Raw genomic sequence first — 56166 nt, forward strand, 5'->3', positions numbered from 1 at the left:
GCATCAACCAGGCGGTGCTGGACCGGCAGATCGACACGCTCTTCACCTCGCCCGTCACGGGCGTGGAGAACAAGGTGTGGGATCTGCCCATCAAATACTTCTACAACGTGCATGCCTGGTATCCCAAGAACCTCGTGCTGGTGAACAAGGCCCAGTGGCTGGCCCTGCCCGAAGGCACGCGCAAGATCGTCGAGGAGGCCGCCGCCCAGGCCCAGGTGCGGGGGTGGAACGCCAGCAGCGCCGCATCCACCGCGTCCATCGCCGAGCTGGCGCGCAACGGCATCAAGTTGGAGACGCCCGACTTCGAATTGCGCCGGGAACTGCGGCGCCTGGGCGAGCAGTTCTCGCTCGAATACATCCGCGACACCGGCGCGGACGGCAACCGCATGATGATTCCGTACTTCTCCGGCGAGAATGCCGCTGCCGCCCCCAAGGCCCAGTGAACGCTGCAACGGCGCGGCGGCGCCCGATCAATTGATCGATTGATCGATCCTCCATCCACCTCGCTTTCCAGGGATGCCCGCCATGACCAGCGCCTACGACTTCCAAGCCCGGCAGATGAACGGCCAGACTGTGCCCCTGCGCAAGTACGAGGGGCAGCTGCTGCTCATCGTCAACACGGCCAGCGCCTGCGGCTTCACGCCGCAGTTCGCGGGGCTGGAGGCCCTGCACCAGCAATACGGCCGCCAGGGGCTGGCCGTGCTCGGGTTTCCATGCAACCAGTTCGGCCGCCAGGACCCGGGCAGCAACGACGAGATCGCCAGCTTCTGCCAGCTCAACTACGGCGTGAGCTTCCCGATGATGGCCAAGATCGACGTGAACGGCGCCGACGCCGACCCGCTGTACCGCTGGCTCAAGGCCGAAGCGCCGGGCCTGCTGGGCACGAAGGCGATCAAGTGGAACTTCACCAAGTTCCTCATCGGCCGGGACGGGCAGGTGCTGCGGCGCTACGGCCCGCGGGACACGCCGCAGTCGATGCAGGGCGACATCGAGGCGGCCCTCAAGGGGTGAGCATGGCTGCCGTGCGGCCGAGGCGCCCGAAGGCCTTCGCCGCCGGCCTCATGCCGTGGCTTGCGGGGCCGTTGCCTTTTCCAGATCGATGACCGCCATCGGCACCTTCTTGTGGGCGAGATAGTCCCATTTCAGGTACAGCAGTTCTCCGCCGTCCGGCTGCGCCACCCTTCCGTAGAAGGCGGGGCGCGGCGCTTTGGCATTGGTCACGATGAACTGCGCCGCCCGGATCAGGTCTTCCGTTTTGATGACCGCCGCTGCACGAAGGCTTCCGCCTTCGCCAGTCAGGAACGCCTGGACCGTCAGGTGCGCAAACACATAGCCCTCTTGCCGGGCACTGAGCGCCATCAGCCGCTTTTGGTATTCGGTCTCCGCGCCGCAGGGGCGCGAATAGCGGATGGCGAAGCTGCGGTGGTTTTCCCCGGCCCACTGCACCCGGCTCGCCAGGCCGCGAAGCGCCCCGGGCTGGCGCAGGATTTGCCAGGCATCGATGCCTGCCAGCAAATCCAGTTCGTCCTTGAAATCCCGCGACGCACGGCCTTCGGCCGGCCGGATCTTGCCGCCCCCCACCAACGGGTAATGCTGAATCGCGGGCCACACGGTATTGGCGAAGTCCGCCGCGCTGGCTGATAAGTTTTGGAGCAACATGATTCCCTTCGGGTGGAATCTTAGCCCCCGAAGGCGGACCCGTCGGTTCCACCCACTCCCTGTTACCGCCTCAGCGCCCCTGCGGCTGCGGATCGCCCCGCACCACGAAGTGCCTTGAAAACCCCAGCGCCCGCGTGACGCCCCGCGGCTCGGACACGAACGGCACGCGAAAGCCCGGATGGGGCAGAACCTCGGCGCTCCAGTCGGTGTCCCCGATGAAGCGAAACCGCACGGTGCGCTCGCCCTCCGGGCCGATCAGCGAAAAGCTGCCCGTGGTGTAGGCCCCGCCGAGGGTGGCCGCATCCAGCGGTTGCCACTGGCCATCGAACAGCGTGATGTGCAGCAGGTCTTCCTGTGGGACGTCGTCGGTCGTGAAGAGCAGGTACAGGCCCCGGCATTCGAAGGCGGCCTCCAGCACCAGCCCGTCCACGCGGGCCTGCAAGGGCCGGCCGTCCTGCACGACGCGGCTTTGCATCGGGGCCTCGCCGCCTTCGGCAGGCAGGGGGGCCAGGGCGATTTCAGCGGGGGTGAGGGTGCGCATCGCAGGCCCGCCGCTCACCACAGAAAGTCCACGCCGAAGGCCGCCAGCGCGCCGCCCACGAACGCCCCGACGGTCACGCACACCGGCGCGCCGGGTCCGCAGGCAAGGCCCGCCAGCGCGCCCCCCGCGATGCCGCCGCCGATCCCCGCCCCGGTCACGGCGATTTCCCTGCCCGCCGCGGCGCTCTTGTCGGTGGCCGTCGCCACGTTATAGACCGACAGGGCAATGGAGAGGACGATCAGGCCCCGGCCCGCGCGTGACAGGCCGCGCATGGTCTGCGTGACCTTCGGGTTGGATCGGCCGGCGGACTGGACGATCTCGCCATACACCGCGTTCTGCTGCGCCGCCGTGAGCCGGTCGAACTGCACGGTGGGCCCGTGGATCTGCTGGGCCTTGCGGGCGATGAGCTCGTTGAGCGTCTTGCCCTCGGCTTTCAGGCTCTGCGCCATGGCGCGCCCCACCGGCGTGCTGCGCCCGCGGATGATCTCCATGATGGTGTTGCGCGCCACCTGGGCCTGCTCGGCCGCCTGGGCCCAGGTGATGCGGCCGCTCATCGCCTCGAACTGCAGGTCGTTGGCCATGGCCTGGATCTGCCGGGTGTAGGCCAGCCGGGCCGAGGCGTCCAGCGAGAGGTGGGCTCCGGCGTTGGCCACCTCGGCCTTCAAGGCCTGGATGGCCGAGTCGAAGGCGGCGCGGTCTTTCGGATCGTCGTTCTGCATGGGTGTGTCTCCTCTTCCAGATGGGAAACGGCGCTTTTTTTCATGCCGGTCGTGCGGACTCGCGGCGAGGCGCTGGGGCCTGGTTCTTGTGCACCGGTGCTTGGGATCAGCACGTGCCGAAATTAACCGCCATGGCGGACATCGGGCGAAACCATCGGTCAAATAAGTTTCAATACGTATGAAAGTGCTTGCCGCGAAAACCGCTGGCAGACCGCGTTCGCGTGCCATGTCCCGGATGGTGTGCTGCGCCCACTTCCGTTCCCCACCTTGTGGGGGTTGGCCCAGGCCGCAGCGGCGTCCACGGCCGAGCCAGACCCCGGCATGTGGCTTTCGATGACGCGCTGAACGGCCAGCCCGGCCTCAGCCTGCAGACCGATACGCCACTGGGGCGCACCATGATCGTGTCCTACCTGGGCTACCGGGCGAATGGCTCGGCCCTGTTTCTGCAGGCCAGCGGCGTGCGCAATGCCAACGACACGGCGTTCACTGCGACCTTGCAGGAGTTTCGCAACGGCAAGTCGATCGCCGGTGGGGCCGGCAATGGCGAGTTGGCCGCCCCCTGGGCGACATCCGGCTCGCCTTCGATTCACCGACCTCCGGCACCGTGACGCAGCCGGGCGATGTGACGCGCCGTGCGTTTCGACAAGGCCTTCGACGCCCGCGTCTATCCCGTCTGGTTCAGCAGCGGAACAGCAACGAGTCTCGACATCGTCGCGCGCAACACGTGTTCCGCATGGCCACGAGAACCGCCGACCTGGGGACGCTGTGCGAGTACCGGGGCACCTACCGCCTGACCGGCGAAGGCCTGGCCTTCGAAGGCACGCGCACCTGTACCAGTTCCAGCGGCACGACGGTCGAACCGTACCTTGCCGAACAGTTCACCGTGGACCGCAACGGCCTGCTGCGCGGGACGATGCGCGAGAGCACGGGCAGGTTCCTGTAGGTGGGCCGTTGCGGAACCAGCGATTGCTGCGCGGGCCCGGGGCTGGACCTGCCTCGCCGAAGGCCGTGGCGACGGTCGCCTTTCTTGTCGAAAAAGGCCCCTGGCGCATATTCTTCTAGGGCGTATTGCTATAAATATAATAGCAAACGGCCTGGGACTGGATGGCCTTCGGACACCGGGCCACCTTTTACTTCCGGGGCCGCGGATGGCATCGGCATCGCATGGCCGGCGATCCGTTTTTCCGGAGAGGGCTGGCCGGCATTTCCAACGCTGGCCCGGTGCAGGCCGCAGGCGCTCTTTCTGCCTGCGGCCGATCAGCCGCCGCCGGGCCCGGCGCCCGGCAGGCGCCACACATGGCGCAGCATGTCGGCCAGCGAGCGGCCGGGCTCCACCATGAAGCGCTCGCCCAGCACGTCGAGCGAGACGATCCGGTCCACGCGAAAGCCGCGGAAGTCGCTGCGCAGCTCGCACCAGGTGGACAGCGTCCAGACCTTGCCCCAGTAAAAGCACCCCAGCGGCCGCACGCGGCGCTCGCTGGGGCGCCCCTGTTCGTCGGCATAGTGCAGCCGCACCACGTGGCGGGACTGCACGGCCTCGCGCAGCGGGCGCAACAGGGCCTGGGTGCGCGGGTCCACCGCCACGGCCGGGGCATAGAGCTCCTGCGCCTCGGCGGCCGCACGCGCCGCGGGCGGCAGCACCGAGAGGATCTTGCCCAGGGCGCTTTCCACCTCGCCGGCCAGGCCGGTGTCCAGCCAGGACTGCGCCAGCCGGGCGGCGGCGACCAGCGCGTTGGCCTCGCCCTGGCTGAACATGAGCGGCGGCAAATCGAAGCCTGCGCCCAGTCGGTAGCCCACGCCGGCCTCGCCTTCGATGGGCACGCCCTGGTGCTGCAGGTCGGCCACGTCGCGGTAGATGGTGCGCGCCGAGACCTCCAGCCGCCTGGCCAGGAAGTCGGCCGTGGACAGGCGCCGGCCCCGGATGAGCTGGACGATCTGGAACAGGCGGTCGGCGCGGCGCATGGGGGAGGGAATGGGGCGGTATCGGGTCTTCGGCGGGAGATTTTGCCCCGGCCTTTTCAGCGCGCCATGGCGTGCAGGCCGACGGTGTTGCCTTCGGTGTCGTACAGGTGCGCGATGAAGCCGATGCCGTGCGGAAGCTCGATGCACGCATCGATCACGCGCCCGCCAGCGGAGGCAACGCGCTCGACGGCGGCGTCCAGGCCCGGGGCGCAGTCGAGGTAAACGCGTGTGCCGGCATCGGGCGCCACGCGGCGGCTCGGGCCTTCGATGAGGCAGCCGCCGGTGGCCGGCCGGTCGTAGGCGAAGACGGCCAGCGGATCGCCGCCGAGGGTCTGGCGCTGCATGGGCCGGCCCAGCACCTGTTCGTAGAAGGCCTGGGCGCGGCCGAGGTCGGTGCAGGGGATCTCGAACCAGCTGATGGCGGAAACGGAAGAAGTAGCGGCAGCAGAAGAGGTCATGGCGGAAAAGTCCTTTCGGTCGTTGTTGCGAAGGACGCCATGGTGCGGGGGCCCTCCTGACAGCGTCGTGTCAGGAGGCTGCGCCGGCCGGGCCGCGCGGGCTCAGGCGGCGGGCTCGGCCGGGGGTTCGGACGGCGCGTCGGCGGCCGGTTCGGCCGCAGCCGAGACCGGCGCGGCGCGCAGCTGGCGCGCGCGGTGCAGCGAGCGTTCGGCCGTGCGCGGGTCCATGCCGTACATGTCGGCGAACTGCGCCACCGTGCTGCCGCTGGCCTCGAAGGCACGCAGCAGCGCTTCGGCCTTGGCGTCGCGTTCGGCCACTTCGGCGAAGGCTTCGTCGAGCAGGGCATTGGCGGCCTCGTCGCGGCCCCGCACCAGCGCGTCGTACGCCTCGCGCGTGAGGCCCGAGGCCTCGTAGGCCTGCGCGATGCGGCGGCGCAGCTTGGCGGTCATGTCCTCGCCGTCGCGGGGCTTCCTGCGGCGAAACACTTCCAGCAGCGCGTGGTGCACGTGTTCGGGGGCCATGGCCTCCACGGCATGGCCCTGCAGGTCGTGGCGCTGGCGGCCTTCGGCCACCACCTGCAGGTAGCGCGTGGACCGGGTGTGGATGCCCAGCGCGAGCTTGAGCGCATCGCGCTCGAACAGGTCGGGGTGGGCGGCCTGCAGGTCCTGGAAGATGCCGCGCTTGAGCGGCAGGAACTGCGCGCCGAACAGGTGCGGGTACAGCGCGGCCAGTTGCTCCAGCGCCGGGTGCGTGCGGCGCGGGCCTTGCGGGCCGGCGCCCTTGTGGTTCTGGGGGGCGGCCTGCGCTACGGGCGCGGCGCCTTCGGCCACCGGGGCACCGCCGGGCTTGCGGCGGTTGCGGCCACCGCGGCGCGAGGCGGGGCGGTCGGTGCGCGCAGCGCCCTCGTGCGGCCCTTCGCCTGCTTGCGGGCCATCGGCCGTGGGCGATGCAACGGCGGCAGCGGCGTCGGCCGCGGCCGGTGCGGTGGGGGCCGGCGCGGGGACGTTGTTCTGTTGTTCTTGTGCGGTCACGGAGTCGGTCATGGCAAAGGAAAACGCGGTTGGTGCGCGGCAGCGCGGCGGTCAAAACCCGCCATCATGCCAGCCTCGGGGCGAGCAGGGTCAGCGGGCGGCGGGCGACAGCGCCTCGTCGAGCGCTTCCACCCAGTGCCGCACCGGCAGCGGCGTGCCGCTTTGCAGGTGGGTGATGCAGCCGATGTTGGCCGACAGGATGGCCCCGGGCGGCGGCTCGCCGAACGCCTCGCCCAGCGCCGCGAGCTTGCGGTCGCGCAGCGGATAGGCCAGCTCCGGCTGCAGCACCGAGTAGGTGCCGGCCGAGCCGCAGCACAGGTGCGATTCGGTGCGCGCCACCCGCACCCGAAAGCCCAGCGCGCTCAGGTGCGTCTCGACGCCGCCGCGCAGCTTCTGGCCGTGCTGCAGGGTGCACGGCGGGTGGTAGGCGAACAGCGTGTCCGGCGGCACCACGCGGCCGCGCAGCGTGCCGGCCAGCCCGGCCAGCAGCTCGGGCAGCCACTCGGACAGGTCCTGCGTCAGCGCGCCGATGCGCGCGGCGCGCTCGGCATAGGCCGGATCGTCCCGCAGCAGGTGGCCGTAGTCCTTCACGGTGACGCCGCAGCCCGAGGCGTTCATGACGATGGCCTCGACACCGCCCTGCTCCACGAAGGGCCACCACGCATCGATGTTGGCGCGCATCTGCGCCTTGCCGCCCGCCTGGTCGTTCAGGTGGAACCGCACCGCGCCGCAGCAGCCGGCCTGCGGCGCGACGACGGTCTGGATGCCCGCCGCATCGAGCACGCGCGCCGTGGCGGCGTTGATGTTGGGCGCCATCGCGGGCTGCACGCAGCCGGCCAGCAAAAGCACCTTGCGCGCGTGTTCGCGGCCGGGCCACGCCCCGGCCGCGCGCGGCGCCGGCACCTTGGCGCGCAGGCCTTCGGGCAGCAGCCCTCGCACGGCCTGCCCCGCCTTCATGGCCGGGCCGAACAGCGGCGAAGGCAGGCCCTCCTTGAGCGCCCAGCGCACGGCACGCTCGCCCAGCGGGCGCGGCACTTTTTCGTCCACGATCTTGCGGCCGATGTCCACCAGGTGGCCGTACTGCACGCCGCTCGGGCAGGTGGTCTCGCAGTTGCGGCAGGTCAGGCAGCGGTCCAGGTGCAGCTGCGTCTTGCGCGTGGGCTGCTCGCCCTCCAGCACCTGCTTGATGAGGTAGATGCGCCCGCGCGGGCCGTCCAGCTCGTCGCCCAGCAACTGGTAGGTGGGACAGGTGGCGGTGCAAAAGCCGCAGTGCACGCACTTGCGCAGGATGGCTTCGGCCTCCTGCCCTTCGGGCGTGCCCAGGAATTCGGGAGCGAGCGTGGTTTGCATGGCGTGCCTCGGCGGTGGGGTGGTCAGGGGCCGGGGGGCTCGGCGTGCGGCGCACGCCGGGCCAGCGCGCGGCGGGCGCGCCAGAGCCGGGCCAGGTGTTCGAAATCGGCCACCAGCGGCGGCACCGACAGGCCCAGCAGGATGGCGGCCAGCGGCACGACCCAGATGAAGCCCACATGCTTGAACCCGGCCGCGCCCACGAGGCCGCCCACGGTGAACATGCCCAGCAGGCTGGCGAAGAGCTTCAGCCGCGCCTGGTTGGCATGCACCTGCGCCTCGGGCGGGGTGCCGCTGCGGTTCCAGTACAGCATCTTGCCGATCTCGATGCCCAGGTCGGTCGCCACGCCGGTCATGTGCGTGGTGCGGATCTGGGCCGAGGACATCTTGGTGACCACCGCGTTCTGCAGCCCCATCAGGAAAGCCAGCAGCAGCACGGTGAGCGGCACGGCAAACGGGGTGCGCCACTCCAGCGTGATGGCGCCCAGCAGCCCGAAGAGCAGCAACAGCACGGCCTCGACCAGCAGCGGCAGCGCGAAGCCGCTGCGCAGCCGGTGGTGGCGCGCCCAGTTGACCAGGATGGCGGTGGTGCCCGCGCCCGACATGAAGGCCCACAGCGTGCCCACCGCGCCCAGCACCAGCGCCATGTTGCCCAGCACCAGCTGGTCGGCCACCATCGACAGGAACCCGGTCATGTGCGAGGTGTACCGGTGCACCACCAGAAAACCGCCCGCATTCACCGCCCCGGCATTGAAGGCCAGCAAAAGGCCGAGCAAGCGGTTGGTGGACGGGGTCCGGTGCCGGCCGGTGAGGTGCCGCAGCAGGCGCATGGCGCTACCGCCCGGGGCCCATCCGGCCGGGGTTGAAGATGCCCGCCGGATCGAACGCCTGCTGGAGCCGGGAGTGGATCTGCGCCAATGCCTTCTGCGATATGGGTTCAAATCGGCCCATCGCCCTAGTATCCATTGCCTCTGATGCTATAAAAAGCGAAGCACTACCGCCGACCGCATGCGCCGTCTCGCGCAGCGCCGCGCCCGCGTCCAGCGGGGCCTGCACCCACCGCAGGGCGCCGTGCCACTCGATCAGCGGGGGCGCCACGCCGGCAGGCAGCGCCAGCACCGGCGCCGCGGCGGGGACCGACAGGCGCCACAGGGCGTGGTCCGGGCGCTCGGCCCGGGCGGCGAACCACGGCAGGGCCTGGTCGCGGCAGGCCTGCCAGCCGGTGGCTGCGGCGGCCGCGTCCAGGCATTCGCCCCCCATGCTGCGGCACGCGGCCTCGACGGCGGCCACGGCCCCGCGCAGCCGCACCCACAGCGTGCCCGTGCCCCCCGCCCCGCCCTCCCAGCGGCTGGCATTGAGGGGCAGGGGCTGGCCGCCCCAGGCCTGCAGGCGGCGCAGGGCGTCGGCCGGGTTGCATTCGAAGCGCAGGGTGGCTTCGGCCGGCGGCACGGGCAGCACTTTCAGGCTGACCTCGGTGAGCACGCCCAGCGTGCCCCAGGCGCCCACCATGAGGCGGGAGACGTCGTACCCCGCCACGTTCTTCATCACCTGGCCGCCGAAGCGCAGCAGCTCGGCCCGGCCGTTGATCAGCTCCAGCCCCAGCACGTAGTCGCGCACCGCGCCGACGCTGGCGCGCGCGGGGCCCGACAGCCCGGCGGCCACCATGCCGCCCACGGTGGAACCCGGGGCGAAATGCGGGGGTTCGAAGGGCAGGCACTGGCCGTGGGCCGCCAGCGCGGCTTCCAGCTCGGCCAGGGGCGTGCCGGCGCGGACGGTGGCGACCAGCTCGCTCGGCTCGTGGTTCACGATGCCCGACAGGGCGGTGGTGTCCAGGCGCTCGCCCTGCAGCACGGCGGCGCCGTGGAAGTCCTTGGTGCCCCCGCCGCGGATGCACAGGGGCGCTTGCCGCTCGGCACTGTCGCGCACACGGTCGATGATCTGGCGAAGGGCGGAATCCATGGCGTGGATCGTACCGGCCCCCCTTTGCCAGCGGGGCTCGACCGGCCGTGAATTTTTTGAACGCCGGGCGTGAATCCGCCCACGGGCCACCGGCGGGCATCCGGCAAGCGCTCAGACGTTCAGCAGTCGTTCAGGCGAGGCCCTCGGGCAGTTGCCTCTCTTCGTACCAGTTCACCGGCCGGCCGGCCACCGGCAGGCGCTCGCCGGCGACCAGCAGGTGGCCCGCATGCGGCTCGCGCGCCAGCTCGTCGGCCGGGCGCCCCTGGCGGGCCGAGGTGACGAAGAGCGTGGCGCCCTCATCGCCGCCTCCGCCCAGGCAGGGCATGGTGGGGCACTGCGCCGGCACGGGAAGGTCGGCCACGATCTCGCCGCCGGGCGACAGCCGCAGCACGCGGCCACCCTCGTACATGGCGCACCAGTAGTGGCCTTCGGCATCCACCGCCGCGCCGTCGGGCCGGCCGCCGTAGCCCGGCTGGCCGGGCTTCCAGCCATCGGGCTTGGGCGCGAAGGCATGCAGCACGCGCGGCGCGCCCACAGGCTCGCCCGAGGCATCGCACTGCCAGGCGCGGATGGTGTGCGAGGGCGTATCGACCCAATACAAGGTGCCGCCATCCGGCGACCAGGCCAGGCCGTTGGCGGTGGCCACTCCGTCCAGCATCTGGCGCACGCGGGGCGCCCCGGCGCCGCGCCCATCGACGCAGTACAGCGCAGCCACCGGCTGGCGCGGACCCGCGGCGGGCTCGTGCATCGTGCCCACCCAGAAGCGGCCCAGGGCGTCGCACTTGCCGTCGTTGGCGCGCTCCGTGGCCGGATCGATCGGCAGCCGGGCCACCGGCACCAGGGGGCCGCCCCAGTCCTTGGCGCGGCAGAGGGTGTCGCGCAGGGCGATCACCAGGCCGCTGGGCTCGCCCGCGGTGCGGGCCGGCGCGATGCAGCCGGGCTCGGACGGCATGGCCCAGCGCTCGGACTGGCCCGAGGCGGGGTGGAACCGGCACAGCGCGCGGCCGGCGATGTCCACCCAGTACAGGCGCGATTCGACGGGGTGCCAGAACGGCGATTCGCCCAGTTGGTCGGGCTCGGATGTGGCGGGGCGCCAGTCCATGGGCATGCGGGGTTCTCCTGGAATCGAGTGGATGGGGCCGGCGCGGCCCACGTTCCGCGCGCCTGCCTGCCCCATTATTCGCGGCCGGCCGGCAGCGGCCAAAAAAAAGGCCCACCTTGCGGCGGGCCCAATGTCCAGGAAAAGTATCTCGCTTGGTTTTCGCACCGCCGCGATGCCACCAGTCACCGCGGCAGGGATCTCGGCCGGTCAGCGGTTGTAGGCGGTCTCGCCGTGCGACGTGATGTCCAGGCCTTCGCGCTCGGCCTCTTCCGGCACACGCAGGCCCACCAGCAGGTCGGCGATCTTGTAGGCGATGAAGGCCACGACGCCGGACCACACGATGGTCACCAGCACGCTCTTGAGCTGGATCCAGACCTGTGCGCCCATGGCGAACGTGTCGGGGGTCAGGCCGCCCGTGCCGCCCAGGCCTTGCGATGCGAACACGCCGGTCAGGATGGCACCGATGATGCCGCCCACGCCGTGCACGCCGAACACATCGAACGCATCGTCGGCGCCCAGCATCTTCTTGAGGCCACCCACGCCCCAGAGGCAGACCACGCCGGCGATCAGGCCGAGCACGATGGAGCCCATGGGACCGACGAAACCGGCGGCCGGCGTGACGGCCACCAGGCCCGCCACGGCGCCCGATGCAGCGCCCAGCATGGAAGCCTTGCCCTTGTGCAGCGACTCGCCGGCCAGCCAGCTCAGCGTGGCAGCGGCCGTGGCCAGGACGGTGTTGATGAAGGCCAGGCCCGCAGCGCCGTTGGCGGCACCGGCGGAGCCGGCGTTGAAGCCGAACCAGCCCACCCACAGCAGCGAGGCACCGACCATGGTCAGCGTCAGGCTGTGGGGCGTGAGCGCTTCCTTGCCGAAGCCGATGCGCTTGCCCACCATGTAGGCGCCCACCAGGCCGGCGATCCCGGCGTTGATGTGCACCACGGTGCCGCCGGCGAAGTCGAGCGCGCCGTCCTTCGCCAACAGGCCACCGCCCCACACCATGTGCGCCATGGGGATGTAGCTGAAGGTGAACCACAGCACGCTGAAGATCAGCACGGCGGAGAACTTGATGCGTTCGGCGAACGAGCCCACGATCAGCGCCACGGTGATGGCCGCGAAGGTGCCCTGGAAGGCCACGAACACGTATTCAGGGATGGTCGGCAGCGCGCCCGAGAGCGTGTCTGGCGCGATGCCCTTGAGGAAGATCTTGTCGAAGCCGCCGAAGAACGTGCCCTCGCCGCCGAACGTGAGGGTGTAGCCGTACACGGCCCACAGCACGCTCATCAGCGAGAAGATCACGAACACCTGCACCAGCACCGACAGCATGTTCTTGGAGCGGGCCAGGCCGCCGTAGAACAGGGCCAGCCCCGGAATCGTCATGAGGATCACGAGCAGCGTGGAGGTCAGCATCCAGGCCGTGTCGCCCGAGTCGAGCTTGGGTGTGGGGGCGGCGGCCGGCGCTGCGGCCGCGGCGGCTTCCGCCGGTGCGGGTGCGGCCGCCACGGGCGCAGGGGCTGCGACCGCAGGGGCTGCGGCGGGCGCCGTGGCCGATGCGGGTTCGGATGCCGCGGGCGTCTGGGCCAGCACGGCGGTGCCGGAGGCCATCAGGCTCAACCCCAGCAGGAAGGAAGCAAGCAGTTTTTTCATGGCAGTTTCTCTTGGGTGTCTGGTGACAGGCGCGGGGGGCCGGGCCTTACAGGGCTTCCTTGCCGGTCTCGCCGGTGCGGATGCGGACGACCTGCTCCAGGTGGCACACGAAGACTTTGCCGTCGCCGATCTTGCCGGTGCGCGCGGCGCCCTCGATGGCCTCGATGACGCGGTCCACCAGCTCGTCGGACACGGCCGCCTCGATCTTCACCTTGGGGAGAAAGTCCACCACGTACTCGGCACCGCGATACAGCTCCGTGTGGCCCTTTTGCCGGCCGAAGCCCTTGACCTCGGTCACCGTAATCCCTTGGACCCCGATGTCCGACAGGGCTTCGCGCACCTCGTCGAGCTTGAAGGGTTTGATGATGGCTGTCACCATTTTCATGTTGCTTTTCTCCATTTGAGGCACCCCTCGGCGCCTGTTGTCTTTACAGGGTTTTCGTGAGCGCAACGATCAGGCGCGACTTGTTGACCGGGCCGAAGAAGGCTTTCTTGTTGGCGCCCACCACGGCGGCCGACAGGGACAGGCCCGAACCGAAGTCATAGGCACCGCCCACGCTGTAGTCCATGTAGTTGGGCACGCCCAGGTCCTTGATGTCGCTGGCAAAGCGCGTGAAGCCGACCGACGCCTTCAGCGTCGTCTTGGGGGCCACTTCCTGCGCGTAGGCCAGGTTCAGGTAGCCGGTGTTGCGGCCCTTGTTGTCGGTCGTCTTGGCGCCGGCCCAGCCGAAGTAGTCCTTGGAGATGGTGTGCGAGTACTTCGCCGTCAGCGGGCCGTAGGTGGCCGCGCCGTAGAGTTCGGTGGTGTTGCCCACCGAGTTGCCGGGGTAGGCGTAGGTCAGCGCGCCCAGATCCAGGTCCACGTCGCCGGCCTTGAATTTGTAGCCGCCGTAGAAATCCATCTCGATGGAATTGCCCGGCAGCCAGTCCACGCTGGAATTCCAGTTGCCCACGTACCAGCCGCTTTCGCCGAAGCTGTAGTCGAAGCCGCCCTGGATGGCGGGCTTCACGGCCTTGACCCGGCTGGCGTCCTGGTCCTGGCCACGGAACTTGTAGTTGGTGGTCAGGCTGACATTGCCCGTCAGTTGCGCACTGGCCAGCAGAGGCAGGGCGGCAACGAGGGCGACGCTCAAGGACTTCATGGATACACGGGACATGGTTCCTCCGGGGGGTGGCTGATTAGGGATGTCCACGCTCCAAGCATGGACCGTGCCATCTCCCCTGCGCGGTGCCGTCCGGGCCCCTGCCCCGGCAGGCAGGTATGCCGAAAGTGGTTACATGCTATGCGCCCGCGTTACTTTTTGCACCATTGCAGTGCCGCCGAGACCATCGATTGGCGTGTTTGGCACAACACGCACCATTCTGGGGAAAGTACGGCGGGACACACTGTGTTGGTGCGTCCCGCCGCGTGCGCTCCACCCCTGGGCGCACTTCGCGTCGTTGGAGGAGTTTCAAGGGTCCCTCAACCCCTCATGCAATGCCCGGCAGCCCTCAGCGCGCCGCCCGGGCCTTGAGCCATTGCAAGGGGTGCGGCGGCCGCGACGAATCGTCCGGCGCGGAAGGCGGAGGCGCCGCTGGCGGCATGGAGCGCAGCTCGACCTGGATGCCGCGCTCTTGCGCATGGGCCATGAAGTCGTCCAGCGCCTCTCGGATATCGCGGTCCATGAAGCCGCAGTTGCAGCCATCGACGACCAGCGAATGCCCCGGCTGCACCCGGTTCAGGTGATTGCGCAGCGTGGCCTTGCTGAAGAACGAGACATCCTTGCTGAGCCGGATCAGGTGGACGTTGCCCTCGGAGATCATCGTCAGCGCACCGCGCGTATTCGCCTGGATCAGGAAGAGCATGCTGCAGGCCAGGCCGATGAGGATGCCGATGAGCAGGTCGGTCGCCAGGATCGCGCCCACCGTGACCGCGAACGGCACGAACGCCGACCAGCCCTCGCGCCAGACCGCAGCGATCATGGCCGGCTTGGCCAGCTTGAACCCGGTGTGCAGCAGCACGGCGGCCAGCGCGGCCAACGGCACCCATTGCAGGAATTCCGAGAGGAACAGCACGCTCGCCAGCAGCAGCACGCCGTGGAACACCGCCGACAGCCGGGTGCGCGCACCGGACTGGATGTTGGCCGAAGTGCGCACGATCACCGCCGTGATCGGCAGGCCACCCAGCAGGCCGGCCAGCATGTTGCCCACCCCTTGCGCCTGCAGTTCGCGGTTGGGCGGTGCCACCCGCTTGAGCGGATCGAGCCGGTCGGCCGCCTCCAGGCTCAGCAGCGTCTCCAGGCTGGCCACGACGGCCAGGGTGAAGGCGATGGTGTAGACCTCCGGCCGCGCCAAGGCCGACCAGTCGGGCGAGGCGAGCTGCGACCACAGCGCGCCCAGGCTGTCGCCCTCGGGCAGGGCCACGCGCTGGTGGTCGGGCAGCGCGATGGACGGCTCGGTGGCCAGGGCGACGGCCTGGTAACCAATGCCCCAGAGCACCGCCAGCAGCGGCCCGGGCAGCCGGCCGATCAGCGGCAGGCGCTTGGCCCAAGGGGAATCCCAGGCAAACAGGATGGCCAGCGCACCGGCGGCGATGATCACCGCGCTGCCGGTGACGGCACCGACCAGTCGGCCCAGGTCGTCGAATCCGTCGATCGTGCGGGGCACCAGGCGCATGGCCTGCTCGCCGGAGACGAAGCCGAACGCCACCGGAAGCTGCTTGAGGATCAGGATCAGCCCGATCGCGGCCAGCATGCCCTTGATGACCGGCGAAGGAAAGCAGGCGCCGAGGTCACCCGCCTGCAGGCGGCCGAACAGCCACTGCAGCGCGCCCGCGACCAGCACGGCCACGAGGAATGCCTCGAAGCTCCCCAGCTTGGTGATCGCATCGACCACGATCACGACCAGGCCGGCCGCAGGCCCGCTCACGCTGAGTTGCGAGCCCGACAGCCAGGCCACGACGAGGCCGCCCACGATGCCGGAGACCAGGCCCGCCAGCAGCGGCACGCCGCTGGCCAGAGCGATCCCCAGGCACAGCGGCAGGGCCACGAGGAAGACGACGACGCCCGCCGGCACGTCGCTGCGCCAATGGGCGAGAAGGCCCGTGGCCGATGTGCCGGCCGGGTTGCGAAGGGTGTTTTGCATGGTGGGTACTCCTTCGCGTCAGGCCGCTGCGGCCAGTTGGATGCTGTCGGCGTCGATGTCCAGCACCTGGCGCAGGCGCCCGTCGCGCAAGGCATAGACCCAGCCCAGCAGCCGCAGGGGCTGCCCGCGTTGCCACGCCCGCTGCACCTGGGGCGTGGCCGCGAGCGTGTGGACCTGATCGGCCACGTTCAGCTCGACGAACCGGCCCACCCGGGCCGCGACCTCATCGTCATCGGCAGGATCGGGGGCGGTGTTGCCATCAATCTCGCCCGCGCGGCGGCGGTACAGGGCCCGCAGCGGGCGCAGATGCTCGGCGAGATAGTCGCCCCGCGCCGGTACGGCGCTGTCGGCCGGCATCAGCGCAGCCCGGACGCCGCCGCACCCTTCGTGGCCGCAGACGATCACGTACTGGACCTGGAGCACGTCGAGGGCGTATTGCAGCGCACTCATGATGTTGGGATCGTCCGGGCGGACCAGATTGGCCACGCTGCGGTGAACGAACAGCTCGCCCGGCAGCGCATTGGTGACGCTCTCGGCGGGCACGCGGCTGTCGGCGCACCCGATCCAGAAGACGCGCGGCTGCTGGCCAGCCACCAGATTCTCGAAAAATGCCGGATCGCGTGACGTCATTTCGTCAGCCCAGGCGCGGTTTTGAAGCATGAGACGCGTGGTCAGATCCATGGAAACCTCCGTGTTGTTGATTAGATGCTGCAGTGCAACACGGTATTAGGCTAGATCAAAAACCGCGCATATTCTAAATATGGGGTTTTTATGTTTCATTTGCTTTCGTGTGACGCGAAAAATTGGCCCGCCACTTCGCCAGATTTCACTTGATATAAGGAAAATTTATTTAATCCATCGAGTGAAAATAATATTCAAGCCATCAATAAAGTACGGAGATGTACATTATTAAACGTGGGTTTATCTTTTATCGAAAGACCCTTCGATTGCATTAACCATTGAATGTCAAAGGTCGTCCGCGATTAACCCCGACGAGTGCATGCATTCAAAGACAGGCACGACCACCGAACCGGAAAATTGCGTTGAAGCGTCCTTCACCCCTGCCCGCCGTTGCTCGCCCATCGGGGGGGCAGGAGGTCCCAACCAGGCCGACACGGCGTTCGAAGCGATCGCCGCCGTGTCGGCATGGGGTGATTGCCTATATCCTCGCCCTTCGCAATTCAGGCGCTGGCCGCGAGCCGGCTTTCCAACGAGGGAGAAAATCAACCATGGGTCTTGCTTTGGTGCAAAGCCGGGCATTGCTGGGACTGCAGGCCCCGTGCGTGACGGTCGAAGTGCATCTGGCCAACGGGCTGCCCAGCTTCACGCTGGTCGGTTTGGCGGATGTGGAGGTGAAGGAGGCGCGGGAGCGGGTGCGCTCGGCGCTGCAGAACGCCGGGCTGGAGTTTCCCCATAACCAGAAAATCACGGTCAACCTCGCGCCAGCAGATCTCCCAAAGGACTCCGGCCGGTTCGATTTGCCGATTGCGCTGGGCATTCTCGCGGCAAGCGGGCAAATCGACAGCGCACGCCTGGCGGGCCATGAATTCGCGGGGGAACTGTCGCTGTCCGGCGAACTGCGCCCCGTGCGCGGCGCGCTCGCCACCAGCTTGGCCCTGCGCTCGGCTGGCGTGGCCGTGCGCATGGTGCTGCCGCCCGGCAGCGCGGAGGAAGCCGCCCTGGTGCCCGGCACCGAGGTGTACCGGGCGCGCCACCTGCTCGACGTGGTGCAGCACTTCCTGCCCGTCTCGGCCCATGCCAATGCACCCGCCGAGCCGGCCGGGGATGGTTTCGTGCGGCTGCAGGCGTCGCCGCTGCAATCGGGAGCGCCGGAGGCGGACCTGGCCGACGTGAAGGGTCAGGCCGCCGCAAAGCGGGCGCTGGAGATTGCCGCTGCCGGGGGCCACGGCTTGTTATTGGTCGGCCCACCGGGATCGGGAAAATCGATGCTGGCGCACCGCTTTGCCGGGCTGCTGCCGCCCATGACGGTGGACGAGGCCCTGGAGAGTGCGGCCATCGCGAGCCTGGCCGGCCGCTTCGGCCCGGAAAGATGGGGTGCTCGGCCAACCGCATCGCCCCACCACACCTGCAGCGCGATTTCACTGGTTGGCGGAAGCTCGCCTCCGCGGCCCGGCGAGATCTCGCTCGCCCATCACGGCGTCCTTTTTCTCGATGAGTTTCCGGAGTACGCCCGCAGTGCGCTGGAAGCCCTGCGCGAGCCGCTGGAGACAGGCCGCATCACGATAGCACGCGCGGCGCAGCGGGCGGAATACCCGGCGCGCTTCCAACTGGTGGCAGCCATGAACCCCTGCCCCTGCGGCTTTCTCGGCTCGGGCCAGCGCACCTGCCGCTGCACACCCGACCAAGTCACACGCTACCAGGGCAAGCTCAGCGGCCCGCTGCTGGACCGCATCGACCTGCATGTGGAAGTGCCCGCGCTGCCCCCGGGCGAGTTGCTGCAGGCCCCGCCCGGCGAGCCCACGGCGGCGGTGCGCGAGCGCGTCGTGCAGGCCCGCCAGCGGGCCATCGACCGCCAGGGCCAGCCCAACCAGGCGCTGCAGGGCCAGCAGATCGACACCCACCTGGCGCTGGACGAGGCGGCAACGCGATTCCTGCAGGCCGCAGCGACACGCCTGGCGTGGTCGGCGCGCAGCACGCACCGCGCGCTCAAGGTGGCCCGCACGATCGCCGACCTGGCGGGCAGCGCGGCCATCGCCCCGGCCCACGTGGCCGAGGCCGTGCAGTACCGGCGGGTGCTGCACCGCAGCGCGGCGTGACCTGAGGGTTACAGGAACATGCCGCCGGATGCCTCGATGCGCTGCGCGTTGACCCAGCGGCTGGCGGGCAGCAGCAGCGAGGCGATCACGCCGCCGATGTCGTCCGGCTGGCCCACACGGCCCAGCGCGGTCTGCGAGGCGATGAAGGCGTTCATCTGCGCGTTGTCGCGCACCGCACCGCCGCCAAAATCCGTCTCGATGGCGCCCGGGGCGACCACGTTCACGGCGATGCCGCGCGGGCCCAGTTCCTTGGCCAGGTAGCGCGTCAACACTTCCACCGCGCCCTTCATGGCGGCATAGGCCGCGAAGCCGGGCAGCGCGAAGCGGGCCAGGCCCGTGGACACGTTGACGATGCGCCCTCCGTCGTTCATGAGCGGCAGCAGTTTTTGCGTGAGGAAGAACACGCCCTTGAAGTGGATATCGACGAGCTGGTCGAACTGCGCCTCGGTCGTCTCCATGAATCCCGCGTGGATGCCGATGCCCGCGTTGTTCACCAGAAAATCGAAGCGCTCGCGCTGCCAGTGGCGCGACAGCACTTCGCGCACCTGGCCGGCGAACGCGGCGAAGCTTGCGCTCTGCGAAACATCGAGCGGCAGGGCCACGGCGCGCCGGCCCAGGCGTTCGATCTCGGCCACGGTGGCCTCGGCTTCGGCCGCCTGGCTGCGGTAGGTCAGGATCACGTCGATGCCTTGCCGGGCGATGTGCAGCGCGGCATTGCGGCCCAGGCCGCGGCTTCCGCCGGTGACCAAGGCGATGGGCGCGCCGGCCTCCGCCGAGGACGCGGTGGAGGATGTGGATGGGATGGAAGCGGTCATGGCAGGCCTTTCAGTGGGGATGAAAACAGAATGCTTGGCAGTCTATTGAGCAGTCACCGTTCCATAAATCGGCAAAAATCGATCAGTTTGTTCATCCCAGAAAGACAATGAACCCCCTTGACCGCATGCTGATGTTCGTCCGCGTGGCGGAGCTGTCCAGCTTCACCCAGGCCGCCGATGCGCTCGGCATTCCGAAAGCCGGCGCTTCCGTCGCCGTGCAACAGCTCGAAAGCCAGCTCGGCACCCGGTTGCTGCACCGGACCACGCGGCGGGTGCAGCTCACGCAGGACGGCCAGGCCTATTACGAGCGCTGCAAAGACTTGCTGGCCGATGTGGACGAACTGCAGTCCATGTTCCAGCAGCCCGGGGGCGAAGCGCTGCGGGGGCGGGTGCGCATCGACATGTCCACCGGCATCGCGCGCCGCGTGGTTCTGCCGCAATTGCCCGAGCTGCTGCAGCGCCACCCGCGCCTGGAGATCGAAATCAGCAGCACCGACCGCCGCGTGGACCTGGTGCGCGAGGGCTTCGATTGCGTGGTGCGCGTGGGCACCGTGTCGGAGCCGGGCCTGGTGGCGCGGCCGCTCGGGCAGTTGCGCATGGTCAATTGCGCCAGCCCGGGCTACGTGGCGCGGGCCGGACGGCCGCAGTCCGTGCAGGACCTGGCGCACCACCACCTGATCCACTACGTGACCACGCTGGGCGCCAAGTCAGGCGGGTTCGAGTACCTGCGCGAGGGCGAAACGGTGCGCCAGCCGATGGCCGGCCCCATCACCGTCAACGGGGCCGAGGCGTACCAGGCCGCTTGCCTGGCGGGGCTGGGCATCGTGCAGGCGCCGTTGATCGGGGTGCATGCACACCTGGAGCGCGGCACGCTGGTGCAGGTGCTGCCAGACCACCCGGCCCCGCCGATGGCCTTGACCCTGCTCTATGCCCACCGCCGCCACCTGCCCCGCCGAGTGCGCGTGGTGATGGACTGGATGGCGCAGGTGATCGAGGCGCACGTGGCGCACATCGATGCGTTCGCCTGAGCCCGCGTCAGGGGCTGGCGAACAGGGCCGCGCGCGGCCCACCCGGCGCCATGCCGTCCATCAGGAACCCAAGGCAGGCATCCACATGCCGCCGGAACCCGACCGGATCGGGTTCCTCCCCCTCGGGTTCGGACAGCACGCTGCGCCCGACGGCATGCAGGCAGCGCGCCGCCAACGCCGGCTCCAGCCCCTCGCGCAGGTGGCCCCTGCGCGCCGCCACGGCCAGCGCGGCCTCCAGGTGGCGAACGGCCGTCGCCTGGGCGGCCGCCGCGCGCGCACCCAGGCCCTCCCACCCGTCCGCATCGCTGGCTTCGCGCAGCACCCATTGCGCCAGCGGCCATTGCACCGGGTCTTCGCGGCACTCGCCGATCTGGCGGGCCAGGCAGCGGTGCAGGAGCGACAGGGGCTGCGCCGCGCTTTGATAAGCATCAAGGCGGGTACCGATGTCCAGCGGCCACCGCAGACGGCCGAGCAACTCCTGCAGCAGCGCGGTCTTGTCGGCGAAGTGCCAGTAGATCGCGCCGCGGGAGACCCCCGCCTGCCGCGCCACCTCGCCCAGCCCGGCGCCTTGCACCCCGTGCCGGGCGAAGGCCTGCAGCGCAGCGCTGACGATGCGCGCCCGCGTCAGCTCCGCTTCGGTCTTGGTGTGCTTGGCCACGGTGGCAGGCGCTCAGGCCACGTCAGGTGCCCGGCCGGCATCAGGGTCTTGTAGCGCCGACGGCGGCCACCGGCGTTCCGGTCGATTCCACCCATCCGCCGCCGAGCGTCTTGTAGAGCGTGACGAGGTTGGTGTAGCGCGACAGCCGCGTGCCGATCAGGTTCTGCTGAGCGGTGTAGAGCGAGCGCTGCGAGTCCAGCACCGTCAGGTAGCTGTCCACCCCCCGCTTGAAGCGCGCATCCGACAGGCGGTAGCTGTCGGCCGTAGCGTCCACCAGCGACTGCTGGGCCTCCAGCTGGCGGCCCAGCGTGCCGCGCTGGGCCAGCGCATCGGACACCTCGCGGAACGCGGTCTGGATCGCCTTCTCGTACTGGGCCACGTCGATATCGCGGTCGGTGCGGGCGATGTCCAGATTGGCCTGGTTGGCGCCGCCGTCGAAGATCGGCAGCGAGATCTGCGGCGCGAAGGTCCAGTTGCCCGATCCGCCCTTGAACAATCCCGACAGGTCCGCGCTGGAGGTGCCGGCCGAAGCGGTCAGGCTGATGCGCGGGTAGAAGGCGGCGCGGGCCGCACCGATGTTGGCGTTGGCGGCCCGCAAGGTGCGCTCGGCCTGCAGGATGTCCGGGCGGCGCTGCAACAGGTCCGATGGCAGTCCGGGCGGAACCTGGGCCAGCGGGTTCGATGCCGCGCTGGCATCGCTGGGCAGGGCCTGCGGCAGCCACTCGGGCGGCACGTCGGCGCCCACCAGCAACACCAGGGCATTGCGGTCCTGCGCCACCTGGCCGGTGTAGCGCTCCACATCCACCCGGGCCGAGTCCACGCTGGTCTGCGCCTGCCGCAGCGTGAGGGCCGAGGCCACGCCCAGGTCGAAGCTGCGCTGGTTGAGCGCGAAGGCATTGCTTTGGTTGGCCAGCGTGTCCTGTGCCAGGCGCAGCCGATCCTGGTCGGCCGCCAGCGTGAGGTAGGCCGAAGCCACTTCGGACACCAGGCTGATGTGGGTGCTGCGGCGGGCCTCCGCCGTGGCGAAGAACTGCTCCAGCGCCTGCGCATTCAGACTGCGCACGCGGCCGAACAGGTCCAGTTCGTAGGCGCTGAAGCCCACCGTGGCGCTGTAGCTGTGGGCCACCACGGGCCGGCCCGCACCGGACAGGTCTGCCGGCGTGCGGCTGCCGCTGCCGCCACCGCTGGCGTTGACGGTCGGGAACAGCGCCGCGTCCTGCACGCGGTACTGCGCACGCGCCCGCTCGATGTTGAGCGCGGCCACGCGCAGGTCGCGGTTGTTGGCGATGGCCATCTCGATCACGCGCTGCAGCGAGGGGTCGGTGAACACATCGCGCCAGCCGATGTCGGCCACCGGCAGTGCAGCAGGCGTGCCGGCATCGCCCGCGAAGGTGGCGGCCACGGGCGCGGCGGGCTGCACGTAGGCCGGCATCAGGCTGCAGCCGGCCAGGGAAGCGGCCAGGGCCAGGGGAGCAAGGAGAAAGCGGGACATGTCAGGCACCTTCCGAAGCAGGGTGTGGCAAGGCGGCATGCGCGGCCTGGGCATTGGGCGCAGCCGGCTTGCGCCGGAACAGGCCCACGATCAGCACGAAGAACAGCGGCACGAAGAAGATCGCCAGGACGGTTCCGGACAGCATGCCGCCGATCACGGCCGTGCCCAGCGCATGCTGCGCGCCCGCCCCGGCGCCACTGCCCAGCACCAGCGGCAGCACGCCCAGGATGAAGGCCAGCGATGTCATCAGGATGGGGCGAAGGCGCATGCGCACGGCCTCCATGGCCGACTCGACCAGGCCTTTGCCGCCCTCGTACAGTTCCTTGGCGAACTCCACGATCAGGATGGCGTTTTTGGAGGCCAGCCCGATGGTGGTGAGCAGGCCCACCTGGAAGTACACGTCGTTCATCTTCCACGTCAGCATGGCCCCGAGCAGCGCGCCGAACACGCCGAGCGGCACCACGAGGATCACCGAGAACGGGATCGCCCAGCTTTCATAGAGCGCGGCCAGGCACAGGAACACGATCAGGATCGACAGCGCATAGAGCAGGCCGGTCTGGCCGGTCGAGGCCTTCTCCTGGCGCGACAGCCCGGTCCACTCGAAGCCGATGCCGGGCGGCAGCTTGGCCACCGCTGCCTCGACGATCGCGAGCGCCTCGCCGCTCGAAGCCGCGCCCGGCATCGCCATGCCCAGGATTTCCATGGAAGGCACGCCGTTGTAGCGCTCCAGCCGCGGCGAACCCGACGCCCAGCTGGCCTTGGCGAACGAGGTGAAGGGCACCATCGTGCCGGCGCTGTTGCGCACGTACCAGCGGTCGATGTCCTCGGGCAGCATGCGAAACGGCGCATCGGCCTGCAGCATCACCTTCTTCACGCGCCCCTTGTCGATGAAGTCGTTGACATAGCTGCTGCCCCAGGCGGCCGAGAAGGTGTTGTTGATGTCGGCCATCGACAGACCCAGCGCCCCGGCCTTGTGCGGATCGATCTCCAGGCGGAACTCCGGCGTGTCCTCCAGCCCGTTGGGGCGCACCGCCACCAGGCGCGGGTCCTTGGACAGCTCGCCCAGCAACTGGTTGCGCGCCTGCATGAGCGCGGCGTGGCCGAGGTTGGCGCGGTCCTGCAGCATCAGGTCGAACCCGGTGGCGTTGCCCAGTTCGGACACGGCAGGCGGCGCGAAGGCGAACACCTGCGCATCGCGGATCGTCGCGAAGAACGCACCGGCCTTTTGCGAAACGCCCGACACGCTCAGCGCCTCGCCCTTGCGCTCGTCCCAGGGCTTGAGCTTGACGAAGGCGAACCCCGTGTTCTGGCCGCTGCCGGCAAAGCTGAAGCCCGAGACCGAGAACACGCCCGCCACCGCATCCTTCTGGTCTTCCAGAAAATGCTTCTCCACCTGGCGGATGACCTCTTCGGTGCGCGCGTTGGCGGCCCCGGGCGGCAGTTGCACCAGCACGAACATCGTGCCCTGGTCCTCGTCGGGCAGAAAGCCTACGGGCAGCTTCATGAAGCCGAACACCACGGCGGCCAGCAGCACCGCATACAGCGCCATGTAGCGCCAGCCCTTGCCCAGCATGTGCCGCACGATGCCCTGGTAGCCGCGGTTGCCGCGGTCGAAGGCGCGGTTGAACCCGCCGAAGAAGCCCGTCGTCGCCATGGCGTGGCCCTTGGGCACCGGCTTGAGCAGGGTGGCGCACAGGGCGGGCGTCAGCACCATCGCCACCAGCACCGACAGCGTCATCGCCGAGACGATGGTGATGGAAAACTGGCGGTAGATCACCCCGGTCGAGCCGCTGAAGAACGCCATGGGCACGAACACCGCGGCCAGCACCAGGGCCACGCCGACAAGCGCCCCGGTGATCTGGCCCATCGACTTGCGCGTGGCCTCTTTGGGCGACAGGCCCTCCTCGGTCATCACCCGCTCGACGTTCTCCACGACCACGATGGCATCGTCCACCAGCAGCCCGATGGCCAGCACCATCGCGAACATGGTGAGCGTGTTGATCGTGAAACCGAAGGCCGCGAGCACGCCGAAGGTGCCCAGCAGCACCACGGGCACCGCAATGGTGGGGATCAGCGTGGCGCGGAAGTTCTGCAGGAACAGGTACATCACCAGGAACACCAGCAGCACGGCCTCGACCAGCGTCCGCACCACCTCCTCAATGGAGATGCGCACGAACGGCGTGGTGTCGTAGGGCTTTTGCACCTTCATGCCCGGAGGGAAGAACTTCTGCAGCTCGTCCACCCGCGCGTCAATCGCGCGGACCGTGTCGAGGGCATTGGCGCCCGTGGCCAGCTTGATCGCCAGGCCCGCGGCCGGCTTGCCGTTGTAGCGGCCGACGGTGCTGTAGTTCTCGCTGCCCAGTTCGATGCGCGCCACATCGCGCAGCCGCACCTGCGAGCCGTTGGTCAGGGTGCGCAGCAGGATCTCCTCGAACTCCTGCGCCGTCTTCATCCGGGTTTGCGCAGTGATGGTGGCGTTGATCTGCTGGTTGCCGGCCGCGGGCAGCGCACCCAGCTGGCCGGCCGAGACCTGCGCGTTCTGCGCCTGGATGGCCGTCTTCACGTCCAGCGGCGTGAGGCCGAAGTTGGCCAGCTTGTCCGGATCGAGCCAGACCCGCATCGCGTACTGCGAGCCGAACAGGGTCGTGTCGCCCACGCCTTCCACGCGGCTGATCGCGTCCTGCACGTTGGCGGCGACGTAGTCGGACAGGTCGGAGCCGTTCATGCTGCCGTCTTCGGAGGTGAAAGCCAGCACGTTCAGGAAGTTGGTGGCCGACTTGGTGACCGTGACACCCTGCTGCTGCACCTCTTGCGGCAGCAGCGGCGTGGCCAGCGACAGCTTGTTCTGCACCTGCACCTGGGCGGTGTCGGGGTCGGTGCCGTTGTCGAACGTGAGCGTGATGGTGACCTGGCCCGATGACTCGCTGGTCGAGGCCATGTAGCTCAGCCGGTCCAGCCCCTTCATCTTCTGCTCGATGACCTGGGTGACGGTGTCCTCCAGCGTCTTGGCGGAGGCGCCGGGGTAGTTGGCCGTGATCGCCACGGCGGGCGGCGCGATGCTCGGGTACTGCGCGATCGGCAGGGTGAAGATCGAGAGGGCGCCGGCCAGCATCACGATGATGGCCAGGACCCACGCGAAGATGGGGCGGTCGATGAAAAAGCGTGCCATGGGGTTCTTTCGCGCGTATCAGTTCGCGGGGTTCTTGGCACCCTCGGGGGCGGCCGCCTGCGCGGTGGGGGTGGCCGTGGCGGCCGCGGCCTTGGGGGTCCAGGGCATCACCTTCACCTCGGCGCCCGGTGCCGCGCGCTGCTGGCCGTCCACCACGAGCTGGTCGCCCGCCTGCAATCCGGTGCGCACCAGCCACTGGTCACCCACCGTGCGCTCGGTTTCCAGCGCGCGGCGCTGCAGCTTGTTGCCGGCACCCACCACATAGGCCATGGGCTTGCCGGTGCTGTCGCGCGTCACGGCCTGCTGCGGCACGAGCAGGCCCTGCTCCTTCACGCCTTCCTGCAGCACGGCGCGCACGTACATGCCGGGCAGCAGGTCGGCCCTCGGGTTGGGGAACACGGCGCGCAGCGTGATCGCGCCGGTGCTCTGGTCCACGGTGACGTCCGAGAACTCCAGCTTGCCTTCCAGCGGGTAGGCGCTGCCGTCTTCCAGCATCAGCCGCACCTTGGCGGCATTGGCGCCGGCCTTTTGCAGGTCGCCTCGGGCCAGGGCCTGCTTGAGCCGCAGCAGCGCGGCGCTGGGCTGCGTCACGTCCACGTAGATCGGGTCCAGTTGCTGGATGGTCGCCAGCGCCGTCGCCTGGCTGGCGGTGACCAGCGCGCCCGGCGTGACGCTCGACTTGCCGATGCGGCCAGATATGGGCGCATCGACCCGCGCGTAGGCCAGGTTGATGCGGCTCGTCTCCACGTTCGCCCGGGCCGATGCCACGTCGGCCTCGCCCTGGCCCAGCGATGCGGCCGCGTCGTCGTAATCCTGCTGGCTCACGGCCTGGATGGCCACCAGCTCCTTGTAGCGGTCGGCCTTGAGCCGGGTGGTCTTGAGGCTGGCCTGGGCCTTGGCCAGCGCCGCCACGTTGCTGTCGTAGGTGGCCTGGTAGGTGGCGGGGTCGATCTGGTAGAGCGTCTCGCCGGCCTTCACATCGCTGCCCTCGCGGAACTTGCGCGCCTTCACGATGCCCCCCACCTGGGGCCGCACGTCGGCGACGAGGTAGGGCACGGTGCGGCCGGGCAGCTCGGTGCTCAGCGCCACGGACTGCGGCTGCACGGTCACCACGCCCACGATCGGCATGCCCTGCGGCGCAGGCGGGCCGCCCGGGGGCTTGCCGCAAGCGGCGAGCAGGCAGGCCATGGCAGCGGCGGCCGACAGCGTGAGCAAGGGGCGATGAACGGGTTGCATGGGCAATCTCCAAAGAAGAATGCGCCGATGATATACAAACCGTACTGTACGGTAAAGTAAATTTGACTTCGATTCTTCGCCCATCAATACTCGGACGCATGAACACAGAAAACGGAAGTCGGTAGATGCGCGTCAAGACGGAAGCCAAGCGGGACGCGATCATTGAAATCGCCTCCCAGGTCTTTTCGGAGTCGGGGTTCGAGGGGGCATCCATGGCGGAAATCGCCGCCCGGGTCGGCGGCTCCAAATCCACGCTGTACGGGTATTTCAGCTCCAAGGAAGAGCTGTTCCTGGAGGTCGCCATCGGCGCGGCCAAGGAGCACATCGAACTGTTCTTCATTGCGCTCGAGCAAGACGAAAGCGAGCTGGAAACCGCACTGAAGACCTTCGCCGAGAAGATGCTGGCCGTGATCTGCAGCGAGCCGGCCATCCAGGCCAAGCGTGCCTTCGTCGCCGAATCGGGCCGCAGCGACATCGGCAAGCGATTCTTCGGACTCGGGCCCCACAAGGGCATTCAGGCGCTGGGCTCGTTCCTGGAAGCACAGATGCGCAAAGGGCTGCTGCGGCAGGCCGACCCGCTGACCGCGGCGCGCCACTTCATGGCGCTGATGGAGGCGGAGACGGCAACGCCCCGCCTCTTCGGTCTGGAGGACAACCTGTCCAAGGTGAAGCTGCGCCAGGCCATCGGCCGGGCCATCGACGTGTTCTTGCGCGGCTATGCGGTGGACCCGGCCGACGGCGCCTGAAGCGCCCCGCACCGCCGATTGCGGGCGCGCCCCGGCGCCCGCCGGCCCTCGCCACACCCGGCTGGCATAAGCACATGCGCAGATGCCATAAGGCCGCGGGGCCGGTTTGCCCGACAATGTACGGGTTTGCCCGCATGGCAGGGGGCAGCCCAGGTCGCGCAATGCGTCCGCACGCCACCGGCCCTGTCCCTGAAGGCTTCTTTCGTCTCACCTCCAATCTGCCACCATTTCCATGAGCGCATTCAACGAAGAACGAGTCCTTTCCGTCCACCACTGGACCGACCGCCTGTTTTCCTTCACCACCACGCGCGACCCCGCGCTGCGGTTCTCCAACGGCCACTTCACCATGATCGGCCTGAAGGTGAACGACAAGCCGCTGCTGCGGGCCTACAGCATCGCCAGCGCCAACTACGAAGAGCACCTGGAGTTCCTGTCGATCAAGGTGCCGGACGGCCCGCTGACCTCGCGCCTGCAGAACATCCAGGTGGGCGACTCCATCGTGGTGGGCAGAAAGCCCACGGGAACGCTGCTCATCGACTACCTGCTGCCGGCCAAGCGCCTGTATTTGATCTCCACCGGCACGGGCCTCGCGCCCTTCCTGTCGGTGATCCGCGACCCCGACACGTACGAGAAGTTCGAGGAAGTGGTGCTGGTGCACGGCGTGCGCCAGGTCAAGGAACTGGCCTACCACGACTTCATCACCGAAACGCTGCCGCAGCACGAGTTCCTGGGCGAGACGGTGTCCAAGCAGCTCAAGTACTACCCCACGGTGACGCGCGAGCCGTTCCGCAACCAGGGCCGCATCAACGACCTGATCGAAAGCGGCAAGCTCTTCACCGACCTGGGCGTGCCCCCGCTGGACCCGCTTGTGGACCGCGTCATGCTATGCGGCAGCCCCGAGATGCTGGCGTCGCTCAAGGCCATCCTGGAGCACCGCGACTTCGAGGAAGGCAACACCACGAAGCCGGGCGACTTCGTGATCGAACGCGCTTTCGTCGAGAAGTGAGGTGACGCGGGTCAGGGGCCGGAGCGTGTGCAGGCCGGCCCCACCGCAAAGTGCCGGGGCATTTGCTTGCGCGCACCTTTTGCTATTGAATTAATAGCATAACGCCCTAGCACTGATTGCGCTGGAGGCACAAAACACGGAATACCTTCCCTGCGCACAAGGTGGTCGGCGGCTCCTGTGCCGAAGCACCCAGGCCGGGCGGTCCAACGGCTGCCCGGTTCGGCGACCCCTCTGCGCCCCATGCTCGCGCCCCAATGGCAACGAGCGGCCATGGCCGCCCGTGAGAGAGTGAAAGAACGGGCCTTCGCCCAGGCCCGCGCCGATCAATAGTTGTTGGCCACGCGCATCGACTGCGCACCTTGCGTGTAGCCGCCCTGCCCCTGCGGCCGGTTGTCCACGCGGAAGTTGCGGCCCTCCACGCGCATCGGCGTGCCCTCGGCCACCGGCTGCGAGCGCGTGAAGGTGCGCACCGAGCCGTCTTCCATGCGAACGCGCATCTGATAGGCCGTGGTGGTGCGGGTGCGTTGCTCCACCGTGTGGCCCAGATAGCCGCCGCCCACGGCGCCCAGCACGGTGGCTGCGGTGCGTCCCGAGCCCTTGCCCACCTGGTTGCCCACGACGGCACCCAGCACGCCACCGGCCACGGCGCCCACGCCGGTCGCCGGAGCGGCCTGTTGCACCGCCTGCACCGACTCGACGCGCCCGCAGGTGCTGCACACCGGCGCCTGCGCCTGCATCGCCACCGGGCGGCCACCATCGGCAGAGGCGTCGTACCCGCCGCCCGATCCGCTACCGTATTGCGGCTGGACCGGGGCCCGGTTCACGATGTTCTGGGCCAGGGGCTGCGCTGGCCGTGCAGGCGTTGCGCCTGCGCGTTCGTTGATGACTTCGGACTCCGGCGTGCGCGTGGCACCGGGAGCCAGTTGCGCGACCTGCGCAGCGGATTCGGGGGAGGCACCGCCGCGCTGCTGCATGACCAGGGTGGCGCCCAGCGCCAGCACGCTCACGCCCAGCGCGCCCACGGCGGCCCACAGCCATTTGACGGATGCGCCCCCGGCAGGGGCAGCGGAGGCGCCGACCCCAGGCGCAAGGGAAGGATTGTTTCGGACGATGAGACTCATGGTGTTCTTCCTTCTTCAGGTGTTTCGCAGGCAGGGTACACGCGGCCCCGCTTCACACAGCAGGGCGTTCTGTAAACAAAGTAAGTAGCTGTTTGCCTGGCAAGACTGTGCGAATGCGCCTACCGGCACGTGCGCCGAAGGGCCGTGGTCGCGCTGTTCCATACACGCCACACTGGGCGCCACGCATGCCGCCCCGGCGTGCTTGAAGGGGGCACGCCCATGGCTGCACAGATCCGCATCGGAGTATCCGGCTGGCGCTATGCGCCCTGGCGCGGCACGTTCTATCCGGAAGGGCTGGTTCAGGCCAAGGAGCTGGCTTTCGCATCGCACCAGTTCCCGGCGATCGAGTTGAACGGCTCGTTCTACGCACTGCAGCGCCCGGCCAGCTACACCCAGTGGGCGAGCGATACGCCGGAGGGCTTCGTGTTCACCGTCAAGGCGCCGCGCTACATCACCCACATCCTGCGGCTGCGCGATGCGCGCCCGGCGGTGGCCAATTTCATGGCCTCTGGGCTGTTCGCGCTGGGCGCCAAGCTCGGTCCCATCCTGTGGCAACTGCCGCCGAGCCTGCCGTTCGATGCGGCGCTGCTGGAGGATTTTCTCTCCCTGCTGCCGCACGACACCGATGCGGCCGCCACGCTCGCACAGGGGCGCGAAGACCGCATGCACGGCCGTGAACTGCTGGAGCCGTCCCGCCCCTGGCGCCTGCGCCATGCCCTGGAGGTGCGGCACGGCAGCTACCGCACCCCGGAGTGCATCGACTTGCTGCGGCGCCACCGCGTGGCGCTGGTGACGGCCGATACCGGCGGGCGCTGGCCTGAACTGGGCGATGTGACGGCGGACTTCCTCTACCTGCGGCTGCACGGCGCGCAGCAGCTTTATGCCAGCGGCTACAGCGATGCGCAGATCGCGCAGTGGGGCGAGCGCATCCGCGCGTGGTCGCATGGCCAGGCCCCGAAAGGGCTGGAAAACGCCGGGCCCCCTTCTGAGACGCCCAGCGGACAGGAGCGCGACGTGTTCTGCTTTTTCGACAACACCATGAAGACCCAGGCGCCCGAGAACGCGCTGCGGCTGGCGCGCTATCTGCAACTGGGCACGCAACTGGAGGCCGCGCCGCCCGGGCCGTGAAAGGACAGCGCCCCGCCCTGCCAGCGAAGGGCGGCCCGGGCCGCTCAGCGCCGGCCGGCCGGAGGCCCTTCCAGGTTCTCTTCCCGCACCTCCTGGAAGGCCCGTGCGCAACTGGCCGAGAACAGCAGCACGGCCGACGAAAAGTAGATCCACATCAGCACCACCACCAGCGAGCCGGCGGCGCCATAGGCCGACACCACCGCCGCAGTGGCGAGGTACAGCGCCAGCAATTGCTTGCCCACGGTGAACAGAATGGCGCCGACGACCGCGCCGAACACCAGGCAGATGAGCGGCGGCTTCTGGCCGCCCCCGATGCGCATCAGCCCTACGAACAGCAGCACCGCGATGCCAAAGGCCACCAGTTCATTGGCCAGCTGCAGCAGCGGGCCCGTGGCCATCGGCAGCCGAGCGCTGGCCCAGGTGGCCACCACATGGATCACGGTCGATACGACCAGCGAGATCAGCAGCAGGAATCCGATGGCCAGCACATAGGCCAGCCCCCGCACCCGCAGCGACGCCATGCGCCACCACGCCTTCTGTTCCGGGGGAGGGGCAGAGTCGCGCGCCCACAGCCGCTCCAGCGCCGACTGCAGTTCCACGAACACGCCCGTGGCGCCGGACAGCAGCAGCACGAATCCAGCGATGGAAGCGATCCGCCCCTCCGACGGCTCCCGCGCGCTGGACAGCGCCAACTGCACCACTTCGGCCACGCGATCGCCCATCACGCCGCGCACCTGGCCGACCATGGTGCTTTCAAGATAGGACTTGTCGATCCACCAGCCCAGCACGCCCACCAGCAAGAGCAGCACCGGCGCCAGGCTCAGCAAGCCGTAGAACGACATCGCCGCACTCATGCGCAGGCCGTCCGCATCCAGCCAGAGATTGGCAGCCCGCACCAGCGGCATGATCGGGCTGGCGAGCGCTTTCGCGCGCTCGATCCATGGCTTGAAGAACGATGAGGACATGGCGCCCATTGCACACCAAGGCCGCGCGGCCAGGTGTCGGAACAGTTCGCCAGTGCGCCGGCCGGCTCAGCCCGGTTGGCCCATGGCGGGGTCGGACACCGAATCCTTGCCCGTCTCGATGCGGCCTGCAAAGCGGCGCTGGAAGGCCGGCGCAGCGCTGCAGCGCACCACGAAGTCATACCAGTTGCCGCTGTCGCCCAGGGGCCAGGCGAGTTCTTCCACTGCACCGGGGGCCACGCTGCGCGTCCACGGTCCATCCACACGGTAGGCATGCGCTTCGGCCGAGAACGTCATCGCGCTGCTGCTGCGGTTGTACAGCTTCACCCGCACCTGCGGCGGCTCGCACAGCTCGTAGCAGACCTGCACTTCCGGCCCGCCCGTGGATGTCTGCTGCTTCAGGTCGCCGATGAATTCGCGGTGGTAGCCGTTGGGACCGAGCACCCACAGGTGGTACGGGCCGCCATCGGCCGCCGCGTTCCAGACGCCGCTCAGAGTCTTTCCCGCCTCCACGACGTAGCGGCGCGGAATCCGGTCGAGGTGGTTCTTGTCATAGACATGGAACACCGCCGCGGTGCCCGCCTTGCCGGTGTGGGCGAACAGCAGCGTGACCGTGCCCGCACCCGCACTGACCTGGGCCGTGGTGTGCAGCTCGTAGGGCAGCGCGCGCGAGGGCCGCACGCCCTCGGCCTGCACCGGCAGTGCCGCGCCGGCGGTGGCCGTGGGCTGGGGCAGCTTGGCGGCCTGGGCCTGCGCCGCCACGCGGGCGTCCACCGCGCCCTTGGTCGTGCGGCCGGCAAGGGTCGGCAAGGTCTCGGTGTTGGGGTTGACGAAGTTGAAGCAGCTGGTCAAGTCCCCGCAGACCGCACGGCGGTAGGGGCTGACCTGCGGCTCGGCCACGCCGAAGCGCTTTTCCAGGAACAGCAAGGTGGAGGTGTGGTCGAACACCTGGGAATTGACCCAGCCGCCCCGGCTCCATGGGGACACCACCCACATCGGCACGCGCGGGCCGGGGCCGTAGGGCTTGCCGTCGGCCGCCGGCTGGCTCGGCGTGGCGGGCTGGAAGTCGTGGTACTCCACCGCCACATCGGCGGCCGGCAACGTACAGGCACCGGCCAGACTGCCGTCCGGGTTGCGCGAGGGCGCCGCGGGCGACGGCAGGTGGTCGAAAAAGCCGTCGTTCTCGTCGAAGTTGATCAGCAGCACCGTCTTGCTCCAGACGTCCGGATTGGCCGTGAGCGCGTCCAGCACCTCCTGCACGTACCAGCCGCCCTGCGCCGGACTCGACGGTCCGGGGTGCTCGCTATAGACCGAGGGCGGAATGATCCACGACACCGCCGGCAGCGTGCCCTGGCGGATGTCCTCGCGGAACGTCTCCAGAAAGCCCTGCGGCATGGTGTTGCCGAAGCCCTTGGCCAGCGGGCTCAGGGGGTCGTCAATCCTGGCGTCGTAGAACGGCCCGGCCAGATCGACCGGCTGCGTGATGTCGGTCTTGGCCACGTAGATCGGCTTGCGGTCCGCGGGCATCTTCTCGATCTCGGCGCGCCAGTGGCGAAAGCCCATCATCTCGTTGCAGCCGAAGTTGTCGATCAGGCTCTGATAGACCTTCCATTTCACGCCCGCTTTCTCCAGCCGGTCGGCGTAGGTGGTCCAGGTCCAGCCATCGGTGGACGCGCCGATGTCGTTGCCGCCGTTGAACTGGTTGTTCAGGCCCGCGACACGGACCTTGGAGCCATCGATGGGGCTGACGCCGTTCGGGCCGTTGGTGCCGGTCCAGTAGAAAAGCCGGTTGGCGATGGTGCCGGTGTGCATGCCGCAGTGGTAGTGGTCGCACAGCGTGAAGGCATCGGCCAGCGCGCGCTGGAACGGCACCTCCGCCGTTTCGTAGTAGCCCATCGACAGAGGCAGCTTCGCGTCGGGCCACTGGGACATGCGCCCGTGGTCCCAGGCCGCCTGCGAGTCCACCCAGGTGTGGGGCGTGCTGCCGGCGCGCTGCGCGTTGCCCTTGGCTTCGTCCAGGCGGTAGGGCACATAGGTGCTGGGCGGCGACGTCTTGGTGTAGGTCTGGTAGAAAACGTTGCGGCCGTTGGGCGTGGGGATCGGGAAGCGGTCACCGAAGCCGCGCACGCCCTTGAAGGTGCCGAAGTAACCATCGAACGAGCGGTTTTCCATCATCAGCAGAACGACGTGCTGCACGTCCTGGATGGTGCCGGTGGCGTTGTGGGCCTCGATGGCCAGGGCGCGCCGGATGGCCGGTGGGAAGGCGGTGAGCGTGGCCGAGGCGGCGCCCACGCCGAGCGCGGTCGTGAGGAAATTGCGTTTGGAGGAATCGACGGTCATTTGGAGGAGTCTTTCTTGTCCGTGGGCGGGGTCCGGGGGGTGCCCCGTTCAGGGCTTGGGCGCGCAGTGCGTGTCCGGACTGGCGCACGTGGCCGTCGCGGCGGGAGCGGTGGCATCCGCACCACCGCTGCCGCCGCAGCCCGCCAGCAGCAAGGCAAGAAAGAGCGCGCTGGCGCCCGGCAACGGGCGGCCGATCAGGGGCAGCGGCGAGCGCTGCAGAGGGATGGTCATGGCGTGGGAAGAAGGGAAGGAATGAAGTCCTTCATTCTTCCCGCCGACTGTGGCGCCCGAGTGACTTGCGCGTGACGCGGCGGGGGCAGCGCCGTGACGGCGCCGCCGGTCAGAGGTTGGGCGCCAGCAGCCGCGTCAGCGCCGCTTCGTCCATGCCGCGCCGCGTGGCCAGGTCGTGCACCTGGTCTTCGCCGATCTTCCCGACGTTGAAATACTGGCTTTCGGGATGGCCGATGTAGAAGCCGCTCACGCTGGCGGCGGGCGTCATGGCCAGGCTTTCGGTGAGGCCCATGCCGATCTCGCCGCACTGCAGGACGCGAAACAGTTCGCTCTTGGCGCTGTGGTCCGGGCAGGCCGGGTAGCCGGGCGCGGGGCGGATGCCCTGGTACTTCTCGGCGATCATGTCGTCGTTGCTCAACTGCTCGCCGGCCGCATAGCCCCACAGGTCAGTGCGCACGCGGTGGTGCAGGCATTCGGCGAAAGCTTCGGCCAGGCGGTCGGCCAGGCTCTTGAGCATGATGGCCGAGTAGTCGTCCAGCGCATCGACGAAGGCCTGCTCCTTCTTCTCCACGCCCAGGCCGGCGGTGACGGCGAACAGGCCCGCGTAGTCGGCCACGCCGCTTTCCTTGGGCGCCACGAAGTCGGCCAGGCACCGGCTGGGGCGAGGCACGCCATCGATCACGTGCTTTTCGGTCTGCTGGCGCATGCCGTACCAGGTCATGGCGACCTCGGTGCGCGATTCGTCGGTGTAGAACTCGATGTCGTCGCCCACGCTGTTGGCCGGGTACAGCGCCAGCACGCCACTGGCACTCAGCCAGCGGCCTTCCACCAGCCGGCGCAGCATGGCCTTGCCATCGGCGAAGACGCGCGTGGCCTGCTCGCCCACCACCTCGTCGGTCAGGATGGCGGGGTACGGGCCGGCCAGGTCCCAGGTCTGGAAGAACGGGCCCCAGTCGATGTACCTGGCCAGCTCGTTCAGGTCGAAGTTCTTGAACATGCGCCGGCCCAGCAGGCGCGGCGTGGCCGGGCGATAGGCCGACCAGTCGATGGGCGTGCGGTTGGCGCGGGCCTTTGCCAGCGGCCACAGGGGCGTCTGCTTCTTGTTGGCGTGCTGGGTGCGCACCTTGTCGTAGTCGGCGTTCAGCTCATCGACATAGCTTTGCACGCCGTCGCCCAGCAGGCTCTGCGCCACGCTCACGCTGCGGGACGCATCGGGCACATAGACGACGGGGCCTTCGTAATGCGGCGCGATCTTGACGGCGGTGTGCACGCGGCTGGTGGTGGCCCCGCCGATGAGCAGCGGGATCTTCTTGATGCGGAAATGTTCGTCCTTTTGCATCTCGCCGGCCACGTATTGCATCTCTTCCAGGCTGGGCGTGATCAGTCCCGACAGGCCCACGATGTCCGCGCCCTCGACCTTGGCGCGCGCCAAAATCTCGTGGCACGGCACCATCACGCCCATGTTCACCACCTCGAAGTTGTTGCACTGCAGGACCACGGTGACGATGTTCTTGCCGATGTCGTGCACGTCGCCCTTCACGGTGGCGATGATGATCTTGCCCTTGCTGCGCACGTCGCGGCCGGCCAACTCGTCCTGCCGCTTTTCTTCCTCGATGTACGGAATCAGGTGCGCCACGGCGGACTTCATCACGCGGGCGCTCTTGACCACCTGGGGCAGGAACATCTTGCCCGCGCCGAACAGGTCGCCCACCACGTTCATGCCGTCCATGAGCGGGCCTTCGATCACATGCAGCGGGCGGCCGCCCTTGGCGACGATGGCCTGGTAGGCCTCTTCGGTGTCTTCCACGATGAAGTCGGTGATGCCGTGCACCAGCGCGTGCGACAGGCGTTCGCCCACGGTTTTCGGATGCTCGGGCGTGCCGCGCCATTCGAGCCGCTTGCTCTCGTCCTTGGCACCGCTTCGGGCCGTCTCGGCCACTTCGACCAGACGTTCACCCGCATCGGGGCGGCGGTTGAGCACCACGTCTTCCACGCGCTCGCGCAAGGTGGGTTCCAGGTCGTCGTACACGCCGACCATGCCCGCGTTGACGATGCCCATGTCCATGCCGGCTGAAATAGCGTGGTACAAGAAAACGGTGTGGATGGCCTCGCGCACCGGGTCGTTGCCGCGGAAGCTGAAGCTCACGTTGGAGACGCCGCCCGAGACCTTGGCGCCCGGCAGGTGCTGCTTGATCCAGCGCACGGCCTCGATGAAATCGACCGCGTAGTTGTTGTGCTCTTCGATGCCGGTGGCCACCGCGAAGATGTTGGGGTCGAAGATGATGTCCTCGGGCGGAAAGCCCACCTCGTCGACCAGCACGCGGTAGGCGCGCTCGCAGATCTCGATCTTGCGCTCGTAGGTGTCGGCCTGGCCCACCTCGTCGAAGGCCATCACCACGGCGGCGGCGCCGTAGCGCTTCACGAGACGCGCCTCGTGCTTGAACTTCTCCACGCCCTCTTTCATGGAGATGGAGTTGACGATGCCCTTGCCCTGGATGCAGCGCAGGCCGGCCTCGATCACGTCCCATTTGGACGAGTCCACCATGATCGGCACGCGCGCGATATCGGGCTCGGAGGCGATCAGCTGCAGGAAGCGCACCATGGCCGCCTTGCTGTCGAGCATGGCCTCGTCCATGTTGATGTCGATGACCTGCGCGCCGTTCTCCACCTGCTGGCGCGCGACGGCCAAGGCCTCTTCGTACTGGCCGTTCAGGATCATGCGGGCGAAGGCCTTGGAGCCGGTGACGTTGGTGCGCTCGCCGATGTTGACGAACAGCGTGCCCTCGCCGATGGAAACCGGTTCGAGGCCCGAGAGCTTCATGGGAGGCGGGATAAGGGGGGCGGACATCAGGCTCACCTGCGCAATCGGTAGTTGGGAACAGGCGAGCGTCGTTGGACAGTGGGGCCATCGCCGCCCGAGCCTGACGCCTGGTTGAGCCGGTTGATCGGCAGGCGCTGCAACGCTCCTCGGGGGCGGCCGGATTTTACGCGGCCGGCGCCCGGGTACGCCGCCACCGGGCCATTTCGAGTGGATTGCTAGCGCACCGGCAGGAACTGCAGGAACGAGCCCCCCACCAGCCCTTGCACATAGGTGATGGCGGCGCGGCGGTACTTTTCGGTGGCCACCGCCGCCAGCAGGTCGAGCCGGCCGATGATCTTGCCGAACTCGCGCTCGAAGCTCAGGTTGCGCCCCTGAGGCCCGATCTCGTCGGCCAGCAGCAGCGGCTGGCCCGCCGCGGTGCGGCGCTGCGACAGCATCCACACGGCGATCTCCACGTTGCGCGCCGCGTTGTACAGATGCTGCGCATCGAGGCTGTCGAGCAGGAAGAACTCGATCTTTCCGTCGTGCGCGGTGATCAGCATGTCGGCCGTGGCGTAGATGAACGCCGCCACGCGGTCGCCCGCGAATTCCGGCGCCAGCGCCGCCGCCATCGCCGCGATGTCGCGCCGGCCCTGCAGGGGCGCCCAGGTGCCGCCCTGCTCGATGGCAGCGCGGACTTGCTCCATGGCCTGCTCGCGGCCCACCGCGCTGGTCTTGCGCCATTCGGCGGGATTGCGGCGGTAGAGCTTGTCCATCAGCCGGTAGAGGCTATCGAGGTTCTCCCGCATGCCCAGCGTGGCCATCCGGTTCACGTCGGATTGGCCCATCTCGCTGCCGCTGGCGGACGCCCCCTTGACCTCGCCGTGGGGTGCGGGCGAACTGGCACAGCCGGACAGTGCCGCCAGGGCGCAACAGGACAGTAGGAGCAGAGCGAAAGTCGGTCGCATGTGCGTCGCATTATCGGCAAGGCTTGAAAAGCGGCATCGATTTTTTGAAACCGCCGATGCATCTTGTCCGTATGGGTATTCAGTCTTCGCGAAAGTTGCCGATCTGTATCCGGAGCAGTTTGCGTATTCAGCAACCGCGCCTTTCGATAGTCATCAGACAATAACAGGCAAAAATACGCTAAAAGAAGCCACATTCGGCCAAAGCAAGATATTTTCACACCATGTTGTCGTACAACCGGTGCAAAATTCGCCGTTTTGGGGCACGCACCCCACTGGAAAGAAGCCATGTCGCCCCCTATTTCTCCGTTGGCGCAACGCAGGAACGTGTTCCTGCTCGCGCTGTTTTGCTGCCTGCTCTGGGGCAGTTCGTACCCTGCGATCAAGAACGGCTATGCACTGTTCGGCATCGACAGCGGAGACACCCCCTCCAAACTCGTGTTCGCCGGATGGCGCTTCGCGCTGGCGGGCCTGGCTTTGCTGGCCTGGGTGGCCGCCAGCGGCAGGCAACTCGCCGGCTGGCCGGCACGGGCCTGGTTCCAGCTGGCGCTGCTGGGCCTGCTGCAGACCACGCTGCAGTACATCTTCTTCTACATCGGCGTGGCGAACACGACGGGGGTGAAAGCCTCGATCATGAACGCCACCGGCACCTTCTTCAGCGTGCTGCTGGCGCATTTCCTGTACCACAACGACCGCATCAGCCACGCCAAGGCCTGGGGCTGCATCGTTGGCTTCGCGGGGGTCATGGCGGTCAACCTCGGCGCCGGGCTGGCCGGGACGCTGAGCGACTTCGAGTTCGCCCTGCTGGGCGAGGGTTTCGTGGTGATCGCCGCCCTGGTGCTGGCGCTGGGCGGCGTCTACGGCAAGCGCATTTCACAAGGGATGGACCCCATCGTGATGACCGCCTACCAGTTGACCATCGGCGGCCTGGTGCTGCTGGCGCTCGGCTATGCCACGGGCGGCGCGCTGGGCGAGGTGACCTGGGCTTCGTCATCGCTGCTGGCCTATCTGGTGGTGCTGTCGTCCCTGGCGATCTCGATCTGGAGCCTGCTGCTCAAGCACAACCGGGTGAGCCTCATCACCGCGTTCAACTTCATGGTGCCTGTGTTCGGCACCCTGCTGTCGGCCTGGTTCCTGGAAGAGAGCCTGCTCGAATGGCGCAACGCGGTGGCCCTGGTGCTGGTGTGCGGCGGCATCTGGCTGGTGACCAGGGCATCCGCACCGCGCGCGTAAGCCTGCGGCGGCCGCCGAGCGGACTCCCCTTTCGTGCCCGCCATCGGGCGCGTCGGCACCTGCCCCGAACGGCGCTGAGGGGCATCCGCACCGGCTGCCTTCAGAAAGCGCGAAAATCACCGGCTGATCTGTCCCTCCCCTTCCCAAGGAACGCAAGCGAATGAGCACGACGCAACCGACCATCATCTACACGCTGACCGACGAAGCCCCCGCCCTGGCGACGGCCGCCTTCCTGCCGATCGTGCGGACCTTCGCGGCCCCAGCGGGCATCCACGTGGAGACCAGCGACATCTCGGTCGCCAGCCGCATCCTGGGCCAGTTTCCCGAACGCCTGACCGAGGCACAGCGCGTGCCCGACAACCTGGCCGCCCTGGGCAAGCTGACGCTCTCGCCCGACGCCAACATCATCAAGCTGCCCAACATCAGCGCATCGGTATCGCAGCTGGTGGCCGCCATCAAGGAACTGCAGGGCAAGGGCTATGCGATTCCCGACTACCCCGAAAATCCGACGACCGACGAAGAAAAGGACATTCGCGCCCGCTACAACAAGTGCATCGGCAGCGCGGTGAACCCGGTCCTGCGCGAAGGCAACTCCGACCGCCGTGCGCCCAAGGCCGTCAAGGAATACGCCCGCAAGAACCCGCACAGCATGGCCGAATGGAGCCAGGCATCGCGCTCGCATGTCTCGCACATGCACCACGGCGACTTCTATCACGGCGAAAAGTCGATCACGCTCGACAAGGCGCGCGACGTGAAGATGGAACTGGTCGGCAAGAGCGGCAAGACCACGGTGCTCAAGCCCAAGGTGTCGCTGAAGGACGGCGAGATCATCGACAGCATGTTCATGAGCAAGACGGCGCTGCTCGAGTTCTATGAAAAAGAGATCGAGGACGCGCACAAGACCGGCGTGATGTTCTCGCTGCACGTCAAGGCGACGATGATGAAGGTGTCGCACCCGATCGTCTTCGGCCACGCCGTGCGCATCTTCTACAAGGAAGCTTTCGCCAAGCATGCGCAACTGTTCGAAGAACTGGGCGTGAACGTGAACAACGGCATGGTCGATCTGTACAACAAGATCGCCACTCTGCCGCAGAGCAAGCAGGACGAGATCAAGCGCGACCTGCACGCCTGCCACGAAAACCGCCCCGAGCTGGCGATGGTCGATTCGGCCAAGGGCATCACCAACTTCCACTCTCCCAACGACGTGATCGTTGATGCCTCGATGCCCGCCATGATCCGCAACGGCGGCAAGATGTGGGGCGCCGACGGCCGCCTGAAGGACACCAAGGCGGTGATCCCCGAGAGTACCTTCGCCCGCATCTACCAGGAGATTATCAACTTCTGCAAATGGCATGGCGCGTTCGACCCCAAGACCATGGGCACCGTGCCCAACGTGGGCCTGATGGCCCAGCAGGCCGAAGAGTACGGTTCGCACGACAAGACGTTCGAAGTGCCGGAAGCCGGCGTGGCCAACATCGTCGATCTGGCGACAGGCGAAGTGCTGCTGAGCCAGAACGTGGAAGAAGGCGACATCTGGCGCATGTGCCAGGTCAAGGACGCCCCGATCCGCGACTGGGTGAAGCTGGCCGTGACCCGTGCCCGCAATTCCGGCATGCCCGCCGTGTTCTGGCTGGACCCGTACCGCCCGCACGAGAACGAGGTCATCAAGAAGGTCAAGACCTACCTGAAGGACCACGACACGACCGGCCTGGACATCCAGATCATGAGCCAGGTGCGGGCGATGCGCTACACGCTGGAGCGCGTGATCCGCGGCCTGGACACGATCAGCGTCACCGGCAACATCCTGCGCGACTACCTGACCGACCTGTTCCCCATCATGGAGCTGGGCACCAGCGCCAAGATGCTGTCGGTCGTGCCCCTGATGGCCGGCGGCGGCATGTACGAAACGGGTGCCGGCGGCTCGGCGCCCAAGCACGTGCAGCAACTGGTGGAAGAAAACCACCTGCGCTGGGATTCGCTGGGCGAATTCCTGGCCCTGGCCGTGAGCCTGGAAGACCTGGGCCTGAAGACCGGCAACCAACAGGCCGCCCTCTTGGCCAGGACGCTGGACACCGCCACCGGCAAGCTGCTGGACAACAACAAGAACCCCAGCCCCAAGACCGGCCAGCTGGACAACCGCGGCAGCCAGTTCTACCTGGCCCTGTACTGGGCCCAGGAACTGGCCGCGCAGACCGAGGACACGGCCCTGGCCGCCAAGTTCGCCGGGTTGGCCAAGACGCTGGCCGACAACGAGCAGAAGATCGTCGGTGAACTGGCGGACGTGCAGGGCAAGCCGGCAGACATCGGCGGGTACTACCTGCCCGACCCGAAGAAGACCGAGGCCGTGATGCGGCCCAGCGCCACGCTGAATGCGGCGCTGGCTGCCGTGACCGCCTGATCCGCGTGAGAAAGCGCCGGCCCTTGCACAAGGGCTGGCCGGTTTCGAAAGCGCCTGCCCACCGCAATGTGGGCAGGCGCTTTTTCTTCATGGCCGCCGGATCGGACCGCCTCTATCGGGGAACGAACAGCAGCTGCCCCTCGGGCGTCGGCCGATAGCTGAAACGTCCGTCGAGCACCACCTTGCCGCCGATACGAGCCACCCAGGTGTAATCGCCCACGCGGGTGCCCGCGTTGCCGAAATCGCTGGGATAGTGCACGGTCCCGGCGCGCTCGCCGCCCCCTTGGGGCTCGGTGGTCGCGGTGGTCGTCTTCCCGTCCGGCATGGTCACGGTGAACTCCACACGCGGCTGGCGGGTCGCCATCTTGTCGCTCACGCTCAGCCCGATGGCCGGGCGCGCGGTGTACAGAACGCTCTGGGCGAAAGCCGGGGCCGCTGCGGCCAAGACCGCCATGCATGCAGCGCTGCGAAAAGAAAATGCCATCTGTGCTCCTTTGTCTTTCTGAGTGAGCGGTTCAATCGCCGCACCGCACCGCCCGAAGTGGTGCAACGGAGGCCGGCTCCCAGGGCGCGCGGCTGATCTGCGTGCCGCCACCCCAACCGTACTCAAAGGGTTCGCCCTGCGGCGACGTGCCGAACGCACTGATGCGCCCCTTGCCCACATCGAAACCCCAGGCCTGTTCCAGACGCGCGATCTCCAGCGGCGTCCCCGGCGGCAGCGTGCGGACCCGCTGCAGGCCATGAAAGCGGTCGTTCGACGGATCGCGCGGATGCGCTGAGAGCACGAGCGCCGGTGCTTCGCGCAGCTGGTAAAGGCCAGACTCCTGCAGCAGCACCACACGGGCCGGCGCACGCAGCGGCAGGCATCCGCTGGAGGCCAGATCATGGCGGCCTTCACAGCCGGCCAGTGCCGCGAGAAGCGGCAGCCACGCCATTCCAGCCCAGCGGCCGCAACCCGCCAGGCGCCGGCGTTCAAAACCCCTTGCAGCACGATTTGCCATGGACGAAATGTGTCGCAACAAGCACCGCCCAGGGGTAAGACAACTGCGCAGCCGCGCTTCTGGGTGGGCCATCGGCCCCCTCGCTCTGACCATGCGTGGCAGCGGGGCGGTGTCCCACGGCCCGCCGAAATCCCAATCGCCTAGTGGCTGATCATCCAGGGCCGCTTGGACGGAAACGCCTTCGCTCCGTTCGCCGTCGTCACCGTGGCACCGCGCTTGCCAGTGCCGCAGCAGCCGCACCCCGCCGGATGGCGCATCCGGCCGTAGCTGCCTTCATCGCCGTTGCGGGAGGACCGCGGCGCATGCTGCGCGCGTTCGTTGGTGTCGAACGCGCGGCGCTGCTCCGGGCTCACGCAGGCCAGCCGCGGGGCAGTGGCGAAAACGCGGGGGGATGCCGCGCTGCATTGGGGGCAAGCCGCGGGCTCGTTGCGCAGCGCCAAGCTGCGCAGGGCATCGAAGCCGCCACAGGCGGCGCACTGGTAGTCGTAGGTGGGCATGGCGCGGTGTCCTGTCGTGTGGCGGCCGGTCAGACGAGGTCGGGCGACAGCGGCATGTCGATGCTGCCGTCCAGCATCTTCACCGGGCCGTTGGCGTTCGGGTTGATGTCGAACTCGAAGATCTGCGTCGGCAGCCACAGCGTGGCGCAGGCATTGGGCACATCGACCACGCCGCTGATGTGGCCCTGCACCGGGGCCGTGCCCAGGATCGAATACGCCTGCGCGCCGCTGTAGCCGAACTTCTTCAGGTATTCGATCGCGTTCAGGCAGGCCTGGCGGTAGGCCACGTTCACGTCCAGGTAGTACTGCTTTCCCGCCTCATCGACCGAGATGCCTTCGAAGATCAAATAATCGTTGTAGGTCGGCACGATGGGGCTGGGCTTGAAGATGGGGTTCTTGATGCCGTACTTGGCCATGCCGCCCTTGATCAGCGTCACCTTCATGTGCACCCAGCCGGCCATCTCGATCGCGCCGCAGAACGTGATTTCTCCATCGCCCTGGCTGAAGTGCAGGTCGCCGACCGACAGGCCCGCGCCGTCCACGTAGACCGGGAAGAACACCTTCGATCCGCGCGACAGATCCTTGATGTCACAGTTGCCGCCGTGCTCGCGCGGCGGCACGGTGCGGGCGCCTTCGGCCGCGGCCTTGGCCTTGGCGTCGCCGGTCAGGCGGCCCATGTGGGCGGTGCCGGCCGAGGGGGGGTTGGCCAGTCCGGCGGTGGGATCGGTGTCGATGAGCTTTTGCTCACGCTCGTTCCAGAGGTCGAGCATTTTCTTGTCGGGCAGGCAGCCGATCAGGCCGGGGTGGATCAGGCCGGCGAAGTTGACGCCCGGGATGTGGCGCGAGCTGGTGAACATGCCCTTGAAGTCCCAGATCGATTTCTGAGCTTCGGGGAAATGCTCGGTCAGGAAGCCGCCGCCGTTCTTCTTGGAGAAGAAGCCGTTGAAGCCCCACAGGCTGTCCTGCTTGGCGCCGATGTCCAGCAGGTCCACCACCAGCAGGTCGCCCGGCTCCGCGCCCTTGACGCCCACCGGGCCCGAGAGGTAGTGCACCGTGGTCAGGTCGATGTCGCGCACGTCGTCAGCGCTGTCGTTGTTCTTGATGAAGCCGCCGGTCCAGTCGAAGGTTTCCAGAATGAAATCGTCGCCCGGGTTCACCCAGCAGGCCATCGGAATGTCGGGGTGCCAGCGGTTGTGAATGTTCTCGTTCTGGGTCGGCGATTGACTCAGATCGACGTGGATGAGTGTTTCAGCCATGGCGTGCTCCTGGAAGGTGAAGGGAAGAGAAGGCGAGGGGGAAGGAACGGAAATCCGTCGCGGACCGTGGCCGGTCACACGGACAGGTAGGCCTTGATGCGCTGCTGGTCGGTGTCCGCGCGGGCGGTTTCATGCACCAGGCGGCCGCCTTCGATCACGAAGAGGCGGTCGGCCACATCCATGGCGAACGAGAGCACCTGCTCGCTCACCACGATGGTGATCTGGCGCAGCTTGCGGATCTCGTTGAGGGCGCGGGCGATGTCCTTGATGATCGAAGGCTGGATGCCCTCGGTGGGCTCGTCCAGCAGCAGCACCTTGGGATCGGTCACCAGCGCACGGGCGATGGCCAGCTGCTGCTGCTGCCCGCCCGAGAGGTTGCCGCCCTTGCGCCGGCGCATGTCCCACAGCACCGGGAACAGCGCATAGATCTCCTCGGGGATCTGGCGGGTCTTCGAGTTCTCCAGGCCGGTCTGGATGTTCTCCTCCACCGTCAGGGTGGGAAAGATCATGCGGCCCTGCGGCACGTAGGCGATGCCTTTGGCCACACGCCGAAAACTCTCGTCCCGCGTCACCTCCTGGCCGGCCACGGTGATGTGCCCGCTCTTGACCGGCATCACGCCCATCAGGCTCTTGAACAGCGTGGTCTTTCCCATGCCGTTGCGGCCCATGATGGCCACGGTTTCGTTGGCGCGGCCCTCGAACGAGATGCCGTGCAGCGCTTCGCTCTGCCCATAGGCGACGTGCAGGTCGGTGACTTTCAGCATGGGAGGCTCCAGAAAACTCATGGCATGGGCAAAGGACAGCGATGCGTCTCAGTGGCCGAGGTACACGTCGATCACCTTGGGGTCGTTCTGGACCTTGTCCATCGATCCCTCGGCCAGGATCTTTCCCTGGTGCATGACGGTGACCTTGTGCGCGATGCGCTTGACGAACTCCATGTCGTGCTCGATCACGATCACCGCGCGGTTCTTGCAGATGCGCTGCAGCAGTTCGGCCGTGAGCTCGCGCTCGCGCGCGCTCATGCCGGCGATGGGCTCGTCCAGCATCAGCAACTCGGGCTCCTGCATCAGCAGCATGCCGATCTCCAGCCACTGCTTCTGGCCGTGCGAGAGCAGGCCGGCCTCGGTGGCGAGCAGCCCGCCCAGGCCGATGTCGTCGGCCACGTCCTGCACCCGCTGCTTCACCGCGCTGGTGCAGCGAAACGCCAGCGCGCCGAACACGGTGCGCCCGGTGGGATAGGACACCTCCAGGTTCTGGAAGACCGACAGGTTCTCGTAGATGGACGGCGTCTGGAACTTGCGGCCGATGCCCAGGCGCACGCGCTTGTGCTCGGCCATGCGCGTCAGCTCCTCGTTCTTGAATTTGATGCTGCCGCTGGTGGCGCGCGTCTTGCCGCAGATCAGGTCCAGCAGCGTGGTCTTGCCCGCGCCGTTGGGGCCGATGATCACGCGCAGCTCGTTCCTGTCCACGTACAGCGTGAGGGTGTCGATGGCCTTGAAGCCGTCGAACGAGACGGTCAGGTCTTCCACGGCCAGGGCGAAGTCGGTGTTGCTCATGGGAGGGGCTCCGGGTGCGTGCGCTCAGGCGCTCTGGCGGCGGGTGCCTTCGGGCAGGCCGGGCTCGCGCGCCGCCGGCTCGGTATCGGGCGCGGCGCTGCGCGCGGCGGCGGCTTGCGGCGCGGGCACCGCCGCCTGGCGCAGGGCCTCGCGGCGGCCCTTCCACCAGGGCACGATGCGGCTTTCCCACAGGCCGGCCAGCCCCAGCGGGAAGGCCATGGTCACGCCAATGAACAGCCCCGCCATGAGGAACAGCCACAGGTCGGGAAAGCTCTCCGAGAAGTACGTCTTGCCCGCGTTCACCAGCAGCGTGCCGTACACCGCGCCCACCAGACTCATGCGCCCGCCCACGGCGGCGTAGATCACCATCTCGATGGACGGCACGATGCCCACGAAGCTCGGCGACATGAACCCCACCTGCAGCGTGAACAGCGCACCGCCGATACCCGCAAGCGCCGCGGCCAGGCAGAAGGTGAACACCTTGAAATTGGCCACGTCGTAGCCCGAGAAGCGCACGCGGTCTTCCTTGTCGCGCATGGCCAGCAGCAGCGTGCCCAGCTTGCTGGTCTGGACGAATCGGCACAGCACGATGGACAGCACCAGGAGCGCCACGCACACGTAGTACAGGATGTATTTGGCGCTGTCGGTGCGCGTGTCCCATCCCCAAAGGGTCTTCAGGTCGGTCATGCCGTTCACGCCGCCCGTGTAGCCCTGCTGGCCGATGATGAGCACCGTGCAGATCAGCGCCACCGCCTGCGTGATGATGGCGAAGTACACCCCGCCCACGCGGCGCTTGAACATGGCGAAGCTCACGATCCAGGCCAGCAGCGTGGGCACCACGATCACGGCGGCCAGCGCGAACGGCAGGCTCTTGAAAGGCACCCAGAACGCGGGCAGCTCGGTGATCTGGTTCCAGTCCATAAAGTCGGGAATGCCGGGCGTGGACTGGATCTTGGTGCTGACGGGGTCGGAGGCTTCGAGCTTGAGGAACATCGCCATGGCATAGCCGCCCAGACCGAAGAACACGCCCTGCCCCAGGCTGAGCACGCCGCCATAGCCCCACACCATCACCAGGCCGATGGCCACGAAGGCATAGGTGAGGTACTTGCCCACCAGGTTCAGCCGAAAGATGTCGAGCGCGAGCGGCAGCACCACGGCCAGTAGCACCGTGAGCAGCACCAGGCTGGCCAGCTGGTAGCGCAAGATCCAGGCTTTGAGGGCATTCATGGGCGACTCCGAGGGGTGCAGCGTGTGGACAAAGCGATGAAAGCGATGGGCGCGCGCTCAGCGGCGCACCTTGGAGGCGAACAGGCCCTGCGGCCGCACCATCAGGATCAGCACGATCAGCGACAGCGTGATCACCTTGGCCATGGAGCCGGCCAGGAAGAACTCGGTGATCGATTGCGTCTGCGCGATGCCGAAGGCCGACACCACCGTGCCCAGCAGGCTCGCCGCGCCGCCGAAGGTAACGACGAGGAACGCATCCACGATGTAGAGCGAGCCCGACGTGGGCCCTGTGGAGCCGATGGTGGTGAACGCGGCGCCCGCCACGCCCGCGATGCCGCAGCCGATGGCGAAGGTGAGGCGGTCGGTCTTTTGCGTATCGATGCCGATGGCGTTGGCCATCACCCGGTTGCTGACCGTGGCGCGCACCCGCAGGCCCCAGCGGCTTCGGTGCAGCGCGAGCAGCACCCCGGCAGTCACCACCAGCGTGAGGGCCAGCACGAACAGGCCGTTGATGGGAATATCGAGCCCCTCGGAGGGCGCCCACGATCCGAGCAGCCAGTCGGGCAGGGTCGGGCTCACTTCCTTGGGGCCGATGAAGGTGCGAAAGCACTGCTGCAGCCCCAGGCTGATGCCCCAGGTGGCCAGCAGCGTGTCCAGCGGGCGCTTGTACAGGTGGCGGATCAGGCCCCATTCCACCAGCCAACCCGCGATGAACGCGAAGCCGAAGGCCGCGGCGATGGCCAGCGGGAAATAGAACGGCATCCACTGCGGCGCATGCGTGGACGCCAGCGTGGAGCCCAGGTAGATGGTGTAGGCGCCGATGGTCATGAACTCGCCGTGCGCCATGTTGATGACGCCCATCTGGCCGAAGATGATCGCCAGCCCCAGGCCCATGAGCAGCAGCACGGCGAACAGGCTCAGGCCGGCGAAGCCCTGCATCAGGCCGATGTTCATCATTTCGGAGAAAGTCATGGTGCAGCTCCTGCGTGCAAGCCCATCAAGGGGAAAGTGATCCATGCGGCGGCCCGCGCCAAGCGTGGGGCAGACTCACCGGCGCAGCCTCTGTCCGCCCCCTCCCGCGCAGCGAGAGAGGGGGGGGGGTCAGGGGGTGATTACTGGTACCCCTTGGGGAACGGATCGGGCTTGATGAGCTCGGGCGACTCGGCCACCACCTTGAAAGTGGCGTCCGGCAGCCCCTGCGCGATGCGCGACTTGCTCCACAGGTGGTGGTTGGCGTCCACCTTCACGTAGCCCTCGGGCGCGGTTTTCAGCTCGATGCCCGGCGATGCGGCCACCACCTTGTCCACGTCGAAGCTCTTGGCCTTCTCGACCGCGGCCTTCCACAGCCACGGGCCCAGGTAGCCCGCCTGCGTGACGTCGCCGATCACCGCATTGGGGCCGTACTTGGCCTTGAAGGCGGCCACGAACTTCTTGTTGTTCTCGTTGTCCAGCGACTGGAAGTACTTCATCGACGAATAGAAACCCGCGAAGTTCTCGCCACCCACGCCGGTCATCTCGTCCTCGGTGACCGACAGCGTCACCAGCAGCTGCTTGTCGCCCGTGATGCCCGCGGCCTTGAGCGCCTTGTAGAACGCCACGTTGGAGCCGCCCACCACGGCGACGAACAGGCAGTCGGGCTTTTGCACCTTGATCTTGTTCATGAGCGAGCCGAAGTTGGTGCTGCCCAGCGGGTAGTACTCCTCGCCCACGACCTTGCCCTTCTGGAAGTTCTCCACGTGCTTGCGCGCGATCTTCATCGAGGTGCGCGGCCAGATGTAGTCCGATCCGATCAGGAAGAAGGTCTTGGCCTTCTTCTCGGTCTTGGCCCATTCCAGGCTGTACAGGATCTGCTGCGTGGCCTCCTGGCCGGTGTAGATCACGTTCTTGGACTGCTCCAGGCCCTCGTAGAACGTGGGGTAGTACAGCAGGCCGTTTTCCTTCTCGAACACGGGCAGCACGGCCTTGCGCGATGCGCTGGTCCAGCAGCCGAACACGGCGGCGCAGTGGTCATTGATGAGCAGCTTCTTCGATTTTTCGGCGAAGGTGGGCCAATCGGAGGCGCCGTCTTCCTTGATGACCTTGATCTTGCGCCCCAGCACGCCGCCCATGGCGTTGATCTGGTCGATGGCGAGCTGCTCGGCCTGGATCGATCCCGTCTCCGAGATGGCCATGGTGCCGGTCGCCGAATGCAGCTGGCCCACGGTGACCTCCGTGTCCGTCACCGCCAGCTTGGTGGTGTTGACCTGCGCCGTGGGCTGCGCGAAGGACCACGCGGGCAGGCCCGCCACCGAGGCAGCCCCCATGGCCTGCAGCAGCCGGCGGCGGCCCGCATCCGCGGCCAGGAGGGGGGAGACATTCGGATCGAGGGGGTGCTTCATGGGAGCGCTCCTTGCAACAGGCAATACGGGGTGGTTGGACGGCGTCGGTGGTTCCGCGCTGGGGCCAAGATTAGGGACAACCCTGCTGCGCGCCCATACGTCAATTGACGTAGCCGCCCACCCGGCCCCGGCATGCGGCGCGGACAAGAACGTTTCTTGCATGCAGCCCCGGCATGGCCCCGATCGCACCGCCCACCCCCCAGACCGCGCCGCAGACGATCTTTCGGTTCCGCCGCGAATACAACGCCTGGGTGGCCGACGAGACGATGGAGGACTACGCGCTGCGCTACACGCCCAAGGGCTTTCGGCGCTGGAGCGAATGGCGCGTGGCCAACACCGCGTTCGGCTCGCTGTCGTTCCTGGCGCTCGAGGCCATCGGCGGCGCCATCGCGCTCAACTACGGCTTCGCCAATGCAATGTGGGCCATCCTGGCGGTGGGCGTGCTGATCTTTCTCACCGGCCTGCCGATCGCCTACTGCGCGGCGCGCTACGGGCTGGACATGGACCTGCTCACGCGTGGCGCGGGCTTCGGCTACCTGGGCTCCACCATCACCTCGCTGATCTACGCGGTGTTCACCTTCATCTTCTTCGCGCTGGAGGCCGCCATCATGGCGCTGGCACTGCAGATGGTGGTGGACTGGCCGCTGCAGTGGTGCTATGTGCTGTCGTCCCTCGTCATCCTGCCGCTGGCCATGCGCGGCATCACGCTCATCTCCCGGCTGCAGGCGTGGACGCAGCCGCTGTGGCTCTTCCTGCTGCTGCTGCCCTTCGTGTGGATCGCGCTCGCGCAGCCGCAGCTGTACCGCGACTTCGCGGGGCTGTCGGGCCTCCGGAGCGGCAGCAGCCAGTTCGATCCGCTCATGTTTGGTGCCGCGGCGGCGGTGATCTTCTCCCTGGTGGTGCAGATCGGCGAGCAGGTGGACATCCTGCGCTTTCTGCCCGAGCGCACCGCCGCCAACCGCTGGCGCTGGTGGGGCGCGGTGCTGGTGGCCGGCCCGGGCTGGATCGTGATGGGCATGCTCAAGATGGCGGGCGGCGCGTTCCTCGCCTTCGCCGCGCTGCAGTTCGAGGTGGGCACGCACCGCGCGGCCGAGCCCACGCAGATGTTCCTGGCGGGCTTTCAGCAGGTCATGCAGGCGCTGGGGCTGCCGGGCCTGGCGGTGGCGGTCACGGTGGTGTTCGTCGTGGTCTCGCAGGTGAAGATCAACGTGACCAATGCCTACGCGGGCTCGCTCGCCTGGTCCAATTTCTTCGCCCGCATCACGCGCAGCCACCCGGGGCGCGTGGTGTGGCTGGTGTTCAACGTGGGCATCGCCACGCTCCTGATGACGCTGGGCGTGTTCGGCGCGCTGGAGAAGGTGCTGGCCGTGTACAGCAACGTGGCCATCGCCTGGGTGGGCGCGCTGGTGGCCGACCTCGTCATCAACAAGCCGCTGGGCCTGTCGCCCCGGGGCATCGAGTTCCGGCGCGCGCACCTGTACGACTTCAACCCCGTGGGCCTGGGGGCCATGGTGCTGGCGGCCGCCGTGGCCTGCTGCGCCTACGCCGGCCTGCTGGGCGACTATGCGGCGGCCTTCTCGCCCTTCATCGCGCTGGCGCTGTCGATGGCGCTGTCGCCGCTGCTGGCCTGGGCCACCGGCGGGCGCTACTACCTGGCCCGCATGCCGGACACGCTGTGGAAGCCCGGAGAGTCCGTGCGCTGCGCGGTGTGCGAGAACCCGTTCGAGTCCGAGGACATGGCCCGCTGCCCGGCCTACGGCGCGCCCATCTGCTCGCTGTGCTGCTCGCTCGAATCGCGCTGCCACGACCGCTGCAAGACCGGCTCGCGCGCGGCCGACCAATTGCGCGCGGTGGCCGCGCTGCTGCTGCCGCGCACCTGGGCCGCCCGCGTGAACTTCCGCCTCGGCCAGTACCTGATGGTGCTGGTGTCGCTGTGCGCGGTCATGGCGTTTCTGGTGGGCGTGGTCTATGTGCAGGAGGGGCTGGAGACACCGGCGCAGTTCCTGCGCACCCCGTTCCTGAAGGTGTTCGCCCTGCTGTCCCTGCTGGCGGCCGTGTGCGCCTGGTGGGTGGTGCTCAGCACCGACAGCCGGCGCATGGCGCAGGACGAGTCCGAGCGGCAGACGCAACTGCTGCTGCAGGAGATCGAAGCCCACAAGCGCACCGACGCCGAGCTGCAGGCCGCCAAGGACCGGGCCGAATCCGCGAGCATGGCCAAGACACGCTACGTGGCCGGCATGACGCACGAGCTGCGCTCGCCGCTCAACAGCATCCTCGGCTACACGCAGATCCTGCTCAAGAACCCCGAGACCGACGGCTGGATGCGCGAGACGCTGTCCACCATGCAGCACAGCGGCCAGCACATGCACGCGCTGATCGACGGCTCGCTCGAGCTGGCCCGCATCGAGGCGGGCCGGCTGCGGCTGGACCTGGCGCCGCTGCCGCTGGCCGAGCTGATCCGCAACGTCGAAGGCATGCTGCGCCCGCAGGCCGAGGCCCGGGGCCTGGCCTTCGTGGTGGAGACGCTGGGCACCATGCCCGACTGGATCCGCGCCGACGGAAAGCGGCTGCGCCAGATCCTCATCAACCTGCTGTCCAACGCCGTGCGGTTCACCCAGCAGGGCGAAGTGCGCCTGCGGCTGGACTTTCGCCCGCACGTCTCGCGCATCGAGGTGATCGACACCGGCATCGGCATCGAGCCGCAGGACCTGGAGCGCATCTTCCTGCCGTTTGAGCGCGGCAGCGCCGGGCGCCGCGCGAGCGAGGCGGGCACCGGCCTGGGCCTCACCATCACGCACCTGCTCACCGAACTCATGGGCGGCCAGCTCACCGTGGCCAGCCGGCACGGGCAGGGCAGCACCTTCACCGTGCGGCTGTACCTGCCCGGCATCTCCCCCGACCCCGCCTGGCGCCCCACGCACGCCGTGGCCCTGCGGCCCGTCATCGGCCACATCGCGCCGCGCCGCACGCTGCTGGTGGTGGACGACCAGCCGCTGCAGCGCCAACTGCTGGCCGGGCTGCTGGTGCCGCTGGGGTTCACCGTGCGCGAGGCCGCCAGCGGCCGCGAGTGCCTGGAGATCGTGCGGCAGGCGCCCCCCGACCTCGTACTGCTGGACATCACCATGGACGACCTCGACGGCTGGCAGACGGCCGCCCTGCTGCGGGCGCTGCGCCCGGCAGCGGCGCTGCCGATCGTCTTCGTCTCGGCCAACCAGTTCGACAACGAGCCCGCGCGGCTGGCCGCCGCCCAGTGCCAGGGTTTCGTGGGCAAGCCCATCATCGAATCGGAGCTGCTGCAGGCCCTGCAGGCGGCGCTGCAGCTGGAATGGGTGCACGACAACACGCCGGCCAAGGCCCCTGCCACGCCGGGATCGCCCCCCGCCAGCCCCGCGCCGCCGCCCCACACCCTGCCCGCCGACCTGCGCGAAGACCTGAACCGTCTGGCGCGGCAGGGGCAGGCCGCCGCCGTGCGCGAGCGGCTGCGCAGCGCACGCGACGGCCTGCCCGGCCATGCCGCCGCGCTGGCGCAGTTGCAGGCCTGCGCAGACCGCTTCGACTTCGATGCCCTGGCCCACCTACTGCGAGAACCCGAACATGACGAACTCCCCTGACAGCGCGCCGGCCGCCGCCCCGCGCCGCGTCATCCTGGTGGTGGACGATGCGCTGGACACCCTGCGCATGCTGTGCGATGCGCTGGCGGGCGAAGGCTATGCCGTGCTGGCCGCGCGCGATGCCGAAGAGGCCATCGAGCGCTTCGAGGTGACCGTGCCCGACGGCGTGCTGCTCGATGCGGTGATGCCCGGCACCGACGGCTTCGCGCTGTGCCGCCGCATCAAGGCCACGCCGCCGTGGGCGCACGTGCCCATCGTCTTCATGACCGGGCTGTCGGAGACCGAGCAGATCCTGCGCGGCTTTGCCAGCGGCGGCGTGGACTATGTGGTCAAGCCCCTGCGCATTCTCGAGGTGCTGGCCCGCCTGGCCACCCACGTGGCCAACGCGCAGGCCGCCCGGCTGGCGCGCGAGGCCGTGGACGTGGCGGGCCTGGGCGTGGTCGTGCTCGACGGCCAGGACCGCATCGCCTGGCGCTCGCCGCAGGCCACGCGCTGGCTGGAGGCCGCCTTCGGCGGGCACCGCGACACCCCTGCGAGCGACCCCGCGCGCTGGCTGGCGCAGGCCCAGCGGCAGGGCGAAGGCAGCACGCCCCTGCCCGACGGCCGCCAGCTGCAGGCCCGCCACCTGGGCGCGAGCGGCCTGGCCGAGTCGATGCTGCTGCTCAGCCAAGGCCCGGCCGCAGGCGCCGCCGCGCCGCGGTTGCCGCCCGTGGCGCTGACCCCGCGCGAAACCGAGGTGCTGTCGTGGCTTGCCAAGGGCAAGACCAACCGCGACATCGCTGATATTTTGGGCATGAGCCCGCGCACGGTGAACAAGCACCTGGAGCACATCTTCGAAAAGCTTGGCGTGGAAACCCGCACCGCGGCGGCGGCGCTGGCGGGGCAACTGCTGCAGGATTAATTGTGAAGTCTGCCGCAGGGCACCCAGTGGTCGCAAGCTTCAGATATGGACTGTAAGCTGCTGCACTTCACACTGCGCCAAATGTCACGGAATCAGTATGCTTGAAGTAATCATCACAGCAATCCTCGCCTCTGGCACGACAACAGGACTGGTCGCCGTTCTCGCTAAAACATGGTTCGAGACGCGCGTGAAGGCGTCAATAGAGCATGAATACAAAAAGCAATTTGAGCTATTTCAGCGCCAGTTAAATCAGCAGCAAAAGATTGAGTTGGTTGCAGAACTGCTCGGTGAGTCGCTTGCCACGCCTTTCGGTGAAACGGTTACGAGAGAGCAGAGAACAAAGCTCAACAAGCTTTCCCTCCAAGCCTCACTTTGGCTCCCACCGGAATTGGCTATAGAGCTATCAAAACTACTTCAAAACCAGCCAGATGCGAAATCGCCGTTTCACCTTGTCTTAATTGCGCGAAGGCTGTTGATTGCAGATTCGTCAATTGGAACTGAGCACGTCACCATATGGGGTCCAGACAGAGAGACCCATCCGGATTTAATCCTTCATATTGTCAAAAGATAGCATTCAGCATCATCAAGCCAGCCGCGATTAAACACGCTGACACGTTGACACGTTGATTTGACGCAAAACCTTGAGTCAACTCTTAATACGATATTTCCTAGCCAAACGGCATGTAGTAGCTTGTACGTTATCTAATCCGCTTCGACGCCAAGCTCTTCTTCGCTTCTGATCACTCGGCCGGTCGGTAACCCAACCGCTCCGCCAGAAAATCAATGAAGCTGCGCAGCTTGAGCGGCATCTGCCGCCGGCTGGCATAGACGGCATGCAGCGTGCCCTCGAAGTCCGCATTGCCCGGCAGCTTCGCCAGCCGGCCACTGGCCAGGTCGTGCTCCACCAGCCATCCGGGCAGAAAGGCCGCGCCCATGCCGGCCACGACGGCGTGGTAGCTCAGCGTGGTGTCGCTCGACTTCATCACCGCATCCATGCGCCATCGCGTGCCTTCGTTCAGGCCGTGCTTGAGGCGCTCCAGTTGCAGGTAGTTGGGCACCACCATCGGAACCGGCTGCGATGCGACGCCGACCAAGGGCACCGGCATTGCGCCGGGCGCCACGACCAGGTGGAAGACGATGGGGCACAACGGCCGTGCGATCAACTGGGGCGCGGGCTCGGCGGTCATGCGCAGCGCGACGTCGAAGCCTTCCGAGACGATGTCCACCATGCGGTTGTCCAGGTGCAGGTCCAGCCGCACCTCGGGAAAAGCCCGCCGGTACTCGGCCAGCAGCCCGGCGAACCGCGGGGTGGCGCACCACACGGGCGCACTGATCCGCAACTCGCCGCGCGGCCGGCTCTGGCCCTGGCCCACGGAAGCCGCCGCGGCGTCGAGCAGCTCCAGCGCCTGCCGGCCCTGCTCGTAGAACGCGGTGCCCGCCTCCGTCAGGCTCATGCTGCGGCTCGTGCGGTGCAGCAGGCGCGCGCCCAGGGTGCGCTCCAGCCGGGCGATGTGCTTGCTGACCATGGGCGGCGCCATGCCCAGGCGATCCGCGGCGGCGCTGAAGCTGCCGGCTTCGACGATCGCCTGGAACACGCGCAGGCCGGTCAATTCAAGGTCCGCAGGGGTCATGGTTGCCAAAAGAGGAAAGGATGCCATCACTCTAACGCCATCGATTTCCTTTGGGGGAAATCTTAAATTGCGTCCAGTCCCATCCTTTTCATCGCCACGCTCTGTGGCCCCTTCGGAGACCCGCCATGCCTGCCACCCCTTTTTCGTCCAATGCCTCCAACCCGCCCGCGGGCCGGGCGCTGCGCATCGGCCTCTGGGTCGCCCAGGTGCTGGTCGCGGCGGTGTTCTGCGCTTCCGGCGTCGTGAAGCTGACCACGCCCATCCCCGAACTGAGCGCGATGATGCCGTGGACGGGGCAATATTCCGTCGCCTTCGTGCGGTCCATCGGCCTGATCAACATCGCGGGCGGCCTGGGCATCCTGCTGCCCGCGCTGACGCGCATCCTGCCCCGGCTGACGGTGCTGGCCGCCCTGTGCTGCGTGGTGCTGCAGGGGCTTGCCATCGCCTTTCACCTGAG

At 68.0% G+C, this 56166-nt stretch carries 51 protein-coding genes and 1 riboswitch (2 of these 52 only partly in view); of the genes, 15 read left to right on the forward strand and 36 right to left on the reverse strand.

Annotated elements, in window-relative coordinates:
* Both M5C98_RS22785 and M5C98_RS22790 read left to right on the forward strand, forming a co-directional pair.
* Window positions 1–443, forward strand: partial view of a TRAP transporter substrate-binding protein gene (locus tag M5C98_RS22785; protein WP_272549773.1) — the 3' portion only. 571 nt of this gene lie to the left of the window's left edge; 443 of the gene's 1014 nt are visible here — the last part of the coding sequence; the start codon falls outside the window, past its left edge; its stop codon occupies window positions 441–443.
* 82 nt (window positions 444–525) lie between these two features.
* Entirely contained in the window at window positions 526–1011 is a 486-nt protein-coding gene (locus tag M5C98_RS22790; protein WP_272549774.1) for a glutathione peroxidase, read from the forward strand.
* Window positions 1012–1059: 48 nt separating this feature from the next.
* Here the strand turns inward: M5C98_RS22790 and M5C98_RS22795 are convergent, their stop codons facing one another.
* The 3 genes from M5C98_RS22795 to M5C98_RS22805 form a co-directional block, all read right to left on the reverse strand.
* Window positions 1060–1659 (reverse strand): hypothetical protein, encoded by a 600-nt coding sequence (locus M5C98_RS22795; protein WP_272549775.1) that lies wholly within the window; start codon window positions 1657–1659, stop codon window positions 1060–1062.
* Between the two features lie 70 nt (window positions 1660–1729).
* On the reverse strand, window positions 1730–2200 hold the full coding sequence (locus M5C98_RS22800; protein ID WP_272549776.1) for a hypothetical protein: 471 nt from the start codon (window positions 2198–2200) through the stop codon (window positions 1730–1732).
* A 14-nt stretch (window positions 2201–2214) separates the two neighbouring features.
* Window positions 2215–2919 carry a hypothetical protein gene (locus M5C98_RS22805; protein WP_272549777.1) on the reverse strand — a complete coding sequence of 235 codons (705 nt, stop codon included), beginning with the start codon at window positions 2917–2919 and terminating at the stop codon, window positions 2215–2217.
* Window positions 2920–3242: 323 nt separating this feature from the next.
* On the opposite strand from M5C98_RS22805, the gene M5C98_RS22810 reads away from it, so the two are divergent.
* Both M5C98_RS22810 and M5C98_RS22815 read left to right on the forward strand, forming a co-directional pair.
* On the forward strand, window positions 3243–3527 hold the full coding sequence (locus tag M5C98_RS22810; RefSeq protein ID WP_272549778.1) for a hypothetical protein: 285 nt from the start codon (window positions 3243–3245) through the stop codon (window positions 3525–3527).
* Window positions 3528–3652: 125 nt separating this feature from the next.
* The gene (locus M5C98_RS22815; RefSeq protein ID WP_272549779.1) at window positions 3653–3862 is read left to right on the forward strand and encodes a hypothetical protein; all 210 of its coding nucleotides are present in this window, start codon (window positions 3653–3655) and stop codon (window positions 3860–3862) included.
* Between the two features lie 314 nt (window positions 3863–4176).
* Here the strand turns inward: M5C98_RS22815 and M5C98_RS22820 are convergent, their stop codons facing one another.
* From M5C98_RS22820 to M5C98_RS22875, 12 genes are all read right to left on the reverse strand, one after another.
* Window positions 4177–4881 carry a helix-turn-helix transcriptional regulator gene (locus M5C98_RS22820; protein ID WP_272549780.1) on the reverse strand — a complete coding sequence of 235 codons (705 nt, stop codon included), beginning with the start codon at window positions 4879–4881 and terminating at the stop codon, window positions 4177–4179.
* 56 nt (window positions 4882–4937) lie between these two features.
* Complete coding sequence (locus tag M5C98_RS22825; protein WP_272549781.1) at window positions 4938–5339, reverse strand: VOC family protein; 402 nt, start codon at window positions 5337–5339, stop codon at window positions 4938–4940.
* 102 nt (window positions 5340–5441) lie between these two features.
* Window positions 5442–6383, reverse strand: a complete 942-nt coding sequence (locus M5C98_RS22830) for a ProQ/FINO family protein (RefSeq protein WP_272549783.1) — start codon at window positions 6381–6383, stop codon at window positions 5442–5444.
* Between the two features lie 78 nt (window positions 6384–6461).
* Window positions 6462–7721, reverse strand: a complete 1260-nt coding sequence (gene glcF / locus M5C98_RS22835; protein WP_272549785.1) for a glycolate oxidase subunit GlcF — start codon at window positions 7719–7721, stop codon at window positions 6462–6464.
* 23 nt (window positions 7722–7744) lie between these two features.
* Window positions 7745–8548 (reverse strand): YoaK family protein, encoded by an 804-nt coding sequence (locus M5C98_RS22840; protein ID WP_272549786.1) that lies wholly within the window; start codon window positions 8546–8548, stop codon window positions 7745–7747.
* Window positions 8549–8552: 4 nt separating this feature from the next.
* Window positions 8553–9677: a glycolate oxidase subunit GlcE gene (gene glcE / locus M5C98_RS22845; RefSeq protein WP_272549787.1), complete on the reverse strand. Its 1125-nt coding sequence runs from the start codon at window positions 9675–9677 to the stop codon at window positions 8553–8555.
* A 130-nt stretch (window positions 9678–9807) separates the two neighbouring features.
* A complete protein-coding gene (locus M5C98_RS22850) occupies window positions 9808–10779 on the reverse strand; it encodes an SMP-30/gluconolactonase/LRE family protein (RefSeq protein ID WP_272553376.1) in 972 nt (323 codons plus the stop codon).
* 207 nt (window positions 10780–10986) lie between these two features.
* Window positions 10987–12423: an ammonium transporter gene (gene amt / locus M5C98_RS22855; protein WP_272549788.1), complete on the reverse strand. Its 1437-nt coding sequence runs from the start codon at window positions 12421–12423 to the stop codon at window positions 10987–10989.
* A 46-nt stretch (window positions 12424–12469) separates the two neighbouring features.
* Entirely contained in the window at window positions 12470–12808 is a 339-nt protein-coding gene (glnK, locus tag M5C98_RS22860; protein ID WP_092744562.1) for a P-II family nitrogen regulator, read from the reverse strand.
* Between the two features lie 43 nt (window positions 12809–12851).
* Entirely contained in the window at window positions 12852–13580 is a 729-nt protein-coding gene (locus M5C98_RS22865) for a TorF family putative porin (RefSeq protein ID WP_272549790.1), read from the reverse strand.
* A 334-nt stretch (window positions 13581–13914) separates the two neighbouring features.
* Entirely contained in the window at window positions 13915–15546 is a 1632-nt protein-coding gene (locus M5C98_RS22870) for a SulP family inorganic anion transporter (protein ID WP_272549792.1), read from the reverse strand.
* An 18-nt stretch (window positions 15547–15564) separates the two neighbouring features.
* On the reverse strand, window positions 15565–16227 hold the full coding sequence (locus M5C98_RS22875; protein ID WP_272549794.1) for a carbonic anhydrase: 663 nt from the start codon (window positions 16225–16227) through the stop codon (window positions 15565–15567).
* A gap of 548 nt (window positions 16228–16775) precedes the next feature.
* Here M5C98_RS22875 and M5C98_RS22880 point away from each other — a divergent pair.
* Complete coding sequence (locus M5C98_RS22880) at window positions 16776–18323, forward strand: YifB family Mg chelatase-like AAA ATPase (RefSeq protein WP_272549795.1); 1548 nt, start codon at window positions 16776–16778, stop codon at window positions 18321–18323.
* Window positions 18324–18331: 8 nt separating this feature from the next.
* On the opposite strand, the gene M5C98_RS22885 is transcribed toward M5C98_RS22880, so the two are convergent.
* Window positions 18332–19138 carry an SDR family NAD(P)-dependent oxidoreductase gene (locus tag M5C98_RS22885; protein WP_272549796.1) on the reverse strand — a complete coding sequence of 269 codons (807 nt, stop codon included), beginning with the start codon at window positions 19136–19138 and terminating at the stop codon, window positions 18332–18334.
* 107 nt (window positions 19139–19245) lie between these two features.
* Between M5C98_RS22885 and M5C98_RS22890 the strand changes: the two genes are divergently transcribed.
* Window positions 19246–20166 carry a LysR family transcriptional regulator gene (locus M5C98_RS22890; protein WP_272549798.1) on the forward strand — a complete coding sequence of 307 codons (921 nt, stop codon included), beginning with the start codon at window positions 19246–19248 and terminating at the stop codon, window positions 20164–20166.
* Between the two features lie 7 nt (window positions 20167–20173).
* On the opposite strand, the gene M5C98_RS22895 is transcribed toward M5C98_RS22890, so the two are convergent.
* From M5C98_RS22895 to M5C98_RS22910, 4 genes are read right to left on the reverse strand one after another with little or no spacing between them, the layout of a single operon-like run.
* Window positions 20174–20824: a TetR family transcriptional regulator gene (locus M5C98_RS22895; protein ID WP_272549799.1), complete on the reverse strand. Its 651-nt coding sequence runs from the start codon at window positions 20822–20824 to the stop codon at window positions 20174–20176.
* Window positions 20825–20864: 40 nt separating this feature from the next.
* On the reverse strand, window positions 20865–22316 hold the full coding sequence (gene adeC / locus M5C98_RS22900) for an AdeC/AdeK/OprM family multidrug efflux complex outer membrane factor (protein WP_272549800.1): 1452 nt from the start codon (window positions 22314–22316) through the stop codon (window positions 20865–20867).
* Between the two features lies 1 nt (window position 22317).
* Window positions 22318–25485, reverse strand: coding sequence for an efflux RND transporter permease subunit (locus M5C98_RS22905; RefSeq protein ID WP_272549801.1), 3168 nt, complete (start codon window positions 25483–25485; stop codon window positions 22318–22320).
* Window positions 25486–25503: 18 nt separating this feature from the next.
* Window positions 25504–26721: an efflux RND transporter periplasmic adaptor subunit gene (locus M5C98_RS22910; protein WP_272549802.1), complete on the reverse strand. Its 1218-nt coding sequence runs from the start codon at window positions 26719–26721 to the stop codon at window positions 25504–25506.
* Window positions 26722–26846: 125 nt separating this feature from the next.
* On the opposite strand from M5C98_RS22910, the gene M5C98_RS22915 reads away from it, so the two are divergent.
* Both M5C98_RS22915 and M5C98_RS22920 read left to right on the forward strand, forming a co-directional pair.
* Window positions 26847–27467 carry a TetR/AcrR family transcriptional regulator gene (locus tag M5C98_RS22915; RefSeq protein WP_272549803.1) on the forward strand — a complete coding sequence of 207 codons (621 nt, stop codon included), beginning with the start codon at window positions 26847–26849 and terminating at the stop codon, window positions 27465–27467.
* A 232-nt stretch (window positions 27468–27699) separates the two neighbouring features.
* Window positions 27700–28473 carry a ferredoxin--NADP reductase gene (locus M5C98_RS22920; protein ID WP_272549805.1) on the forward strand — a complete coding sequence of 258 codons (774 nt, stop codon included), beginning with the start codon at window positions 27700–27702 and terminating at the stop codon, window positions 28471–28473.
* Between the two features lie 323 nt (window positions 28474–28796).
* Here the strand turns inward: M5C98_RS22920 and M5C98_RS22925 are convergent, their stop codons facing one another.
* Window positions 28797–29594, reverse strand: a complete 798-nt coding sequence (locus M5C98_RS22925; protein ID WP_272549806.1) for a glycine zipper 2TM domain-containing protein — start codon at window positions 29592–29594, stop codon at window positions 28797–28799.
* A 219-nt stretch (window positions 29595–29813) separates the two neighbouring features.
* Between M5C98_RS22925 and M5C98_RS22930 the strand changes: the two genes are divergently transcribed.
* A complete protein-coding gene (locus M5C98_RS22930) occupies window positions 29814–30722 on the forward strand; it encodes a DUF72 domain-containing protein (protein ID WP_272549807.1) in 909 nt (302 codons plus the stop codon).
* A gap of 44 nt (window positions 30723–30766) precedes the next feature.
* On the opposite strand, the gene M5C98_RS22935 is transcribed toward M5C98_RS22930, so the two are convergent.
* From M5C98_RS22935 to M5C98_RS22955, 5 genes are all read right to left on the reverse strand, one after another.
* On the reverse strand, window positions 30767–31687 hold the full coding sequence (locus M5C98_RS22935; RefSeq protein ID WP_442867208.1) for a YihY/virulence factor BrkB family protein: 921 nt from the start codon (window positions 31685–31687) through the stop codon (window positions 30767–30769).
* 66 nt (window positions 31688–31753) lie between these two features.
* Window positions 31754–34024 carry a phosphocholine-specific phospholipase C gene (locus M5C98_RS22940; RefSeq protein ID WP_272549808.1) on the reverse strand — a complete coding sequence of 757 codons (2271 nt, stop codon included), beginning with the start codon at window positions 34022–34024 and terminating at the stop codon, window positions 31754–31756.
* A gap of 48 nt (window positions 34025–34072) precedes the next feature.
* Window positions 34073–34255, reverse strand: a complete 183-nt coding sequence (locus M5C98_RS22945) for a hypothetical protein (RefSeq protein WP_272549809.1) — start codon at window positions 34253–34255, stop codon at window positions 34073–34075.
* Between the two features lie 109 nt (window positions 34256–34364).
* The gene (gene metH, locus M5C98_RS22950) at window positions 34365–37103 is read right to left on the reverse strand and encodes a methionine synthase (protein ID WP_272549810.1); all 2739 of its coding nucleotides are present in this window, start codon (window positions 37101–37103) and stop codon (window positions 34365–34367) included.
* Window positions 37104–37132: 29 nt separating this feature from the next.
* A riboswitch (S-adenosyl-L-homocysteine riboswitch) is annotated at window positions 37133–37230 on the reverse strand.
* A gap of 61 nt (window positions 37231–37291) precedes the next feature.
* On the reverse strand, window positions 37292–38023 hold the full coding sequence (locus M5C98_RS22955) for a hypothetical protein (RefSeq protein ID WP_272549811.1): 732 nt from the start codon (window positions 38021–38023) through the stop codon (window positions 37292–37294).
* A 285-nt stretch (window positions 38024–38308) separates the two neighbouring features.
* Between M5C98_RS22955 and M5C98_RS22960 the strand changes: the two genes are divergently transcribed.
* Window positions 38309–39253 carry a DMT family transporter gene (locus M5C98_RS22960; RefSeq protein WP_272549812.1) on the forward strand — a complete coding sequence of 315 codons (945 nt, stop codon included), beginning with the start codon at window positions 38309–38311 and terminating at the stop codon, window positions 39251–39253.
* 160 nt (window positions 39254–39413) lie between these two features.
* Complete coding sequence (locus M5C98_RS22965; protein ID WP_272549813.1) at window positions 39414–41651, forward strand: NADP-dependent isocitrate dehydrogenase; 2238 nt, start codon at window positions 39414–39416, stop codon at window positions 41649–41651.
* A 112-nt stretch (window positions 41652–41763) separates the two neighbouring features.
* Here M5C98_RS22965 and M5C98_RS22970 read toward each other — a convergent pair whose 3' ends face one another.
* The 9 genes from M5C98_RS22970 to urtA all read right to left on the reverse strand — a co-directional run bounded on the left by M5C98_RS22970 (window position 41764) and on the right by urtA (window position 49566).
* Window positions 41764–42135, reverse strand: coding sequence for a hypothetical protein (locus tag M5C98_RS22970; RefSeq protein ID WP_272549814.1), 372 nt, complete (start codon window positions 42133–42135; stop codon window positions 41764–41766).
* A gap of 31 nt (window positions 42136–42166) precedes the next feature.
* A complete protein-coding gene (locus M5C98_RS22975; RefSeq protein ID WP_272549815.1) occupies window positions 42167–42586 on the reverse strand; it encodes a hypothetical protein in 420 nt (139 codons plus the stop codon).
* A gap of 206 nt (window positions 42587–42792) precedes the next feature.
* Window positions 42793–43149, reverse strand: a complete 357-nt coding sequence (locus M5C98_RS22980; RefSeq protein ID WP_272549816.1) for an FmdB family zinc ribbon protein — start codon at window positions 43147–43149, stop codon at window positions 42793–42795.
* 29 nt (window positions 43150–43178) lie between these two features.
* Window positions 43179–44405 carry a formamidase gene (gene fmdA / locus M5C98_RS22985; RefSeq protein ID WP_272549817.1) on the reverse strand — a complete coding sequence of 409 codons (1227 nt, stop codon included), beginning with the start codon at window positions 44403–44405 and terminating at the stop codon, window positions 43179–43181.
* A 74-nt stretch (window positions 44406–44479) separates the two neighbouring features.
* A complete protein-coding gene (gene urtE, locus M5C98_RS22990) occupies window positions 44480–45169 on the reverse strand; it encodes an urea ABC transporter ATP-binding subunit UrtE (protein ID WP_272549819.1) in 690 nt (229 codons plus the stop codon).
* 48 nt (window positions 45170–45217) lie between these two features.
* On the reverse strand, window positions 45218–45961 hold the full coding sequence (gene urtD / locus M5C98_RS22995) for an urea ABC transporter ATP-binding protein UrtD (protein ID WP_272549820.1): 744 nt from the start codon (window positions 45959–45961) through the stop codon (window positions 45218–45220).
* A gap of 24 nt (window positions 45962–45985) precedes the next feature.
* Window positions 45986–47188, reverse strand: coding sequence for an urea ABC transporter permease subunit UrtC (gene urtC / locus M5C98_RS23000; protein ID WP_272549821.1), 1203 nt, complete (start codon window positions 47186–47188; stop codon window positions 45986–45988).
* A 57-nt stretch (window positions 47189–47245) separates the two neighbouring features.
* Complete coding sequence (gene urtB, locus M5C98_RS23005; RefSeq protein ID WP_272549822.1) at window positions 47246–48160, reverse strand: urea ABC transporter permease subunit UrtB; 915 nt, start codon at window positions 48158–48160, stop codon at window positions 47246–47248.
* Between the two features lie 140 nt (window positions 48161–48300).
* The gene (urtA, locus tag M5C98_RS23010) at window positions 48301–49566 is read right to left on the reverse strand and encodes an urea ABC transporter substrate-binding protein (protein ID WP_272549824.1); all 1266 of its coding nucleotides are present in this window, start codon (window positions 49564–49566) and stop codon (window positions 48301–48303) included.
* A gap of 173 nt (window positions 49567–49739) precedes the next feature.
* Between urtA and M5C98_RS23015 the strand changes: the two genes are divergently transcribed.
* The 3 genes from M5C98_RS23015 (at window position 49740) to M5C98_RS23025 (ending at window position 54649) form a co-directional block, all read left to right on the forward strand.
* Entirely contained in the window at window positions 49740–53177 is a 3438-nt protein-coding gene (locus M5C98_RS23015; protein WP_272549825.1) for a hybrid sensor histidine kinase/response regulator, read from the forward strand.
* Window positions 53161–54078, forward strand: a complete 918-nt coding sequence (locus tag M5C98_RS23020) for a response regulator transcription factor (RefSeq protein ID WP_272549827.1) — start codon at window positions 53161–53163, stop codon at window positions 54076–54078. Before M5C98_RS23015 ends, M5C98_RS23020 begins: the two co-directional genes overlap by 17 nt.
* Before the next feature lie 97 nt (window positions 54079–54175).
* Complete coding sequence (locus M5C98_RS23025; RefSeq protein WP_272549828.1) at window positions 54176–54649, forward strand: hypothetical protein; 474 nt, start codon at window positions 54176–54178, stop codon at window positions 54647–54649.
* A 169-nt stretch (window positions 54650–54818) separates the two neighbouring features.
* On the opposite strand, the gene M5C98_RS23030 is transcribed toward M5C98_RS23025, so the two are convergent.
* The gene (locus M5C98_RS23030) at window positions 54819–55709 is read right to left on the reverse strand and encodes a LysR family transcriptional regulator (RefSeq protein ID WP_272549829.1); all 891 of its coding nucleotides are present in this window, start codon (window positions 55707–55709) and stop codon (window positions 54819–54821) included.
* Window positions 55710–55834: 125 nt separating this feature from the next.
* Between M5C98_RS23030 and M5C98_RS23035 the strand changes: the two genes are divergently transcribed.
* Window positions 55835–56166, forward strand: the 5' portion of a protein-coding gene (locus M5C98_RS23035; protein ID WP_272549831.1) for a DoxX family protein. Its footprint extends 112 nt past the window's final position; the window shows 332 of its 444 coding nt (coding positions 1–332); the start codon lies at window positions 55835–55837; its stop codon lies beyond the right edge, outside the window.

The organism is Acidovorax sp. NCPPB 3576 (assembly GCF_028473605.1).
Lineage (GTDB): Bacteria > Pseudomonadota > Gammaproteobacteria > Burkholderiales > Burkholderiaceae_C > Paracidovorax.

Excerpts from the sequence above, each read along its gene's own strand:
- M5C98_RS22790 (WP_272549774.1), top strand. The coding sequence starts at position 526 with ATGACCAGCGCCTACGACTTCCAAGCCCGGCAGATGAACGGCCAGACT.
- M5C98_RS22795 (WP_272549775.1), bottom strand. The coding sequence starts at position 1,659 with ATGTTGCTCCAAAACTTATCAGCCAGCGCGGCGGACTTCGCCAATACC.
- M5C98_RS22800 (WP_272549776.1), bottom strand. The coding sequence starts at position 2,200 with ATGCGCACCCTCACCCCCGCTGAAATCGCCCTGGCCCCCCTGCCTGCC.
- M5C98_RS22805 (WP_272549777.1), bottom strand. The coding sequence starts at position 2,919 with ATGCAGAACGACGATCCGAAAGACCGCGCCGCCTTCGACTCGGCCATC.
- M5C98_RS22815 (WP_272549779.1), top strand. The coding sequence starts at position 3,653 with ATGGCCACGAGAACCGCCGACCTGGGGACGCTGTGCGAGTACCGGGGC.
- M5C98_RS22820 (WP_272549780.1), bottom strand. The coding sequence starts at position 4,881 with ATGCGCCGCGCCGACCGCCTGTTCCAGATCGTCCAGCTCATCCGGGGC.
- M5C98_RS22825 (WP_272549781.1), bottom strand. The coding sequence starts at position 5,339 with ATGACCTCTTCTGCTGCCGCTACTTCTTCCGTTTCCGCCATCAGCTGG.
- M5C98_RS22830 (WP_272549783.1), bottom strand. The coding sequence starts at position 6,383 with ATGACCGACTCCGTGACCGCACAAGAACAACAGAACAACGTCCCCGCG.
- glcF (WP_272549785.1), bottom strand. The coding sequence starts at position 7,721 with ATGCAAACCACGCTCGCTCCCGAATTCCTGGGCACGCCCGAAGGGCAG.
- M5C98_RS22840 (WP_272549786.1), bottom strand. The coding sequence starts at position 8,548 with ATGCGCCTGCTGCGGCACCTCACCGGCCGGCACCGGACCCCGTCCACC.
- glcE (WP_272549787.1), bottom strand. The coding sequence starts at position 9,677 with ATGGATTCCGCCCTTCGCCAGATCATCGACCGTGTGCGCGACAGTGCC.
- M5C98_RS22850 (WP_272553376.1), bottom strand. The coding sequence starts at position 10,779 with ATGGACTGGCGCCCCGCCACATCCGAGCCCGACCAACTGGGCGAATCG.
- amt (WP_272549788.1), bottom strand. The coding sequence starts at position 12,423 with ATGAAAAAACTGCTTGCTTCCTTCCTGCTGGGGTTGAGCCTGATGGCC.
- glnK (WP_092744562.1), bottom strand. The coding sequence starts at position 12,808 with ATGAAAATGGTGACAGCCATCATCAAACCCTTCAAGCTCGACGAGGTG.
- M5C98_RS22865 (WP_272549790.1), bottom strand. The coding sequence starts at position 13,580 with ATGTCCCGTGTATCCATGAAGTCCTTGAGCGTCGCCCTCGTTGCCGCC.
- M5C98_RS22870 (WP_272549792.1), bottom strand. The coding sequence starts at position 15,546 with ATGCAAAACACCCTTCGCAACCCGGCCGGCACATCGGCCACGGGCCTT.
- M5C98_RS22875 (WP_272549794.1), bottom strand. The coding sequence starts at position 16,227 with ATGGATCTGACCACGCGTCTCATGCTTCAAAACCGCGCCTGGGCTGAC.
- M5C98_RS22880 (WP_272549795.1), top strand. The coding sequence starts at position 16,776 with ATGGGTCTTGCTTTGGTGCAAAGCCGGGCATTGCTGGGACTGCAGGCC.
- M5C98_RS22885 (WP_272549796.1), bottom strand. The coding sequence starts at position 19,138 with ATGACCGCTTCCATCCCATCCACATCCTCCACCGCGTCCTCGGCGGAG.
- M5C98_RS22890 (WP_272549798.1), top strand. The coding sequence starts at position 19,246 with ATGAACCCCCTTGACCGCATGCTGATGTTCGTCCGCGTGGCGGAGCTG.
- adeC (WP_272549800.1), bottom strand. The coding sequence starts at position 22,316 with ATGTCCCGCTTTCTCCTTGCTCCCCTGGCCCTGGCCGCTTCCCTGGCC.
- M5C98_RS22905 (WP_272549801.1), bottom strand. The coding sequence starts at position 25,485 with ATGGCACGCTTTTTCATCGACCGCCCCATCTTCGCGTGGGTCCTGGCC.
- M5C98_RS22910 (WP_272549802.1), bottom strand. The coding sequence starts at position 26,721 with ATGCAACCCGTTCATCGCCCCTTGCTCACGCTGTCGGCCGCCGCTGCC.
- M5C98_RS22915 (WP_272549803.1), top strand. The coding sequence starts at position 26,847 with ATGCGCGTCAAGACGGAAGCCAAGCGGGACGCGATCATTGAAATCGCC.
- M5C98_RS22920 (WP_272549805.1), top strand. The coding sequence starts at position 27,700 with ATGAGCGCATTCAACGAAGAACGAGTCCTTTCCGTCCACCACTGGACC.
- M5C98_RS22925 (WP_272549806.1), bottom strand. The coding sequence starts at position 29,594 with ATGAGTCTCATCGTCCGAAACAATCCTTCCCTTGCGCCTGGGGTCGGC.
- M5C98_RS22930 (WP_272549807.1), top strand. The coding sequence starts at position 29,814 with ATGGCTGCACAGATCCGCATCGGAGTATCCGGCTGGCGCTATGCGCCC.
- M5C98_RS22935 (WP_442867208.1), bottom strand. The coding sequence starts at position 31,687 with ATGTCCTCATCGTTCTTCAAGCCATGGATCGAGCGCGCGAAAGCGCTC.
- M5C98_RS22940 (WP_272549808.1), bottom strand. The coding sequence starts at position 34,024 with ATGACCGTCGATTCCTCCAAACGCAATTTCCTCACGACCGCGCTCGGC.
- M5C98_RS22945 (WP_272549809.1), bottom strand. The coding sequence starts at position 34,255 with ATGACCATCCCTCTGCAGCGCTCGCCGCTGCCCCTGATCGGCCGCCCG.
- metH (WP_272549810.1), bottom strand. The coding sequence starts at position 37,103 with ATGTCCGCCCCCCTTATCCCGCCTCCCATGAAGCTCTCGGGCCTCGAA.
- M5C98_RS22955 (WP_272549811.1), bottom strand. The coding sequence starts at position 38,023 with ATGCGACCGACTTTCGCTCTGCTCCTACTGTCCTGTTGCGCCCTGGCG.
- M5C98_RS22960 (WP_272549812.1), top strand. The coding sequence starts at position 38,309 with ATGTCGCCCCCTATTTCTCCGTTGGCGCAACGCAGGAACGTGTTCCTG.
- M5C98_RS22965 (WP_272549813.1), top strand. The coding sequence starts at position 39,414 with ATGAGCACGACGCAACCGACCATCATCTACACGCTGACCGACGAAGCC.
- M5C98_RS22970 (WP_272549814.1), bottom strand. The coding sequence starts at position 42,135 with ATGGCATTTTCTTTTCGCAGCGCTGCATGCATGGCGGTCTTGGCCGCA.
- M5C98_RS22975 (WP_272549815.1), bottom strand. The coding sequence starts at position 42,586 with ATGGCGTGGCTGCCGCTTCTCGCGGCACTGGCCGGCTGTGAAGGCCGC.
- M5C98_RS22980 (WP_272549816.1), bottom strand. The coding sequence starts at position 43,149 with ATGCCCACCTACGACTACCAGTGCGCCGCCTGTGGCGGCTTCGATGCC.
- fmdA (WP_272549817.1), bottom strand. The coding sequence starts at position 44,405 with ATGGCTGAAACACTCATCCACGTCGATCTGAGTCAATCGCCGACCCAG.
- urtE (WP_272549819.1), bottom strand. The coding sequence starts at position 45,169 with ATGCTGAAAGTCACCGACCTGCACGTCGCCTATGGGCAGAGCGAAGCG.
- urtD (WP_272549820.1), bottom strand. The coding sequence starts at position 45,961 with ATGAGCAACACCGACTTCGCCCTGGCCGTGGAAGACCTGACCGTCTCG.
- urtC (WP_272549821.1), bottom strand. The coding sequence starts at position 47,188 with ATGAATGCCCTCAAAGCCTGGATCTTGCGCTACCAGCTGGCCAGCCTG.
- urtB (WP_272549822.1), bottom strand. The coding sequence starts at position 48,160 with ATGACTTTCTCCGAAATGATGAACATCGGCCTGATGCAGGGCTTCGCC.
- urtA (WP_272549824.1), bottom strand. The coding sequence starts at position 49,566 with ATGAAGCACCCCCTCGATCCGAATGTCTCCCCCCTCCTGGCCGCGGAT.
- M5C98_RS23015 (WP_272549825.1), top strand. The coding sequence starts at position 49,740 with ATGGCCCCGATCGCACCGCCCACCCCCCAGACCGCGCCGCAGACGATC.
- M5C98_RS23020 (WP_272549827.1), top strand. The coding sequence starts at position 53,161 with ATGACGAACTCCCCTGACAGCGCGCCGGCCGCCGCCCCGCGCCGCGTC.
- M5C98_RS23025 (WP_272549828.1), top strand. The coding sequence starts at position 54,176 with ATGCTTGAAGTAATCATCACAGCAATCCTCGCCTCTGGCACGACAACA.
- M5C98_RS23030 (WP_272549829.1), bottom strand. The coding sequence starts at position 55,709 with ATGACCCCTGCGGACCTTGAATTGACCGGCCTGCGCGTGTTCCAGGCG.